The sequence below is a fragment of the Paenibacillus albiflavus genome, assembly GCF_004344915.1.
In the GTDB taxonomy this organism is placed as follows: Bacteria; Bacillota; Bacilli; order Paenibacillales; family NBRC-103111; genus Paenibacillus_AM; species Paenibacillus_AM albiflavus.
Map to the genome: position 1 here is coordinate 57,672 of NZ_SKFG01000018.1, position 41,442 is coordinate 99,113.

Annotated in this window: 41 protein-coding genes (1 of these 41 cut by a window edge); 4 read left to right on the forward strand and 37 right to left on the reverse strand. The window is 42.2% G+C overall.

The window, feature by feature from the left end; all coding sequences use genetic code 11:
• From glyQ to E0485_RS16980, 17 genes are all read right to left on the reverse strand, one after another.
• Positions 1 to 305 carry the beginning of a glycine--tRNA ligase subunit alpha gene (gene glyQ, locus E0485_RS16900; protein ID WP_132419255.1) on the reverse strand. Its footprint begins 574 nt before the window's first position, so 305 of the gene's 879 nt are visible here — the first part of the coding sequence; it begins with the start codon at positions 303 to 305; its stop codon lies off the left edge, out of view.
• Positions 306 to 650: 345 nt separating this feature from the next.
• Complete coding sequence (recO, locus tag E0485_RS16905) at positions 651 to 1,397, reverse strand: DNA repair protein RecO (protein WP_132419256.1); 747 nt, start codon at positions 1,395 to 1,397, stop codon at positions 651 to 653.
• 25 nt (positions 1,398 to 1,422) lie between these two features.
• Complete coding sequence (locus tag E0485_RS16910) at positions 1,423 to 1,572, reverse strand: YqzL family protein (protein ID WP_132419257.1); 150 nt, start codon at positions 1,570 to 1,572, stop codon at positions 1,423 to 1,425.
• A 127-nt stretch (positions 1,573 to 1,699) separates the two neighbouring features.
• Positions 1,700 to 2,605: a GTPase Era gene (era, locus tag E0485_RS16915; protein WP_132419258.1), complete on the reverse strand. Its 906-nt coding sequence runs from the start codon at positions 2,603 to 2,605 to the stop codon at positions 1,700 to 1,702.
• Positions 2,602 to 3,021, reverse strand: a complete 420-nt coding sequence (locus E0485_RS16920; protein ID WP_132419259.1) for a cytidine deaminase — start codon at positions 3,019 to 3,021, stop codon at positions 2,602 to 2,604. The genes era and E0485_RS16920 overlap by 4 nt, the downstream gene beginning before the upstream one ends.
• 36 nt (positions 3,022 to 3,057) lie before the next feature.
• On the reverse strand, positions 3,058 to 3,777 hold the full coding sequence (locus tag E0485_RS16925) for a diacylglycerol kinase family protein (protein ID WP_132419260.1): 720 nt from the start codon (positions 3,775 to 3,777) through the stop codon (positions 3,058 to 3,060).
• On the reverse strand, positions 3,774 to 4,283 hold the full coding sequence (gene ybeY / locus E0485_RS16930) for an rRNA maturation RNase YbeY (RefSeq protein WP_132419261.1): 510 nt from the start codon (positions 4,281 to 4,283) through the stop codon (positions 3,774 to 3,776). The genes E0485_RS16925 and ybeY overlap by 4 nt, the downstream gene beginning before the upstream one ends.
• The gene (locus E0485_RS16935; RefSeq protein ID WP_132419262.1) at positions 4,276 to 6,516 is read right to left on the reverse strand and encodes an HD family phosphohydrolase; all 2,241 of its coding nucleotides are present in this window, start codon (positions 6,514 to 6,516) and stop codon (positions 4,276 to 4,278) included. Before E0485_RS16935 ends, ybeY begins: the two co-directional genes overlap by 8 nt.
• Before the next feature lie 69 nt (positions 6,517 to 6,585).
• Positions 6,586 to 7,566: a PhoH family protein gene (locus E0485_RS16940; RefSeq protein WP_235857606.1), complete on the reverse strand. Its 981-nt coding sequence runs from the start codon at positions 7,564 to 7,566 to the stop codon at positions 6,586 to 6,588.
• A 6-nt stretch (positions 7,567 to 7,572) separates the two neighbouring features.
• Complete coding sequence (yqfD, locus tag E0485_RS16945; protein ID WP_132419263.1) at positions 7,573 to 8,802, reverse strand: sporulation protein YqfD; 1,230 nt, start codon at positions 8,800 to 8,802, stop codon at positions 7,573 to 7,575.
• A 65-nt stretch (positions 8,803 to 8,867) separates the two neighbouring features.
• Positions 8,868 to 9,143 carry a sporulation protein YqfC gene (gene yqfC, locus E0485_RS16950; RefSeq protein WP_132419264.1) on the reverse strand — a complete coding sequence of 92 codons (276 nt, stop codon included), beginning with the start codon at positions 9,141 to 9,143 and terminating at the stop codon, positions 8,868 to 8,870.
• A gap of 168 nt (positions 9,144 to 9,311) precedes the next feature.
• Positions 9,312 to 9,776: a hypothetical protein gene (locus E0485_RS16955; RefSeq protein ID WP_132419265.1), complete on the reverse strand. Its 465-nt coding sequence runs from the start codon at positions 9,774 to 9,776 to the stop codon at positions 9,312 to 9,314.
• Positions 9,777 to 9,781: 5 nt separating this feature from the next.
• Positions 9,782 to 10,768, reverse strand: coding sequence for a flotillin-like protein FloA (gene floA, locus E0485_RS16960; RefSeq protein WP_132419266.1), 987 nt, complete (start codon positions 10,766 to 10,768; stop codon positions 9,782 to 9,784).
• A 26-nt stretch (positions 10,769 to 10,794) separates the two neighbouring features.
• Positions 10,795 to 11,442, reverse strand: a complete 648-nt coding sequence (locus E0485_RS16965; RefSeq protein ID WP_132419267.1) for an NfeD family protein — start codon at positions 11,440 to 11,442, stop codon at positions 10,795 to 10,797.
• A gap of 137 nt (positions 11,443 to 11,579) precedes the next feature.
• Entirely contained in the window at positions 11,580 to 12,023 is a 444-nt protein-coding gene (locus E0485_RS16970; RefSeq protein WP_132419268.1) for a GatB/YqeY domain-containing protein, read from the reverse strand.
• A 16-nt stretch (positions 12,024 to 12,039) separates the two neighbouring features.
• A complete protein-coding gene (gene rpsU / locus E0485_RS16975) occupies positions 12,040 to 12,213 on the reverse strand; it encodes a 30S ribosomal protein S21 (RefSeq protein ID WP_132419269.1) in 174 nt (57 codons plus the stop codon).
• Between the two features lie 169 nt (positions 12,214 to 12,382).
• Positions 12,383 to 12,739: a histidine triad nucleotide-binding protein gene (locus E0485_RS16980; protein ID WP_132419270.1), complete on the reverse strand. Its 357-nt coding sequence runs from the start codon at positions 12,737 to 12,739 to the stop codon at positions 12,383 to 12,385.
• Positions 12,740 to 12,888: 149 nt separating this feature from the next.
• Here E0485_RS16980 and E0485_RS16985 point away from each other — a divergent pair, with 149 nt between their 5' ends.
• From E0485_RS16985 to E0485_RS16995, 3 genes are all read left to right on the forward strand, one after another.
• Positions 12,889 to 14,820, forward strand: a complete 1,932-nt coding sequence (locus tag E0485_RS16985) for an FAD-dependent oxidoreductase (RefSeq protein WP_132419271.1) — start codon at positions 12,889 to 12,891, stop codon at positions 14,818 to 14,820.
• A gap of 91 nt (positions 14,821 to 14,911) precedes the next feature.
• Positions 14,912 to 15,757, forward strand: a complete 846-nt coding sequence (locus E0485_RS16990) for a polysaccharide deacetylase family protein (RefSeq protein WP_132419272.1) — start codon at positions 14,912 to 14,914, stop codon at positions 15,755 to 15,757.
• Between the two features lie 8 nt (positions 15,758 to 15,765).
• Positions 15,766 to 16,407 (forward strand): YkyA family protein, encoded by a 642-nt coding sequence (locus E0485_RS16995; protein WP_132419273.1) that lies wholly within the window; start codon positions 15,766 to 15,768, stop codon positions 16,405 to 16,407.
• A gap of 62 nt (positions 16,408 to 16,469) precedes the next feature.
• Here the strand turns inward: E0485_RS16995 and E0485_RS17000 are convergent, their stop codons facing one another.
• The 19 genes from E0485_RS17000 to E0485_RS17090 all read right to left on the reverse strand — a co-directional run bounded on the left by E0485_RS17000 (position 16,470) and on the right by E0485_RS17090 (position 39,156).
• A complete protein-coding gene (locus E0485_RS17000; protein WP_165921215.1) occupies positions 16,470 to 17,864 on the reverse strand; it encodes a sensor histidine kinase in 1,395 nt (464 codons plus the stop codon).
• Entirely contained in the window at positions 17,845 to 18,567 is a 723-nt protein-coding gene (locus E0485_RS17005; RefSeq protein WP_132419275.1) for a response regulator transcription factor, read from the reverse strand. Before E0485_RS17005 ends, E0485_RS17000 begins: the two co-directional genes overlap by 20 nt.
• 20 nt (positions 18,568 to 18,587) lie before the next feature.
• Positions 18,588 to 19,955, reverse strand: a complete 1,368-nt coding sequence (locus E0485_RS17010; RefSeq protein WP_132419276.1) for a hypothetical protein — start codon at positions 19,953 to 19,955, stop codon at positions 18,588 to 18,590.
• A gap of 9 nt (positions 19,956 to 19,964) precedes the next feature.
• Positions 19,965 to 20,735: a polysaccharide deacetylase family protein gene (locus tag E0485_RS17015; protein ID WP_165921216.1), complete on the reverse strand. Its 771-nt coding sequence runs from the start codon at positions 20,733 to 20,735 to the stop codon at positions 19,965 to 19,967.
• Between the two features lie 155 nt (positions 20,736 to 20,890).
• Positions 20,891 to 23,500: a bifunctional acetaldehyde-CoA/alcohol dehydrogenase gene (gene adhE, locus E0485_RS17020; RefSeq protein WP_132419278.1), complete on the reverse strand. Its 2,610-nt coding sequence runs from the start codon at positions 23,498 to 23,500 to the stop codon at positions 20,891 to 20,893.
• A gap of 279 nt (positions 23,501 to 23,779) precedes the next feature.
• Entirely contained in the window at positions 23,780 to 24,727 is a 948-nt protein-coding gene (locus tag E0485_RS17025; protein WP_132419279.1) for a sugar-binding transcriptional regulator, read from the reverse strand.
• Positions 24,728 to 24,764: 37 nt separating this feature from the next.
• Complete coding sequence (locus tag E0485_RS17030) at positions 24,765 to 25,730, reverse strand: ABC transporter permease (RefSeq protein ID WP_132419280.1); 966 nt, start codon at positions 25,728 to 25,730, stop codon at positions 24,765 to 24,767.
• 9 nt (positions 25,731 to 25,739) lie between these two features.
• The gene (locus E0485_RS17035; RefSeq protein WP_132419281.1) at positions 25,740 to 26,798 is read right to left on the reverse strand and encodes an ABC transporter permease; all 1,059 of its coding nucleotides are present in this window, start codon (positions 26,796 to 26,798) and stop codon (positions 25,740 to 25,742) included.
• On the reverse strand, positions 26,795 to 28,333 hold the full coding sequence (locus E0485_RS17040) for an ABC transporter ATP-binding protein (protein WP_132419297.1): 1,539 nt from the start codon (positions 28,331 to 28,333) through the stop codon (positions 26,795 to 26,797). The genes E0485_RS17035 and E0485_RS17040 overlap by 4 nt, the downstream gene beginning before the upstream one ends.
• Positions 28,334 to 28,438: 105 nt before the next feature.
• Positions 28,439 to 29,524, reverse strand: coding sequence for a BMP family lipoprotein (locus E0485_RS17045; protein WP_235857607.1), 1,086 nt, complete (start codon positions 29,522 to 29,524; stop codon positions 28,439 to 28,441).
• A 256-nt stretch (positions 29,525 to 29,780) separates the two neighbouring features.
• A complete protein-coding gene (locus E0485_RS17050; RefSeq protein WP_132419282.1) occupies positions 29,781 to 30,920 on the reverse strand; it encodes an exo-beta-N-acetylmuramidase NamZ family protein in 1,140 nt (379 codons plus the stop codon).
• A complete protein-coding gene (locus tag E0485_RS17055; RefSeq protein WP_132419283.1) occupies positions 30,917 to 31,621 on the reverse strand; it encodes a PIG-L deacetylase family protein in 705 nt (234 codons plus the stop codon). Before E0485_RS17055 ends, E0485_RS17050 begins: the two co-directional genes overlap by 4 nt.
• Position 31,622: 1 nt before the next feature.
• Complete coding sequence (locus E0485_RS17060; RefSeq protein WP_132419284.1) at positions 31,623 to 32,591, reverse strand: GNAT family N-acetyltransferase; 969 nt, start codon at positions 32,589 to 32,591, stop codon at positions 31,623 to 31,625.
• A 24-nt stretch (positions 32,592 to 32,615) separates the two neighbouring features.
• On the reverse strand, positions 32,616 to 33,809 hold the full coding sequence (locus E0485_RS17065; protein ID WP_132419285.1) for an anhydro-N-acetylmuramic acid kinase: 1,194 nt from the start codon (positions 33,807 to 33,809) through the stop codon (positions 32,616 to 32,618).
• A gap of 2 nt (positions 33,810 to 33,811) precedes the next feature.
• The gene (locus E0485_RS17070) at positions 33,812 to 34,672 is read right to left on the reverse strand and encodes a carbohydrate ABC transporter permease (RefSeq protein WP_132419286.1); all 861 of its coding nucleotides are present in this window, start codon (positions 34,670 to 34,672) and stop codon (positions 33,812 to 33,814) included.
• 20 nt (positions 34,673 to 34,692) lie between these two features.
• Positions 34,693 to 35,595, reverse strand: a complete 903-nt coding sequence (locus tag E0485_RS17075) for a carbohydrate ABC transporter permease (protein ID WP_132419287.1) — start codon at positions 35,593 to 35,595, stop codon at positions 34,693 to 34,695.
• An 81-nt stretch (positions 35,596 to 35,676) separates the two neighbouring features.
• Complete coding sequence (locus E0485_RS17080) at positions 35,677 to 37,113, reverse strand: ABC transporter substrate-binding protein (protein WP_132419288.1); 1,437 nt, start codon at positions 37,111 to 37,113, stop codon at positions 35,677 to 35,679.
• Positions 37,114 to 37,167: 54 nt separating this feature from the next.
• Positions 37,168 to 38,082, reverse strand: a complete 915-nt coding sequence (murQ, locus tag E0485_RS17085; protein ID WP_132419289.1) for an N-acetylmuramic acid 6-phosphate etherase — start codon at positions 38,080 to 38,082, stop codon at positions 37,168 to 37,170.
• Positions 38,083 to 38,298: 216 nt separating this feature from the next.
• On the reverse strand, positions 38,299 to 39,156 hold the full coding sequence (locus tag E0485_RS17090; RefSeq protein WP_132419290.1) for a MurR/RpiR family transcriptional regulator: 858 nt from the start codon (positions 39,154 to 39,156) through the stop codon (positions 38,299 to 38,301).
• Positions 39,157 to 39,396: 240 nt separating this feature from the next.
• Between E0485_RS17090 and E0485_RS17095 the strand changes: the two genes are divergently transcribed.
• Positions 39,397 to 40,395 carry an N-acetylglucosamine kinase gene (locus tag E0485_RS17095; RefSeq protein ID WP_132419291.1) on the forward strand — a complete coding sequence of 333 codons (999 nt, stop codon included), beginning with the start codon at positions 39,397 to 39,399 and terminating at the stop codon, positions 40,393 to 40,395.
• A gap of 189 nt (positions 40,396 to 40,584) precedes the next feature.
• Here the strand turns inward: E0485_RS17095 and E0485_RS17100 are convergent.
• On the reverse strand, positions 40,585 to 41,442 hold an 858-nt coding region (locus E0485_RS17100; protein ID WP_268957602.1), incomplete at its 5' end, for an SbcC/MukB-like Walker B domain-containing protein.

Genomic DNA, 41,442 nt, shown 5'->3' on the forward strand with positions numbered 1-41,442 from the left:
TCGATACCTAGACGCTTTAAGCTTTCTAAGTACAATTCTTGAATATTGTCCGGAGACGGCTTCATAATTACTTGAAACTGATGATGCTGGTAAAGACGATTCGGATTCTCACCATAACGACCATCCGTAGGACGACGTGAAGGCTCCACATATGCAACGTTCCACGGTTCAGGTCCGATCGTTCTTAAGAAAGTCATCGGGTTGAATGTACCCGCTCCCTTCTCAACATCATAAGGTTGCATAATAATGCATTGCTGTTCTGCCCAGAATTTCTGCAGCGTTTGAATAATTCCTTGAAAATTCATGTTTCCTACCCCTTTCCATTACTTAAACTCGTTCAAGCTTGGCAAGCTTTCGACGACACAAAAAAACCCGTCTCTATGCCTGACCAACAGACATAGGGACGGGATTGATAGTATAACCCGCGGTTCCACCCTATTTGACCAACTACCTCATAAGGAAGTCGATCCACCTTCATCCTGCGATGCGCTCCAGAATGCCATTCATCGATTACGTAAGGCTGGACTTTCACTAGCACCAGCTCGCTATACTCCGCTGACCGATTACTCTTTTCCTTCACTGCGCAATTTGATATTCATGAATCTTTACTTCACAAAATAATAGCAAACTGCTCTAACCATGTCAACTTATTAAATATCATATTTCTCCATTTGCTCAAGAAAAGATCGCGATTTAAACCTAATTCCGACATGTGTATCCATATAAGTTCGCATACATGACTTGAGTTCATCCTTTGTGCTTTGCTTCACATCTATTGCCCCTAGCCTTCGAAGGTCTAGACGCTTGAACAAGCGAAGCAGCTTCCATGTCGCATCACTCATCGCAATAGCTTGTTGATCCTTATAGCTACAGGAGGAGCATATGACACCGCCAAGCCTTGCGCTAAAAAGCATCCTCGGTGTAATTGAACCACAGGATACGCAAGCTTCCAACTCAGGAGAATAGCCTGCTGAGCCAAGCAGCTTCATCTCAAGCAAATGAGCGACTATCGCCATATCCTTATCTTCATCAATCGCTTCAAGCCCAGCTTTAAGCTGTTCAAACAAGTATGCGCTTGCATCTTCTTCTGAGGACATGCGATCGATTAATTCAACGAGATAAGCAGAATAAGCTGATTTGTACAGATCTTCTCTTAGTTTATTAAACGACTTAAGCAGCTCTCCATTATTAAGCGTTCCCATCTGTCCCGATTTATAAAAAACATACTCGCCAAAAGTAAAAAGCTGCGTGACAGCTCCGAGGCGACTTTTGACTTTCTTCGCCCCTCGAGCCATCACGCTAACTTTGCCCATCTCTCGCGTATACAAGGTAATAATCTTATTACCTTCCCCGTAATCCATGCTGCGCAGGACAATACCTTCCACTCTGTGTAGCATGATACTCCCCCATGCCTATATTCATTTACTCGAATAGCTCGTCTGACTCTGAATCAAATCCATCCTCATTAGAATCATCGATTTGATTCTGGTTACCAAGCGTAACCTCTTTATAAAGCAAGTATGCATCAAGATCGCCTGTCGTCCAGAAGTAATTCCACGAAAAATTTCGCATGAGTAACATCCTCTCCATCGACATGACTATTGCTTACTATCATGTAACTTAGGATGTACGTCCTGCACTACAGTATGCGTTACAAAACTTGCCAGGGATAGAAATTAACTTCCGTGAACAGAGTGGTTTATTCGTTTCTAAATCCAAGATCACGCAGCACACGCTCTTGATTCCGCCAATCCTTCTTCACCTTAACCCACAACTCAAGGAAAGTCTTGGAACCAAGTAACGCTTCAATATCTTTACGAGCTCCAGCACCAACTTGTTTAAGCAGCGTACCATTTTTTCCAATGATAATCCCTTTCTGAGAATCGCGTTCAACATAAATAACGGCCGAGATATGTACGACTCCGTTATCTTGAACACGCATGTCTTCTATGGCAACAGCGATCGAATGAGGAACCTCTTCACGAGTCAAATGCAGAATTTTTTCACGGATTAGCTCTGCACAGACGAACTGCTCAGGATGATCGGTCACTTGATCAGCAGGATAATATTGTGGCCCTGGTGACAAATACTTCACGATCTGATCCAGCATTGTCGTTACGTTATTACCATTTAGCGCGGAAACAGGAATAATCTCAGCAAATGGATATAATTCATTATACTTCGTAATGATCGGCAGAAGCTCTTCCGGCTGCACTTTATCGATCTTATTAAGCACGAGAATAACAGGTGTTTTGACTTGTTTAAGCTGTTCAATAATGAACCTGTCCCCACCTCCGAAGCCTTCAGCCACATCGACCAGAAACAGGATTGCATCGACTTCGCCAAACGTATTCTTGGCAACCTTCATCATATAATCGCCAAGCTTTGAAGTCGGCTTATGAATACCTGGTGTATCTAAAAATACAATTTGCGTACTATCAGTCGTATATACGCCATGAATCTTATTTCGTGTAGTTTGCGGCTTGTCCGACATAATAGCAATTTTCTGTCCAATCACCTGGTTCATTAACGTCGATTTGCCGACATTCGGTCGACCAATAATTGCTACGAATCCCGATTTAAAGGATTGTTTATTTCCACTCATGAATTTCCTCCTGATGATGTCAAATCTTGATTAGTAAAAGCGCCTGGAAGCAAACTCGCAACCGTTGTTTCAACAAACTCGCCTTTCATATTGCTTAAAAAAACAGGCATGTCTGGTGCACACAACTCAACAAGGACTTGCCTACATACACCACATGGTGAAATAGGACCCTCTGTATCGCCAATTACTGCGATTGCACGAAATGACTTCGGCTTGTATCCATCTGCTATGGCGCGGAAAAGTGCCGTACGCTCAGCACAATTCGTTGGGCCATACGCTGCATTCTCTACGTTGCACCCCAAATGTACTTGCCCGTCATCCGCTAATAAGGCTGCTCCAACGTTAAAATTCGAATAGGGAGTATACGCTCGTTGCATGACTTGCCTAGCTAATGCAATTAATTCCTTTGCTTCCATAGGAATTCCCCTCTCTGAATTTCACTAATGTTCTCATTATATCCACTCTAACCCCAAAACAATGAGTGCAGATAACACACTTCCCAATAGACTACCTAAAATTAGAGACATTGTCCGCACTTTCTTGAGACTAGTAAGTGCAATGAATATTATGGTAATGAGAATATATCCAAATATAATTCCTCTTCTATCATCCAATGTTAAGGCAAGCACCATAGCACCTGAAGTGCACAGGTACATCACTGGATTAAATCTTAACTTGGATTGATTCACCAAGCTTAAGGCATTAAGACTAGTCCCAACCAAAAAATTAAAAACTAGAATTAAAGCAAGCATCGGATAACTGATAGGCATAGCTGGATCAGGTATCTCGGCAGGTCTTATTCCATGAAACAAGAAATCGATTACTGGCTTATAGAATACAGCTATACCAATCAGTACGGCAAAACCCGCACTCACTAAGACTGCCCCGCTGGCAGCATCCTTGGCGATCTTAGCAAGTGGGTGAAATTCTTCGGTCACAAGATCAACAGCTTTTTCAATCCCAGTATTCAGGAGTTCCGCTGTTATTACGATTCCAATCGGAATCCATAGCATCACACATGAACCGATAGGCAATCTAAAAAAAAGAGCAAGAAACGTTACTAGTTCAGCAATTCCGACATGAATTCGTAGGTTTCGTTCCGACGCAACGGTTTGAACAATCCCCTCATGCGCATTGATAAAACTGTCTAGCCACGTATTTCGCTTAATCACCGGGTAAGTCCTGCCTTACTTAGAATTTGTTCCTGCTTCGCAAACATCTCTTGTTCAGCAGCCTCATCCTGATGATCATATCCAATTAGATGCAAGAAGCCATGCACGAATAAGAAGCCGAGTTCTCGCTCGATGGAATGCCCGTACTCTTCTGCTTGCGCAATCGCTGTTTCAACAGAAATAATAATGTCGCCTAATGGCTCAACTTCATTGTTGAAGTCGTCGCCATCACTAGCCTCATCAATTTCGTATACAATTTCAAGCTCATCCTCTCCCATTTCTTGAATGGCAAAAGAAAGAACATCTGTCGGCTTGTCATAGCCGCGATATTCCTTATTCAATTCATGGATTCGCTTGTCATCTACGAAAGTCAGGGAAATCTCCCCTTCTTCTATTTCCTCTTGTTCACCTGCATATTTCAATAGGTTCTCCAAAAGTCCAATAAATTCAGGCGTAATTTCCTTGATTTCCTGTTCATTCATCCATTCTATTCTAAGTCTATCCATTGGCCTTAACCTCCGTTTTGGTATCACTTGGATACTCGATGCGTGAATGGAAAATACCAAGCAGCGCTTCATTCAATGTTTTGGCAATCACATCAAGCTCTTTGAGCGTCAAATCACACTCATTGAATTGTCCATCATCAAGTCTTGATTTGATGATTTTATGAACCATCGAATCGATTTGCTCCATCGTCGGATTACGAAGTGATCTTACAGCTGCTTCCACGCTATCTGCAATGCCAACGATCGCTGCTTCCTTGGACTGTGCTTTGGGACCAGGATAACGGAACTGCTCTTCCGTAACCTCACTTGGATCTCTGCCTTCACTTTCAGCCAGCTTCTTCGCCTTGTGATAGAAGAATCCAAGGAAAGTAGTCCCATGATGCTGCATCGCAATATCTTGAATTAATTTAGGTATTTTATATTCTTTAAGCATTTCGACTCCATCGCGCGGATGAGCAATAATAATAGATTTACTTAGCTCAGGCTCAATCCGATCATGAGGATTCTCAATATTCGTCTGGTTCTCAATAAAATAACTTGGACGCTTTGTCTTCCCAATATCGTGATAATAAGATCCTACTCGGCATAGCAAGCCATCCGCACCAATCGCTTCAGCAGCAGCTTCAGATAGATTGCCAACCATGATCGAATGGTGATAAGTACCAGGTGTCTCTGTCAGCAGTTTGCGCAGCAAAGGATGATTAGGATTGGATATCTCCACCATCTTAAGCGGAGACAAGATGCCAAAGGCTAATTCGAAGAATGGCAAGAGTCCAATGACAACCATGGACGTTAATACCCCGCCACCTGCTCCAAAAGCTAATGATAGCAAAGCTTCCTTGCTCGTAATCTCACTATTCGATAAGAGCATGATGGCAACGATCGCTAATACGCTAAAGAACGAAATCAAGCCGCCTGCTTTGAGAATCGTAGAGCGTTGACTCGCTTTTTGAATCATAAAGATGGATGAACAGCAGATCACAAGCGTAATAAATCCATAGCTATAATCAAAAGGCTGAATATGCTCCATATCAAATATGATGGAAGCAAACAATGCGAACAGTACAGATGAAACAAATGCAAGTTGAACATCCAATAGAATCACTATAAGCATGGTTCCCATAGCAACTGGTGCTAAGAAGGCAATGTTCGGACCTTGTACATTCTGTGCTATCCCAAATATCTTCATCACAATTAGCGTCAACGTAAAAATCACAACAAGCATTAGTAATTGTGAATTATTATTGTGAATCGATGATTTCATATGTCTTGCTAGCATATACAGCATCATGCAGCATAAGAATATGATCAGGAGCAGTCCGATATGTGCTGAATAGTTCGCTTTATCCTTTAAAAGACGATTCTTCTCGAGCATATCGTATTTATCCTGCGTAATGATCGTACCTGCCCGAATCAGTTCTTCACCCTTATTGATATAAATCGGTTTAACCGATTCTCTTGCTTTGGCTTTGGCTTCATTCGTTCCTTTCTCATCAAAGAACTTATTAGGCATAATAACCGCTTTAATGATTTCCTGGGCAATTTCACGTGAACTTGCCTTGGTTAGAGTGGACATATTTACTTGCTCAGCTACTTTAGCACGAACGGTCTGAGCATCATTAATCTGATCCATCATTAGCCTAGCGACGATTTCCCTAGAGACTGGCAGCATCTCATTAATATCATCAGCAGTCAGACGTGGAACCTTGTATAACACTTCTTCTGGAATTTTGTAAGTCTGATCATTAACCTTCTGTCTGATCTCTGCGATCAATTCCTCGCTATATAATTTTTTATCAGAGAAATTCTTAATAATGCCAGCTTGATATTCACTAATCACAGAGGTAATCACTGTACGGTACAAATTAACTTTATCTTCAAACTTGGTTTCAATGTCTCCGTTGATCGCATTAATCTTGGAATAAACAGAATAAACAGCTTGTTCATTTTTAAAATTAATATTCTTATAATCATCAGGTACTTTCTTGGCCGCATCTTCTTTGGCCATATCTGTTGCTTCTTCATTCTCAATTTGTTTCGGGGCGTAGATCGTTTTTTCTGCTGGTTGTCCTAATTGAATATCATATTTTTGGGGAACAAGCGGGCCAAGTAATGAAACATAGAAAATAATGCCCATAAGAGCAAATAACAGCAAACGTACCCAATAGCTATTTTTCCAACCTGCTAGCCGCATATCCTTCTTGTCCTGATGATTCAATTCTTGCTGTTTCATTCGCGATCATTCCTTTACTTGATTTCGAACCCCCCGGTTACTAAATCGAAATGATAGATATTCGTCCGCCTACTTCGCTTGCTTCTCCGCTTCTTCATTGTAAGCCATAATAATTTTTTGTACGAGTGAGTGACGGACTACATCCTGCTCTGTAAAATACATAAATCCGATCTCTTCGATTCCACGCAAGATGCGGTTAGATTCCACTAGACCTGATAATTTCCCCCGTGGCAAATCGATCTGCGTGATATCGCCTGTTATGACCATTTTGGATCCAAAGCCAAGACGTGTCAAAAACATCTTCATTTGTTCCGGTGTGGTGTTCTGAGCCTCATCAAGAATAATAAAAGAATCATCTAATGTGCGGCCTCTCATATAGGCCAGAGGCGCGATTTCAATTATACCCCGTTCAATCATCTTACCTACCTGATCAACGCCTAATACGTCATACAGCGCGTCATAGAGCGGTCTTAAATAAGGATCGACCTTTTCCTGCAAATCTCCTGGCAGAAATCCTAGACTCTCCCCTGCTTCAACAGCTGGTCTGGATAAAATAATTCGTTTGACTTTATTTTCTTTCAGGCTAGCAACTGCTAGAACGACTGCTAAGTAGGTTTTGCCTGTTCCGGCAGGACCAATGCCGAATACGACATCCTTTTTATTAATTAAGGAAACATATTGTTTCTGACCAATCGTCTTTACTCTAATCGGTTTGCCTTTATTGGTTGTTGTAATTTCTCCGCGGAATAAAGATAGCAGCTCATCTGCTCTCATCTGCTCAGCAAGCTCAAGCGCATAACTAATATCACGTTCTGTTAGCGTATAATTACCACGTATAAGTTCAAGCAGAACATCGAACAATTGTTTAAGAGATTCTGTTTCTTTCATTGTGCCGAGTATCGTAATTTCAGCATCTCTTGTGTTAATCTGCGCTTCTGTCCGCTCTTCGATCATATTGAGGAACTTGTCCTGAGGGCCAAATAGTTCTTGTGCTTCAGTAGGATTCTGCAATTTTACTTTTACGGCATGCCCTTTATTCGTATCTGTCAACAATACTCATTCTCCTTGTGTAGCAATAGGTTGTTCTTGCATAATCAATTCTTCCACCTCAAAATGTACTTCCATATAAACTTTACCATTATCTGTTTTCTCATGCAAAATTTTTTCAGAAACAATCCTCGATTCTGGGCCAGCTTGAGCAAGTAATTTGGCTCTAGCTTCGGCTAATCCGATTTCCCGCGCCTCCTTTAAATCAATAGAATGCTCCGTGATATTCATGTCCATCAGCCGTTCCGTAATCCAGCCGACTGGCAGGATGAACTTCCCTAGCTGAAGCGTTTGCCGAGACTGGCTTGTCTCATATTGCTCAAAAGGAATTTTGCCATATCCCGATAATTTAATCGCTTTAGAACCTAAGACGAGATAACCCCTCGTTTTTGTTTCACCTGTAAGCTCTTTATAATATTTTTTTAGTGGTGTTTCAATAGTTGAAGTATACCATACTAACCCCTTAACCTTGCCTTCAGCAGCAACCAGCTTGCTATTCGTCTCATCACCGATGTATCCTGAGATCAAGATGTCACCTTTGCGCACATATTTGTTCGCTCTAACTAAAGGTTTTCCCTTTTGGGCATAAATTTCACTTACAAGCGCGTTCTTAGACGCAACGAGATTCCGAGGACCTACAAGAGCCTTCGGATCAGGCTTGCGTGCCTCTACAACTTGAATATTCACATGCGTCCCCTTGATCTCCACACCAATCCAGGCTGCATCAGGAAGTTCGTTCCGCAGTTGACGAGCGAGCTCGCTTGGCTCATCCAGCTTCATTTTCCATTGTAAACGATAAAGACCCACCTTATTAGCCGCATCCATAATTTGAGTATTCGTAATTTTCGCATTACCCGATATATTAATTTGCCAGACAAGTGAAGATAACAAATAGAGAGAAATAGCGAATGCGATTACCCCTCCTAGAAAAATTTTGCGTTTGCCTAGTTTATTTAACATAAATGGTACGCCTTTGCGTTCCGTTACATGGAATAAACAGCCTGTCCGATATAAAAGCGGACGCATCCGAAAAAAATCACTTAATGTGATCTTCAGTTCAGCCGTATCATTTTTATTGACTTTAATATCCCATATCATCATCGATTTGGTTAGTGCATGATTCAAGAACGCTTCAATGGATAAATGACCCGTTTGTCCATTATCCGCCGTGGCTCTACGCCCCTTGCGAATTGTCACACCAACATACCCTCGCATCCACATGAACAGCGGCGATTGCATTGTGTTTACCCCCTATTCGATTTTCTCCAATTACTTGTACCGTCCATGTATGTAGAGGACCATTATCAAGGTACATATTTAACCCCTGTGATTAACCCTTCAATAAAAACTTCCTCTGTTAGAATCGCTCGAATGACCAAATTCTCTCCTGTCACTTCAACCTGTCCCTTAGACAACTGCAATTTAAGCAGCTCGCTTGAAAAGTGAAGCACACCACGATGATTCTCGATATAAAGCTGTACATTGCCGACCATCGTAATACGAGGTAAGTCGTGAACGACGTCTTGTGGCAGATCAAGCATATTGGCTGCGATTTGATTAAATATACGAGGTAAACGCATCGTTCTAGACCTCCTGCAAAGCATAGGCTTTTTACACCTTATGCAGGGAGACCTCTGATTATGAAAGTCCAACTATAAAATGGGTGTTCATCCCATATAAACATAAAGCTGCCCTGCTCAGCGGCATAAGCCGATCTGAACAGGGCAGCTCTAACGTTAGCGTGCACGCTAACGGATCTGCTTCTTCTTGGCGCGTGGCGGGCCAAGAATCTCCCCCCACAGCACGCCTTGTAACACGGCGTGCTTGTTTACCTCAAGGCCGTTCCTCGCAGATGAACGGCCTTGAGCGTTAGCGGAGCTCGCTGCGCGCTCCGCTATTGGCTCCGCCAGCGGCGACATGGTCGCATGCTCGGAACGCCCGAGGCGTTCCTCCGCTGGCGCAACACGCTTACGAGCCGCCCTAGGCAGCGGCTCGCTGTCAAACAGCGACGGCGTACCTTGGGCGCCGCCTGCTTGTCCTTCGCCGCCTGCAGTTGCGCTCCGGCTGCTTGCTTCGTCGCCTTGCCCACCAAATGACGGCATCCGGCGGCTTCCGCTTGGCTTCTTCTTTGAAGAGAAGAGCGAAACTAAAATACTAACTACGATAATCACGATGGCAAAATTATGACCGATTAGATCAAGTAACTGCTCCATAGAAGTTATTCTCCACTCGTTTTATCTGTATCCGATACTTTGCTGATCGAGCTGCGCATTTGCGTATCCGCATCGATGTTCTTATAGTTCATGAAATCCATAACACCTAGCTTGCCTGAACGAAGCGCATCAGACATCGCTTGTGGAACCTGCGATTCTGCTTCAACAACCTTCGCACGCATCTCCACAACCTTCGCCTTCATTTCTTGCTCCTTCGCAACCGCCATCGCACGGCGCTCTTCCGCTTTCGCTTGGGCAATGCGCTTGTCTGCTTCCGCTTGATCAGTCTGCAAATGCGCACCAATATTCTTGCCTACGTCGACATCCGCGATATCAATCGATAGAATTTCGAACGCGGTACCTGCATCTAGACCTTTATCGAGTACAGTCCGTGAGATCAAATCCGGGTTCTCTAGAACATCCTTATGGGATGAGCTTGAACCCACTGTCGTTACAATACCTTCACCTACACGGGCAATGATTGTCTCTTCACCAGCACCACCGACAAGTCGATCAATATTGGTTCTTACCGTAACACGAGCCATAACCTTTACCTCGATACCGTCCTTCGCAACTGCAGATATAATCGGTGTCTCGATAACACGCGGGTTTACACTCATTTGTACCGCCTGCAATACATCACGACCTGCCAAATCAATCGCTGCAGCACGTTCAAATTCAAGCATAATATTCGCACGATGTGCTGCAATCAATGCATTAACGACACGGTCCACATTACCACCGGATAAAAAGTGGCTTTCAAGCTGATTGATCGTTAAACCTATTCCTGCTTTGGTCGCTTTAATCTGTGGATTAATAATTCGACTAGGAATAACGCGGCGTATTCGCATCGCGACTAAAGTTAGAATCGATACACGTACACCTGATGCTAGCGCTGAAATCCAAAGCATAACAGGAACAAATGTAAAAAATATAACAACAGCAATTAGAACTAATGCAATAATAATTAATTGAAACATTTGCGGATCCATTTAAACGCCTCCTAAAGCGAACAACCTTATTTATGAATCTGTGTAACAACAATCCGTACGCCTTCAACCTGCGTTACCTCTACTTCACTCCCACTCGGAATGAAATCACCCTGCGTCACTACATCTACACGCTCTTCACCGAATATCACAGTTCCTGCTGGTCGCAGCGGTGTGATCGCAATCCCGCGCTGTTTCCATAGATAACTATAATCAGGTGAACTGATGTAGCCTTCTTCTGTCGTCAACTGATCACGCAGAACAAACCGATTCCAAGTCATATGCTGCTTGAAAAAACGTATCGCGATAATCACTGTTACGATGCTAAGCAGTAATGCGGCCACGATTGCAAAACGAATGTCATCCGAATCCCCACCAGCCATCACAATACCTGCATAAATACATATACCGCCAGCTATACCTGAGATTCCAAAGTTGATGACGACTAGCTCCAGCAAGATGAGTACAATCCCGATCACAAATAAAGTAATATGGCTGTAATATGCATATCCTGCCGCAAATTGGCCCCAAAAATACAAGCCAAAGCTAGCAAATCCAAGTATGGCAAATAAGCCCCTTTTCACAAAAAGCATCTCGAGCACAATACCCATCGTACCGATGTATAACAGCAATATACACAGAATTGGAGATGTTAACATATTCACTAAAGTATCCATTCCAGCTCGATCCTCCTTCTGTCTATCTCCTGTTTATGTATACGTATTATTTGTCGAGTCGTTTCAATAAATGTCGCTTACATACAAAAAAGACCGAAAAGGAATAATTTCCTCGTCGGTCTTCTTGATACAATTGTTTAAGAAAGTAACTGTTGAACAAACTGATTAACAATCTTACCATCAGCTTTGCCTTTAACCTTCGGCATAAGAGCGCCCATCACTTTTCCCATATCCGCTTTAGAGGAAGCGCCCACTTCTTGGATCGTCTGCTGTACGATAGCTTTAACTTCTTCCTCTGTTAATTGCTGCGGCAAGTACTCCATGAGAATAGCTATCTCTGCTTCCAGATTAACAGTTAGGTCATCACGACCAGCCTTACTAAATTCTTGGAGGGAATCTTTGCGTTGTTTGATCTCACGACTCAGAACTTCAAGCACTTCATTGTCATCTAAAGTTTTGCGCTGATCAATTTCGATGTTCTTGATCGCGCTTCGAACCATACGAATTACGGAGAGTTTAAACTTGTCCTGACTCTTCATCGCTTGCTTCATTTCCTCGTTCAATCGTTCGCTTAAGCTCATTTAACTTAAAATCCTCCTAGAACTTTCTTTTGCGAGCAGCCTCAGATTTCTTTTTGCGCTTAACGCTAGGCTTCTCATAGTGTTTGCGTTTCTTAACCTCTGCTAATACGCCATCTTTAGCGATGGTACGCTTAAAACGACGAAGTGCAGCATCTATAGTTTCATTCTTACGAACGCGAGTTTCCGACACCAGTTTTCCCTCCCTCCGAACAGACCGTCCAAGACAAAGCGGTTCATCAAACTACATTATATGTGAAAATCAAAGGTCGTGTCAACATTACTTCACTTCCTTTTTTAGTGATATCATCCACATCTCCATGTTGTCTCTTATGAATCCTGCCTATAATGCTATGTATCGATTATTTATGTGATTTAGCAACGCCTAGCGGAGCTAATCTAGCACCACCGAGCAGATGATAATGAATATGGAATACTTCCTGTCCACCGTTCTTGCCGCAATTGTTAACAATGCGGTATCCCGTATCTGCAATATCCAGCTCCTCGGCCACTTTACGTGCCGCGCGCTGAATTTCCCCCATAATTGCCCAATCATCGTCTTCTGCCTCGTTAAGTGAAGCAATATGCTTCTTCGGGATCACTACTACATGGACTGGCGCAGCTGGATTAATATCATGGAAAGCAAGCACTTCTTCATTCTCGAACACTTTGTTAGCAGGGATCGAACCATCTACTATTTTACAAAAAATACAATCCATACTCATCTTCCTTTCCTCAGATTCAATACATTCATTTTAGCGGATTTGTCTCCAAACCGCAAAGTTAGACTATTAGTCTAATTTAGTGTAGACGATTTCGTTTACTTGGAATACACTGATAATAGTGAAATGTCTGAGAGGTGATGCTAATGAAACGTTATATGCGTGCTGATACACAAAAAAAACGTAAAATTGTGATCGACACTGCCATGCGGATGTTTATAGAAAAAGGCTATGAGCATGTGTCTGTCGATGAAATTATCGCAGAAGCGGCTATCTCCAAAGGAACTTTCTATCATTATTTCGAATCCAAAGACGAAATATTGTGGGAAATGACTCGTAAACAACTGGAAACCATTGAGCAGTGGCAAAAAGTTACGCCAACGAAAATTATGTCTCTTGAAGGTCATATTAATCGGCTTTTTCTAGACTTAGCGTCTAATATAAATGAACACCCTCGGCTAATGCGTTCAATGATCGCTCTTTCTTTACAGAATAAAACAGCACAAGAAATACAGCAAGAATTTAATGTAAAGCTCAGAAGCGCAATCAGCTATTGGCTTCTTGAACCACATAAAGCAGAATTACTAGCTACTGCTTATTTAGGAACGATCCTAAAATGGTGTTCGGTTAGCAACGAGGAGCAGGATCTTTCAAGTTTATTACGCAGTAATTTAGCTTGGGTTTGGGCAGGTATACGCGTTGATGGTGTTGGCCTAATGACAGATCTGGATATCGCAACTAAGGAGGAATGCAGCATGAAGGTTGCCATTATTGGCGGTGGATTAGCAGGACTAACTGCTGGAGCTTATTTATCAGAGAACAAAAATATCGAGGGTATCCTATTTGAGCGAAGCCCTCAGCTTGGAGGTAGAGCGTTTACTTACGAGAAATCCGGATTCACGCTAAACTATGGCGCGCATGCACTTTATGGTATAGATCGTCATATTTTGACTGATATGGAGAAAGAGCTGAACCTCTCCTTTTCCTCAAAATCAGTCGATAAACGAAGAGTTATGTACGCGAAAAATGGTCAACTAACACCTGCACCGCTTGATTTTGTTAACCTAGTCAAAACGAATCTTCTTATTACGAAGGATAAAATGCGGTTCGTTGGTGAAATCGCTGCCATTATGGCGAATATTCACAATCTTCGAAACTACGCGACCCTTGGCGACTTCCTTGCGGAGTCTGGCGCTAGCGAGGATGTGAAGGAATTATGGGAGCATCTGGTCTGTTCGAACTTCTTTATTACACCTGAAGAAGCCCGTAAAGTTCCAGGATCTTCGATATCCAAGTACTATCATAACCTGTTCCTAGCTGCAAACCCTGTTGGTTATGTACTTGGAAGCTGGGCAGTCATTACGAATCAGCTCAAAGATAAAATGGAATCGTCAGGCCGCTTCGAAATTACGATGCGCGAAGCCGCTGAATCGATTCGTTACGAGGATCGCAAATATATAATTACAACGAAGAATAGAGAAATGGCTTTTGATAAAGTCATCTTCGCTATGCCAGTTCAACAAGTGATTAAGCTGCTCAAAGGTACTGCATGGGAGCCATTCTTCGTTCCATATGAGAATAATACGCCTACTGAAGTAATGGTCTATGACATTGGGCTTGATAAAGTAGTTGCTAGACCATTCAGCTATATTTCTGATATGGATAACAAAATGTTTATTACAGACGTCTCAGCAACTGACCATACATTAACACCGATTGGCGGACAATTGCTGCAAGGGATCGCCTATCTGAATGATAACTTTGAAGATGAAGAAGATCGCAAAGCTTATCTGGAGAATAAGCAAATTCAGATGGAAAAGCTATTTGACACTTATTATCCAGGTTGGCAAGAGGCTGTCGCGGTGAAGCGTGTCTCCAAACGTGCGATGGTAGCATCAGTTAAGAACATCAACTCCAATAACCTATTGCCGACTAAAGTAGAGAATGTACCGTTCTTATTCTGTGGTGACGGCTGTGAAGGTAAGGGTGAACTTGCTGAACGTGCATTCTCATCCGCTAGACTTGCAGCTCAAACCATTCTTAACGAACTCAAGCAAAAAGAGCAAAAAGCACAATAATTCCGTTGTTGTTACTTTCCTGTAAATCTTCTAGGTCAAATATCCTATAAACTATGACTAGATAATAGATAGACAGGAAGGACAACAAGAAATGCAACCCTATTTGACACCAAGACCAAACAAAAAGCGTAAACTAGTCAAACGATCCACAATTTCTGTACTCTGTATTGGAATTAGTGCAAGCTTAATCTGGATGTTTTCCCCATTGTCGTCGGCATCAAGTCAACCGAGCATTCCAAGAGATCAGCAGCTAACACAATCTGTTGCTAGCTTCGACGACATGGAGCTATCCAAGCCTACGGCTCTCGAATACAATGGTAAAGTGCGTAAAATTGCTTATATTACTTTCGATGATGGTCCTAGCAAATATACGGAGAAGCTACTAGACGTGTTAAAACAACAAAACGTCCAAGCTTCTTTCTTCATGCTAGGGCCTAATGTTTTGAGTCATCGAGATGTTGTAGAGCGGATGGAGAAGGAAGGTCATTATCCAGGCTTGCACAGTATGACACATGACCACAAAACCTTATATCGTAGTGGTGGACCTAGTAACTTTATCAAAGAATTTACTGAAGATCAGGAAATTGTCGAAAGTATTGTTGGATATAAGCCAACCTTAATTCGCGCTCCTTACGGTAGTGCACCACAGATTGGTCCAACATTTCGAGATGCCATTGTTAAAGCAGGGTTTAAAATGTGGGATTGGACAATAGACTCCAATGACTGGAGATTTTCAAACAAGCCTAAGTCAGTCGTGAATGAAGTTCGAAAACAACTTAGCCGTAACGTTGAAGTTTTGTTATTCCATGAGAAACAACAAACGATCGATGCGATGCCAGAAATTATCAATTTATTGCATTCACGAGGCTATGAACTTGAAGCCTATCATCCGGATTCGCATATTGTAGTCAACTTCCAGAAAGACAACAGATTATAGGAGATCAAATGATGAAACGAGTTAATATAAGCGTCGCTTTGCTGCTGCTATCGCTTGCTATTTTAGGTGGGTGTAGCGATAAAGCCAAAGATAATGCAGTCACTCTTCTGAATGAACACATGGTACTTGAACAGAAGTTCAGCGGCTATTTAAAACAAATAACACAGCTTGAAACGAAGGATAAGCAAACTTATGATAATATCCTCACCGAAGGCAAGAAAGATTATCTAAATGCAAAAAGCTCTATATCAGATGCACTACAAACAATTGAAGAGCGCAGATCCGTTCTCGCCGAAGCTCAGAATGCTTTGCTAGCAGCAAGCGAAAACATGAACAGCCTGGAAAAAGAAGTTAATCGAATAAAATCGATTGAAGAGAGCGAGCAAGGTCATAAATTGATTGATCTATATAAATCTCGTGATGAAGTTTTTATTAATTTATATAATCAATATATGAGCGGTCTAGAGTTGGATGATAAGCTCTATCAAATGCTGAATGATAAATCATCCAACTTAAAGCAGATTAATAATCAAGTTGCTGAGCGCAATCGCTCTTTTACTGAAGTTACTAAATTAATGCATGAATTTAATCAAAAATCCCAGGAGTTTCAAGACGGAAGAATCTCCTTCTTGAAGCAACTGGGCGTGTAACAAAATCTTATAATACTGAGAAAGCTCTTACGCTATAAGTATGGCGTAAGAGCTTTTTTATGTTATCCTTCTATTCTCTTCGGTAGCAATATGATGACCTCGGTACCTTCACCAAGTACACTACGTATGTCTATTTGTCCACCATGAAGCCGGGCAAGCTCATTAGATATCGATAATCCTAACCCGCTGCCTGAACGACGACTCGAGCCTTTAAAAAATTTATCCTTGACGTATTTCAAATCCTCTGGCGGAATCCCTTCACCTGAATCCTTTACATGGATCTCATACATGGACGGCGTCTCCACTGTCGCAAGCTCGATCGAACCATTTTCGGGTGTAAACTTTATCGCATTATCCACAAGATTGATCAAGATTTGTTTTAACCGATTATATTCTCCGATCGTTCTTAGTGGTTCAGCGTTTAAATGAACTACTAGATTTAAGTTTCGAGCCGCACATGCTGCGGTATACTGCCTGCTTACTTCCTCCACGATATGATTCAACTCGACCTCTTCAGGCTGAAATTGAATCGCTCTAGACTGAAGTTTGGAGAAATCAAGCAAGTCTTCAACTAATCCAATTAATCGATCTGTTTCTTGTGCAATAATTCGAAGCCCCATTTGTGTTTCCTCTTGATTATGACCATCTCCAGAAACGAGTGTTTCATTCCAGCCCTTGATTGCCGTAAGAGGCGTTCTAAGTTCATGCGAAATGGAAGAAATAAAATCGTTCTTAATCTGTTCATTCCGCAGTATTTCACTGCTCATATAGTTCATTGTATCAGCAAGTTCTCCAATCTCGTCCGGATGCCGTTTCACAGCTTTTATCTTATATTCGCCTCTAGCGAAAGCCTTAGCTACAGCAGTTAACTCGCGAATAGGTTTGACAATCGTTCCTGTCATAAATAACGAGGCTGCAATAGATAGCGCGACAACTCCCAGACCGATCGCAGACGTGAGGAAGAAGTACTTCCATAACGTTTGTTCGAGCAGTTCAAGTGAGGTTGAATAGCGTAACACGCCAACAACACGATCATCCTCCATTAATGGACTGGATAAGGCTAAAGTTTTCTCTCCAGTTTCCTCATTATTACCGATCCATGTACCTTGCTCTCCTTTATAAGCAGCTCTAACATCAGGTGTCTTCACCTTAGCCATGGAATGAATCCCATACGATTCCATCACTACTGTTCCATCAAGATCGATAATTTCAGTGCGTACTTCTTGATCTGCGGGACTGTTTTCAATAATAAATCGCGATTTTTGAGCAAGTGAAGCATACTCCAAATTTTTATTGTAGAACGAGATGGAATAACTTGATTTGACAGCTAAGCTTCTTGTAACACTACCATAGTAATACTGCCAAACGGTTCCCATAAATAGAGATCCGAGAATGACAACGACAAATAAGATGATGATCACAAAATATAAGATCACCCTACTCTTGATGCTTCTCATCGGTCTCCTTCTTCCATATATAACCGCTTCCCCACACCGTACAAATAAACTCAGGGCTTGAAGGGTCATTCTCTATTTTTTGACGTATCCGCCTTATATTCACATCCACAATTTTAAAATCGCCGACAAAATGTCTTCCCCATACCTTATCCAGAATTTCATCACGAGTAATCGTTTTGTTAGGTGATTCCATTAAAAGCTGCATAATTTGGAACTCCGTCGGGGTTAGCGTAATCTCTGCAGCGTTCTTCCACAATACATGTTCATCAAGCGATAAAACAAAGGGACCCGATTTGAGCTCCTGCGGCTCTGGCTCTTCTTTGACGATAAGCTGTAATCGCCTGCTTAATGAATTAATTCTTGCCATTAGCTCTGTAGGCGAGAAAGGCTTGGTTACATAATCATCTGCACCTAGCTCCAATCCCTTGACTTTATCCTGATCCTGCCCTTTGGCAGTCAGCATAATGATCCCCACTCGCGGATATTTGCGGCGAAGAATCTCACATACATCGAACCCAGTAATCGAGGTTGGCAGCATTACATCAAGCAAAGCAATTTGAATATCAGGATGTTGTTCCATCAGTTTTATAGCCTCTTCACCTGTATGAGCTTCAATCACCTGATACCCGACTCTTTTCAAATTAATCGTGACAAATCCTCGGATCGACTCCTCATCCTCTAGCAATAGTACTTTAAGTTCCAAATCTTTACCCCTTTCAATCTTTACCTCTCAGTTAGTTCAATATGTTCAAGTAAATAGGCAAGATCAATCCTCATCTCTTTGAGCTTCTCCAGCTCCTTGGGAGACAAATTAGCAGCTTGACTAGCTTCATCAGGAATAATGCCAACAAATAATCGATTATATCTCATACCAAGAATTTGATAGTGCAGCTTCGATTGCTGTAGTTTACGTTCAATATCTTCCTGGTTTAACACATTATCGTAATATCGAATAGAAGCTAAATCTGCGATCTTCCGACCACGTTCATTCACATAAAAGAATGTCGTTTCTTCAAATGGATCATGCTCTCCACTTACTTGCAGATTGGATTTCCATGAATTCGGAAGCGTTAAAGAATACCCCGCACCATAATCATCATAAGTATAATACGCAGGGATCAGTCCGGTTTGCCCATCCCACTTATTCCACACCGTCCGAAACGCCATTTCGGCATAGCTTGCATCAGGCGTTAATTCTTCAAGTAGAGGGATTTCAATAATCCCGTCATGATTCGCATCTTCTGGATAAGTAGATCGAGGAATGAAGGGGATCCACCCTCCGTCTGGCTTAGCAGTACCAAAAACATCCTGCAGTTTACCATCCTTCATAATAAGCAATATGGAATAAGCGGAGTGTGCACCCACCCCCGCTTCAATAAATACACCATTTACAGAGCTTGATGCTTTCCCAAACTTTACATCACTATAACCATTTATACTGCCATCTAGCGGTAGTTTATCCAGCAAAACCATTGCTCTTCCATCGTATTGATACACACTCGCATCTGCAGTCATTTCAAAACGATTATTGTTTAGAATAATAATTTCGGGAACAGGATCATTATTCAGATTGCCAACTTCCATTTGCGCATAAGGCAGTTCTGCAATTTTGCGAAATTCTTGTATATCATTTCCATAAATATGCAAAATTTTATTTTCATCTGTCGATATGACACTACCAATCATGATCTTCAATTGGCCATCATTAGCCAGATCAGCAAATCGTATGAAATCCAGCTCATCCGAATTTATTTCGATCTGATTCAGTTTGGTCCAGCTATCGCTCGATTGTTTAAGCAGAATAACGCCATGGATTGTCTTGTTATTCACTTTTAAACTATAAGTAGCGTAAGCTTCCATGATCCCGTCACTATTGAGATCAACTTCCCCTATTGCTACCGCATTCTCCGAATTTAAAGGTATATAAATTTGAGCATCTGCAGGTAAATAATTCATTATTGCTTTATGCAATTGATTCATTTCCCCAGTAAGTGCAGGTGCACGCATTAAATCTTCAGGATGCTTTTGGATATCACAGCCTGTAAGAAATAATAGAAGTACGATAATCAATACGCGTAATCTGTGCTGCATTGCATCTCCTTACTCCTTCGCATAAAGCTCAGGTATCGTAACAATTGTATAGTTCTCTTTTTGTAAATAATCTATTAATTGGGGTAAAAATTCAATCGTATTATCAAGCTTTCCGCCCTTGCCGCCAAAGCTATGCATCAGAATAATACCATTTGGCTTCAAATTTTTCTTGACGTTAGCCAGCATCTGCTTACTTGACGTTCCTGCCCAATCTCTCGTATCAACCGTCCAGCCAATCTCCTGGTTGCCCGACTTCGTAATCGTGTCCTTTACTTGCTTGTTCTTAGCCCCGTAAGGCGCTCTGAACCAAGTCGTACTCGTTCCAATAGCATCTTTAATTACTTGATCTGTCTTGGCGATCTGCTGCTTCATTTGCTCATTCGTGATCTTTGTGAAATCCTTATGATCCCAGGAATGATTGCCAATGGCATGCCCTTCTTCAGCGATTTCCTTCAGCATATCAGGATACAGTTTAACTTGTTTGCCAACAACGAAAAATGTCGCATGAACGCCTTTGTCTTTCAGTATTTCTAAAACCTTCTTCGTGTATTTGCGATCAGGACCATCATCAAAAGTTAGAGCAACTTTCTTTACCTGTTCAGCTACAGGTACAGATGGCTTTGAACTCACTTGTGCAACTTTCACTGTGGTAGCTGCAACTTGTTTGATTTGTGGCTGTTTCCCTATCACATTCTGCGCTTCAGCCTTTGTACTAAATCCACTCATAAAAAAAACGACAAGTACTAATGTACAACCTATTAAGACCGATTTCAATTTCATATAATCTCCCCCACATTTCCCCATATGCCTTATCATAAAATATTGTGTAATCCAAAGATTTACGAAATGATTACACCTGTAAAAATTCTCTACAATCTATTAGACGCAAAAACCGTGCAGAATGTTGTCTGCACGGTTCATTTTTTAAAATAAATTTAGAATTTTCCGTAGTATGCATTTCTGTAAATTTCGACAAGCTCTTTAACAAGCGGCATACGTGGGTTAGCAGTTGTACATTGATCTTCAAATGCGCGGTCTGCCAAATATTCTACCTTAGCTTCAAATTCCTTTGCATCAATTCCTTCTTTCTCGAACGTTTCAGCGATATTCAATTTCGCATTCAATTCACGGATTGCCTTGATTAAGGAGTTAACCCCTTCTTCTGTTGTACGTGCTGGAAGCCCAAGGACACGTGCAATTTCGGCATAACGCTTATCTGCTATAAAATGATCATATTTCGGGAAAGAAGCGAATTTCGTCGGCTTCTGCGCATTGTAACGAATCACATGCGGCATTAAGATGGCATTCGTACGACCATGTGGTGTATGGAATTCTCCGCCCCACTTATGAGCTAGTGAGTGGTTAATACCTAGGAATGCATTCGCAAATGCCATACCTGCGATTGTTGATGCATTATGCATTTTCTCGCGAGCGACTGGATCTGCGTCTTTATACGATTTTTCTAAGTTCTCAAATACGAGCTGTATAGCCTTGATCGCAAGTCCATCTGTGTAGTCATTTGCCATAACGGATACATAAGCTTCAATTGCATGCGTTAATACGTCCATACCTGTATCAGCGACTGCTCCTTTTGGCAGCGTATATACAAACTCCGGATCAATAATCGCTACATCTGGTGTTAGCTCATAATCTGCTAGCGGATACTTGGTGTGACCTTCTTTTTTATCTGTAATAACCGCAAAGGAAGTTACCTCTGAGCCTGTACCCGAAGTTGTTGGAACAGCTACGAATTTGGCTTTTTGACCTAGACGCGGATATTTGTATACACGTTTACGGATGTCCATAAATTTTTGTTTAAGGTCATTGAAGTCGGTGTCTGGGTATTCATAGAACAACCACATCGCTTTCGCTGCGTCCATTGCTGAACCACCACCTAGTGCGATGATGCAGTCAGGCTTATACGAATTCATCATTTCTGTACCGCGATTAACGGTTTCAACAGATGGATCCGGCTCAACACTCGAGAAAATTTCAATGGAAACCGGTGTTTGACGCTTGCGAAGCCAGTGTTCAAGCTTAGCAACATAGCCTAACTTTACCATCATTGGGTCTGTTACAATGAATACGCGACTGATGTCTGGCATTTTGGCAAGGTATTGGGACGAACCTTTCTCAAAATAGATCTTGTTAGGCACTTTAAACCATTGCATATTTACTGTACGATGTGCTACACGTTTCACGTTAATTAAATTCACCGCCGTAACATTAGATGCTGTTGAGTTACCACCATAAGAACCGCAGCCAAGTGTAAGTGAAGGCAGGTTCGTATTATAAATATCACCGATTGCACCGTGTGTGGATGGGGAGTTCACGATAATACGTCCCGTTTGCAGACGATTGCCGAACTCTTCGATTACAGCATCATTATTGCTGTGAATAACAGATGAATGCCCCATACCGCCGAATGTAACAACTTCTACTGCTCGGGTAATACCTTCTTCAGCAGAATTAACTTTATAGCAAGCTAGAATAGGTGATAATTTCTCTGCGGATAACGGGAATTTAGGACCTACTCCCTCGATTTCCGCTATAAGAATTTTCGTATCTTGTGGCACTTTAATGCCAGCCAATTCGGCAATCTTATAAGCAGATTGACCTACAATGTTTGCATTAACCGCGCAAGAATCAGGTTTGATCGCCAGATCTGCCAGCTTAGCTGTCTCTTCTTTATTAGTGAAGTAGCAGCCTTTGGCGATCAATAATTTTTTGACTTCGTCATATATAGGCTTCTCAATAATAACGGATTGCTCCGAAGCGCAAATCATACCGTTATCAAAGGTTTTGGACAAAATTAAGTCTGTTACAGCTTGCTCAATGTTAGCAGATTTCTCAATGAAGCATGGCACGTTACCTGGTCCTACGCCAAGAGCAGGTTTACCTGTCGAGTAAGCTGCCTTAACCATTCCTGATCCGCCAGTTGCTAGAACAAGCGCGACATTCGGATGATTCATAAGTGCGTTAGTTGCTTCAATGGAAGGTGTTTCTACCCATTGAATACAGTTCTCAGGAGCACCTGCTGCAATCGCTGCATCGCGAACGATCTTAGCCGCTGCTGCGGAACTTTGCTGTGCAGATGGATGGAATGCGAAAATAATTGGATTACGAGTTTTCACTGAAATTAATGACTTGAACATTGTTGTGGAGGTAGGATTCGTAACAGGTGTTACCCCTGCAACGATACCAACGGGCTCAGCAATTTTCTGACAGTTATCATATGGATTGTCTTCGATTACGCCAACCGTTTTATCGTACTTGATACTGTGATAGACATATTCAGTAGCAAAAATGTTTTTAATGATTTTATCTTCGTAAACACCGCGTCCAGTTTCTTCATGTGCATGTTTAGCAAGTACCATATGCTTATCCAGTCCAGCAATAGCCATTGCATGAACGATATTATCAATTTGCTCTTGATCTAGTGCCATGAATTCTCCGAGTGCTTTCTTTGCTTTTTGAACCAAATCATTAATTTGTTCTTCTGCAGATACTTCCTTAGCAACCACTTTAACAGTTTCAGTAGCCATGTTCTCTCCTCCAATATGGGTAATAATTAAAGGCGTCGCTTGTGAATATTTTCACAAGTTTTTTTAAACGTAGTTTCCACTGTCTTTATCTAGTAAATTAATCTTGAACAGCCTCTCTACAATCTTTATTCTACATAGAGGTGAATTATTCGTATGTGACAATTGTCACACTATTTAAATTGTTATCGCTTACATTATAAAACATTTTTATAAAAAAAGGTTGATCTAAAAAAAGGAAAAACTAGTAACGAAATGAATCGTTACTAGTTAAATCTGAGCTTAGTCCTCTTTGCTAAGAAGTGACTGACCCGTAAAGTAATCCGTTATTAAGATGTTGGCATACCTGCCTTGGAGTGCGCCATGCAATGCTCCAACTCGCTTAGGACCACCACAAACGAGAATGGATTGCTCCTTCTTGGACAATTCGGTCGGGTCGATTCCGATCGTACGACTGTTAAGCACTTCACTGCAAATTTGACCCTCCATATCGATGTATCGGGAACAAATATCACCAACAGCATCGGAGTAGATCATCTGAAGATCTTCTTCAGAAAAATAATTCGTGTTGATAAGCACTGAATCTGCAGTCGGGATTCCAACGGTGAATAGCGCAATATTCGCGCTTTTGCCTAAGTCAAGCACATTGCGTATATGCCGATCCGATTCAATCGTCTCTTTGACAAGCGGATTATCCACAATAGCCGGTAAAGGCAAATAATACGGACTCGAGTTAAATGCAGCTCCGAATAATTGCATAATCTCATGTGCATATGTGTTGATTTCCGAATAGCTTACGCCACCATTTAGCTGAACAACCTTTACATTGTTGACATACTTATTCCGCAGGTGAAGTGCTACCTGATACAACGTAGTTCCCCATGAGGTTGCAATCGTATCTTCATCTTTAACATTATGATACAAATATTCCGCTGTCGCTTCACCAAGATATTGCTTGATAGTTCGTTCTTCATTTTGCGGAACTGGAACTACTATAACTTTATCGAGTGAAAATTTCCTCTTCAGTTCTGCTGCAATCTGCTCACTGTCATCCGCACGATCCATAATTTTGATCTGGACAATTCCTTCGGTCTTGGCTTGTTGCAGAAGCCTCGAAATCGTTGGTCTGGATACATTCAGTTTTCTCGCAATATCTTGCTGACTATAGTCGAGTTGATAGTATAACTGAGCAACTGCAATCATTTTTCTTAGCTTGTCTTCCTCACTCATTCAATATCACCGCATTTCTAGAAGTCAAATTCGAGCATCACCTATTCCCTTTTTGATAAGGAATACCATTAGCAGCAGGACCGACTGTCTTGCCAACGAATCCAGCTAGCACGAGGAGCGTAAGTGCGTATGGGAAAATATAAATAAAATCAACAGGTATATAATCCGTTAATCCATGGATCTGGAAAACGGGCTTAAGTGCTGACGCAATACCGAAAAATAGGGCGGCGAACATCCCAGCGATCGGGCGCCACTTACCAAAGATCAAGGCTGCAAGTGCAATATACCCTTGGCCTGATATCGTATTATGGGAAAAATTGCTCGTTGTCGTTAGAACAATAGTTGCCCCACCTAAAGCTGCTAACGCTCCACTCATCATAACACCAATGTATCTCATTTTAAATACATTGATAGCTACAGAATCGGCTGCCTTCGGATGCTCACCTACCGCACGTAGACGTAACCCGAATCTTGTTTTGTATAGAACAAACCAAGATGCAATTACAATAGCAAACATCAAAAAGCTCGTCGGATACATCGTAAAAATAGCATTGCCTAGATAAGGAATATCAGATAGAAACGGTATAGCCCATTTGCTAAACACATTTTGCAGAGTCGGCGTCTGAGCAGAACCATTAAGAATAATTTTGGAAATATAAAGCGTTAAACCAATAGCAAGAAAGTTAAGAGCAACCCCGCTGACAACTTGGTCCGCACGGAACGTGACTGATGCTACTGCATGCGGCAAGGAGAAAATAATCCCTGCAATGATCGCAGCAATTAAGCCAAGCCAAGGCGCCATAGCGCCAAGCTGCAAGCTAGTCTCTGCAAAGTAGGCGATAATCGCAGAGGTAAATGCTCCGACAATCATTAAACCTTCCAAGGCAATGTTCGTCACACCTGATCGCTCTGAGAACAAGCCGCCCAGCATGGCTAGCACTAGCGCTGTCGCATATACGATCGTATTATGAATAATTTCACTCGAAAGCTGAAGCCATTCCATCGCTATCACCTACTCCTTTCTTTTCTTAAATCGAAGTAATAGTTTGACCATTTCGCTTGCTGCCACGAAGAATATCACGATGGCAACGACGATGTTAATCAATTCCTCCGGCACGCCGGCGCCGAATTTAATACCTGCAGCCCCATAAGTAAATACAGCTAGCAGAAGCGCTCCGAGCACTGTGCCTATTGCGCTGTTGCGGCCTATTAGGGCGACAGCGATGCCGAGCATCCCGTATCCAGGGAAAGCAGAGTTAACCGCTTGATAGTGGAATACGCCAAGTATTTCACACACCCCGCCTACACCTGCAAAAATACCACTATAGAACATCGCCTTGACGATATTTGCTTTGACATTCACACCTGCATATTCGGATGCATGTGGATTAATTCCAACCGCTCGAAGCTCATATCCCTGCTTCGTTCTCCAGAGCACGATATAGAACACAACTGCTAATGCTATGGCAATCAAGATACCAAAATGAATGCGTGCCCCATCGAACCAGGATGTTACAGTGGAGGAGTTGAGCCATGAGCTATCAGCTATGTATTTGGAACGCATTTGGTTCGGTTCCAAGAAAAATTTCTTCACGATATAATTGCCTAAATATAAGGCAATCCAGTTGAGCATAATGGTCGAAATGACTTCGTGAACGCCGCGTTGTGCTTTGAGGTATCCCGCTATGACGCCCCACAGTCCTCCCATTACTCCACCCACAATAAGTGCAAGCGGCACATGTAGGAACCATGGCATTTGGAAGGTTACGCCTACAAAGGTCGCTCCCAGCATCCCCATCATGAACTGCCCTTCAGCCCCGATGTTAAATAGACCTGTGCGGAAGGCGAATGCAACCGCTAGTCCAGTAAAGATCAGCGGAGTCATCTGTCTGATCATTTCACCTATGCTATTCATGCTGCCAAAAACATATTCAAATAAAGATGCATAAGCCAAGATCGGATTATAAGAGCCAATCAACATAACTATGGCGCCTAATAGTAAACCTATAAGGATAGATACGATTGGAACCAAGGTGCTATCTTTGACGATCAATCGTGCTATTTTATTCATACCGTCCCACCTGTTCCTTGAGAATTGCTGCCTGCCATCATTAATCCGATCTCTTGCTCGGTCGTTTCCTTCGGATCTAAAATCCCGACGATCTTGCCTTCATAAATAACTGCAATGCGATCTGATAGATTCATAATTTCATCTAACTCTAGTGAATACAGCAGCACTGCTTTGCCTTTGTCTCTTTGCTCGATTAATTTCTTATGAATGAATTCAATTGCTCCAACATCAAGTCCACGTGTCGGCTGTGTTGCAATCAGCAAATCAGGATCGCTATCCACCTCGCGTGCGATAATGACCTTCTGTTGGTTGCCGCCTGACAATGCTCTTGCTGCTGTTAGCTCGTCTGGCGTACGCACATCATATTCCGCAATTAATTTCTTCGAATGCTCATTGATCTTATCGTAGTTGAGAAAGCCCTTATGGCTAAACGGTTGCTTATAATAGTCCTTTAGCACCATATTCTCAGCAACGCTGAAATCTAGTACAAGTCCGCGCTTCTGGCGATCCTCAGGAATATAAGCTACCTTATCTTCCGAAATCTGACGTGGCTTCGCATGCGTTATCGATTCCCCACGCAGTTTGACTTCTCCTGATTCCAGCTTTCTAAGACCTGTTAATACCTCAATCAGTTCTCGCTGACCATTGCCATCGACACCCGCGAGTCCAAGAATTTCACCGCTTTTCACTTCAAAAGATATCCCTTTGAGCGCTGGAATGCCACGGTTATCCTTAGCTACTACATTAGATACCTGGAGAATCGCATCTCCAACCTCTGCATCCTTCTTATCTACGCTGAAACTAACCTTACGGCCAACCATCTTAGCAGCCAGCTCATCAGTCGTCGTCTCGCTAGTCGCTACACTATCAATCACCTTGCCACGTCTAATAATCGTAACATTATCGCTTACTGCCATAATTTCCTTGAGCTTATGGGTAATCAAAATAATCGTTTTACCCTCGTTCACAAGGTTATGCATTATATGAATCAAGTCTTCAATTTCTTGCGGGGTAAGCACGGCTGTCGGTTCATCAAAGATCAAAATTTCTGCACCACGATAAAGCGTTTTCAAAATTTCAACCCGCTGCTGCATACCTACCGATATGTCGCTAATGAGTTGATCCGGTTCCACATGGAGCCCATACTTCTCTGACAGCTCCATCACTTTCTGTCTTGCCTTGCGATAATTAATCGTTAATCCATTTACTGGCTCTGCGCCAAGAATAATATTCTCAACTACCGTATACGGTTCTACTAACATAAAATGCTGATGAATCATCCCAATGCCAAGATTAATGGCGATACTTGGGTCCGTAATATTAACCTGTTGTTCATTAATATAAATTTCACCTTCATCAGGCTGATATAATCCGAACAGAATATTCATTAATGTGGATTTACCTGCTCCATTCTCGCCCAACAGAGAATGAATCTCACCTTTTCTAACCTTGAAGCTAATGGAATCGTTCGCTATAATCCCAGGAAATCTTTTTGTAATCCCTCGCATTTCTACTACGAGCTGTTCACTCGGCATCATCCATCACCTGCTTGCCTTAATATGGAATACAAGACTAGTACATCTCCTAAAGAAACGGACTAGCCTTGTATGAATTAGTCATCTATCTTATTATTCCAATATCTATTTTGTTTCAGGAACTGTAATTTCACCTTTAACGATCTTATCTTGATATTCTTTCACTTTCGCTAGAACTTCAGCTGGAACGTTAGGATTCTTCTCAGGTAGGCCTACACCATTATCTTTAAGACCAAGCTCGATCTTCTTACCTTCGAATTTGCCAGCAGCTGCATCAGCAGAAATTTTCTTAACCGCTTCGTCTACACGCTTCATCATGGAAGTTAGTGTAATTTCATCGCCGAAAGTTTTGGATTGGTCTTTATCAACACCAATTACCCATACGTTAGGATCTTTCTTCTTACGTTCTTTCGCTTCGTTGAACACACCGTCACCAGTGGAACCAGCAGCGTGGAAAATGATATCAATTCCATCACCGTACATGGAAGCTGCAGTTGACTTACCATCACTTGGTGAATCGAATTTACCTGTATACACTACTTTTACAGTTGCATCAGGTTTTACTGCCTTAACACCTGCTACGAAACCTACTTCAAAACGTGTAATAACTGGAATTTCAGCTCCGCCTACGAATCCGATTTTGTTGGATTTCGTCATTAGGCCAGCAACTACGCCTACTAAGTAAGAACCTTCATTTTCTTTGAACAGTACGGACGCTACATTCTTAGCATCCACTTCACCGTCAATGATACCGAATTTCAAATCTGGGTTTTGATCGGCAACTTGCTTAACCGCATCAGCCATCATGAAACCGATACCCCAAGTTAGATCCGTTTTTTGCTTCGCAAATTGAGTTAAGTTAGGAACGTAATCTGAATCGCTTGCACTTTGCAAATATTTAGTATTGTCTTTGTCGAATGCTTGAAGACCTTCCCAAGCGCTTTGGTTAAACGAGTTATCGTTTACACCGCCAACGTCTGTAACCATACCAACCTTAATCTTGCTAGCTGTTGGTGCTTGCGTAGCAGCTGGTGTCGCAGCTGGCGTAGCTGCAGGTGTTGCAGCAGGTGTTTCTGACGGACCTGTAGATGGTGCTGATGATGCAGCCGGCTTAGCTCCCCCGCAAGCTGTCAAGATCAATGTCATGACTAAAACTAGCGACATAACCCAACCCTTTTTTTGAATGCGCATTTTGTTTCCCCTCTCAAAACATTATTGTTGTCCATGTGATTTTGAAAAAATGAAAAATTATCCATGAACATATGTCACGTTAATTATATGTCAAAGGGTAAATCTTGTAAATCAGTTTTCTATGTTTTATCGCTTGTACATCTACCAAAAGAGTAAAAATCAGACAAATATAATTCAATATTTTATAGATTCCGTCATTCACCAAAACAAAACAGAACACTCCATCCCTAAGTGACAGAGTGTTCAAGGTTTATGTCTAGTACAAATGATACTGCTGCTTCATCTTGGCAAACTCTTGGCTTTCCTCACGGAAGCGTTCTACCATGGCAGCTACGTCTAAATTCTCCTGACGATATATATTATCGCCGCACAGCAGGTCGATAAACGGTCTGCTATTCTCCTTAACAGGAGGCAAGAATTCGAATTCTTCATAGTTCTGCTTGATCGTAAACAATAAATCAATACCCATTTCAAGCGGCTTAAGTGCGTGTCTATCTGTGATATAAATTTGTACCCCACCGCATAATACACCTTCATGCTTGGAGGTAGTAGGTTTAAAATACACAGGACGGAATAGAACGCCAGGCAGCTTCTTACGGTTCATCTCATCTGATAGAGTCTGAGCATCGATATACGGAGCGCCGATGATCTCAAACGGACAAGACGTACCTCTTCCTTCTGACAAATTGGTGCCTTCAAACAAGCAGGCACCTGGATAAACCAAGGCGGAATCGAATCTAGGAAGCCCCAGAGATGGCAACACCCAAATTCGGCCTGTATCCGCGAATTGCATCTGACGCTCCCAGCCATCGCAAGGTACTACATGTAGCTTGCAATTCCAGTTCATTTGCTCATTGGCCATTGTCGCCACTTCACCCGCTGTTAGACCATATCGCACAGCTAGCGGATAGTTACCGACAAAGGATTGAAAGCCATCCTTGAGCACATTGCCTTCTACCGTTACGCCATCTAATGGATTAATTCGATCCAGAACAACGAATTCTTTGCCTGCCTTGGCACAATCCTCAAGTGCGTACAACATCGTATAAATAAACGTATAGTAACGAGCTCCTACATCCTGAATATCGTATACGACGATATCCACGCTATCTAGCATTTCCTGCGTCAAGCGCTTTGAATCTTTGCGATATAAGCTATGAACAGGCACACCTGTATATTTGTCCGTATAGGTATCCACTAATGCACCAGCCGCTAAATCGCCGCGCACACCGTGCTCTGGACCAAACATAGCCGCTAGATGATATTTTTCATGCAGAATCTGAATAGTAGAAACAAAATCCTTGTTTAAACCCGTTGGCGCTGTAATGAGTCCGATTCGTTTCCCTTTGAAAATATGGTCATACTTATCAATTTGATCTATTCCATTAAGAATCATAGTCCAGACCTCAACTCACGCAAAGTCTCTTGTGGGATCATGAATGTCTCCGCATATTGTTTGCGAGCTTCGATACCTCTAACTCTTGCCAAATGTTTATAGTACTCCATGTATGGGAAGGATTTGCTGCCCGTTACAAACCAATGCTTGGACAATGCGTCAATCCATAAATCATATGCCTCTTGCGAGAAATCGATGTAAACATAAGGGCGATAGTCAACTGCATCTTCCCAGTTCTCTGCATAATACAGCTTGGAAGCAAAGAATGCTGGCAATTCTCTTTCAAAGGATGGCAATCCTGCAAAGAATCTAGCATCATTCACGATGCGATGTGTGGTCATATGATCCTTGTGCATACTTCTGCTATGATGCGTAATCAGGATGTTCGGTCTCACCTGACGAATAACGTCGGCTACTTGAACACGCATTTCATGTGAATCTGGCAGCTCACCATCTGGGTTATCGAAAACAATTGCTTCTCCGCCTAACATGGAAGCAAAAGTTTCAGCTTCTTGTACTTTTTGCTTACGATAATCCGCCATATCTCTGCCTGCTGGCACGCCGCGTTCACCTGCAGTAAGCGCTAAAGTGACAATGCGATCTCCCTTAAGTGAATGACTAGCAAGCACACCGCCTGCAGTCAATTCCATATCTCCAACATGACCTCCAACAGCTAGAATCGTTAATTTTTGTTCACTCATGTTAAAATATCTCCTTTCGCATAATCGCAAATTCTTTAGCTTCTGTAAATCCTGCTTTCTCATATATGCCTAATGCAGGATTGTTTCTACCCGTAAATAAAGACATGTACTCGGTGCCAATATTCTTGAATGCTTCACATAATTTGAAGAAAAGAATGCTGCCCAGTCCATGACCTTCATATTCAGGATGGACGCCAATTCCTGCAAAATAGCCTCTTCCACTTACCTGACGTATGACGGGTCCAGCGAATCCAGCAGCTTTGCCTTCACAAGCTGCAATAACTACAGGCACACCGTTTGCTGTACTTTCAGTAATTTCTTTGAGCCATAAGGGATTTCCTAATCCTTCCAGCATTTCTTGAACTCCGTGATACTGATTCGCATCAAATAGCCCTACTGTAAATCCTTTGGCAGCCGCTTTCTCTTCTTTCAACCGAATATTCTCAGGAATCGAGAAGCCTGCCAGATTTAGATACATCGCACATTGTCTTGCACGATCGATATAGCCTTGTTCTAGTAGAAACGCATATAAGGCACTATCCACAGGTACGCCAGGTGCATTGTTATGCTCGTGCTTTGGCGTTCCAGGGATGTACCATGGAAGATGCATAGGGTTAAAGAATAAGAAATCAGCCTGCTTTTTGCCTGCAAGCTGGAATTGCTGCTCTAATGCATGAAGCAATTGCTTGTAATGATTGTCTGTTTTCCAGTCACTGGACACAAGAATGCACGTGATATAACCCGCAACATCACCTAATGGCAGGTCATCACCGGTACATCCACATGCAAATCCAATCACTTGTTCAGATTCAAGAAGGACAAAAGCAAGCTCTTGTTTAAAGTAACGATTGTTTAGAAAAATATCAGCAAAGCTTTGTTCTGTAAGTTCCTTATATCCATCGTTCACTGCTTCGTTGTTCCATAATCCAATGACCTGTTCGATATAGGTATAATCGAATGGTACTATCATAATGAACATCCCTCTCAGCAAGAGCTAGTATGATATTTTGCCCATAATGACAGGACGCTCGGCTCCTGTTACGTTCGGTAAATTATTCGTTAGTCTTGCCATTGTATAATCTGCAAGCAGTGCAAATGCAACTGCTTCTTTGGCGTCACTGTTATAACCAATCTGCTCTTGTGTTAATACCTCTATACCCATAACACTAAACTCTTCGGTCAGATACTTCATCAAAGTATGATTGTAACTGCCGCCACCTCCAACGAACAAAACGTCAGCTGGATGACGATCTCTCACATAGCGACGGTAAGCATCTCCAATTGACCATGCTGTAAGCATTGTAACAGTGGCTACTATATCCTCGAATGCGAGATTCAACTTGCCTGCATAAGCTAGCACTTGATCCACATATTCAGAACCGAATAGCTCTCGACCCGTTGATTTAGGAAGCGGAAGTGTGTAATACTCCTCTTGCTTTAGGAGCTCTAGTAAATCTTCATCTACATTGCCCTTCTGAGCAATCGCTCCACCTATATCCATCATCTGGTCTCCACCCGTTATTCTTGCTACAACGCCATCGATCAGCATATTGCCAGGACCTGTATCTAATGCAAATACCTCATCAGATGTACAACCTGCAGGAATTACTGTTAGATTGCCGATTCCCCCGATATTCTGCAAGAGAATCGTTCGATTCTGCTCACGATATAGCAAATACTCCGTAAATGGAACAAGTGGTGCCCCTTGTCCTCCGACCGCCATGTCTGCTACACGAAAATCAGAGACACAAGGGATTCCTGTTCTTGCTGCGATTACAGCTCCTTCACCAATCTGGACCGTATAACGAAGATCATAGCCTTCACGATGCTGCAAGTTAGGAGCATGATAAATCGTTTGTCCATGCGAGCCAATCGCATGAATATCTTGAGGGGTAAGCTTTGCCTGTTGAATAACTGACAATGCAGCATCGGCATAAAGCTCACCCAAAAGTACATTCATCATTCCAACTTTATCTACCGTAGCTTGTTTTGGATCAAATAATGTAAATATCTCTTCTCTAACCGCTTTGGGAAATGCGATATTCTCAAAAGCGATTAATTGAACGTTCGGCTTAGTATCTAAGCTCTCGCTAATTTCAATCACAGAAGCGTCAATACCATCAACTGATGTGCCTGACATCAATCCGACAACATAGCGTCGATTTAAGGTAGAGGAATGAGTTTCCATTTTTATCCTTTCACAGCTCCTACTGTAACCCCTTCAAGGAAGTATTTTTGTAAGCTAAAGAATAGAATAAACATTGGTAATGCCGAAATGGTTGCACCCGCCATCATTGGCGCGATAAAGGTTGTATTCGCAAAACGGAAGTTTTTAAGACCAACCTGAATCGTTTGCATATCCATTGTATTCGTAACAAGTAATGGCCAGAAGAATGTATTCCAGCTATCCATGAACGTTAGAATTGCCATAACAGCAAGTACAGTTTTGGATAATGGTAGAATAATTTTCCAATAAATTTGGAATTGATTACAGCCTTCGATTTTGGCACATTCAAGAACTTCGTTCGGAATACTGCTCATAAACTGTTTAGATAGGAAAATGTTATAAACCGTAACAATACCAGGTACGATAAGCGCGCCATAAGTATTTTGCATATCGAACGTATTTACGATCAAGATGTACAAAGGAACTTGTGTTACTTGGTACGGAATCATCATCGAAACTAGTAAAACCGCGAATAGTACACCTCTGCCTTTAAAACGAAGCTTGGAAAAAGCATAACCAGCTAAGCTAGCAAACAAGACGTTGGATACTGTTACTGAACTTGCAACGATAAGTGAATTTAATATCCATTTATAAGAATGTTCACTGAAGTCGAAGAAGAATTTGTACGATTCAAACGATATTTGAGAAGGCAGAATCGAGTAGCTAATTGCTCCAGCCTCAACCGGATCACCAAACGAAGTGATAACCATGAAATAAATTGGAAAAATGGTTGCTAAAGCAAAAAGAGTTAGGCCGATAAAAATGATCGAGTTTCTTATATGTCTTTTATGTGGTTTGCCCGTATGGTTGCTAAATAATGCCATTATTTATCCCTCTCTCTCTCTTAGTATTCTACGTCTTTACCTGCATATTTGAACTGAAGGAATGAAATGACTCCAATAATAGCAGCTAGAATTAGGGATTGAGCGGCAGCTTTACCGAATTCAAAATATGTAAATGCGTTATTGAAGATCAGCAAGCCCATCATTGTAGTCGAGTTATTCGGTCCTCCACCTGTCATGAGGAAAGCATTTTGGAATACTTGGAAAGATCCTATCACACCAGTTACAAGCAAGAACAAAGTAGCAGGTTTAATTGCAGGCACAACGATATGCCATAGTTTTTGGAAGAAGTTCGCACCATCTAGTTCAGCAGCTTCATAATAAGCATCATCAATGCCAAGCAAACCAGCTAGATAAATGATAATACTTGTACCGTGGCTTGATAACCAAGACATAAGTACGAGTGAAAACATTGCGGTTTTGCTAGATCCCAGCCAGTTCTGACTATCGATACCTAAATAGCCAACTAGCTGATTTAGAATACCGCCTGGTAGTGCATCAAAGATCCACAACCAAACAACGGACAAAGCAACACCAGATGCTACAACAGGTAAATAGAAAGTCGCTTTAAAGAAAGTTTGTGTTTTCTTTCTCAAAGGTAGAATCAAAATTGCAACACCTAAAGATAAGGCCAAGTTTACAGGCACTGTCAAAATCGTATACACAACCGTATTTTTGACGGATTGCCAGAATAATGGATCTACAATTGTAGTTTTATAATTATCGAATCCAATAAAAGTGGAACCAAGCGGTTTATATTCTTGGAAGCTGATAATAATTGCGTTGACCACTGGGTAAGCTGTAAACATTGCAAATGCAGTTAATGCTACAGCAATAAAGGCGTATCCCCAGGCTCCTTCTCCTCTGATTCTTCTTTTTTTCGTAGTTTTAGCGATACTAGTCATTTGTCATACCCCGTTTCAGAGCGTCGGTTATAATGCGGGTAGTCGTGCATTGCGCACGACTACCCCGCCTAACAACATACATTATTCTTTTACAATTCCGTCTTCACCAAACGCTGCAACTGCAGCTTTCTTAATTTCATCGAACATAGCTTCAGGAGTCATTTCACCAGCCATTAATGCTTGGAATTTCGGTACGATTACTTCAGTTTCAATCTTGATAGCTTTAGCAGCTAGTTCAGAAGGAATATCAGGACGAGCAGGTGTAGCATGTTTCAACATATCTTCAATAGCAGCTGCGTTGTTAGGATCGCGATTAACTGGGAAGTCTTTCGCAGCATCTCTACCACTCTTCGTGATAAGGTTCAAGAAACCGTCTGCACTAGTACGTGCCGCAACTTTACCACTAGCTAAGAAATAAGCAGCTTTTACAACGTTTGCTTTGTGTTCATCTGTAGGATCTTTCTTACCACGGAATGTTACATAACCGTCAACAACTGTAGTTGCAACAGCTTCAGCGCCTTGGAAAGATGGAACAGGAAGCGCAACGTATTCTACTTCAATACTATCTTTAACTGCGCTAGCATCCTTATTCTTGATCTTTTCGTTATTTTGTCTTGCATTGTTTTCGAATGTTGCAAGACCTTTACCAGTGATCATTGTTTGACCAGTCAAGAACATGTTCCAACGCTTACCAGCATCAACGGAACTAAGTTCTTTAGGCATGGAACCGTCATCGATCAATTGACGAAGATCTTTCAGCAAGCCAAGATAGTTCTTGCTTGTGTAAGTATATTTCAAATCTTTGTTAAACTCAGACGGCATACCTGCACTTTTAGCCATGATAGACAAGTAATCCTTAGCTGCAACACCTTTAACTGCAAATACGAAGCCGTAACGAGTTGGTTTACCAGGCTCAGTTACTACACCTTTTTTGATTGCTTCGCGGAATTGGTCATAAGTCCAACCATTCTTTTGAACGCTTTGCCAGTCAATTCCCGCTTTATCTAAGAACTCTTTGTTACCACCGATGGAGTGAACTTCCATATAAGCTGGGAAGCCGTAAAGTCCTTTTCCGTTCTTCATATATTCGAATGGAACTGGATCATAGTCAGCAACCATTTCTGGCGTAACTACATCAGTGATATCCATTAGCATGCCTTGGTTCACATATTTAGGAATACCGCTGGAACCGATGAATGCGATATCTGGAGGGCTACCAGCGTTAACTTGAGTATCAAGTTTGGAAGTCATATCTTCCCAGCTAGCAGGCTCGATTTTAAGTGTTAGGTTTGGATACAATGCGTTGAAATCTTTTTGCATTTCATCAAACGTTTTTTGGAAGTTACCTGATACCGGCGGTAGAAGCGCTGTAATGGTATCTTTAGCATCTGAATTAGTTGCTGCTGGAGTTGGTGTTGCGCTTCCTGCATCTTTATTGGCTGTGTCGTTGCTGCTGCAAGCTGCCAAAGACATGCTCAAAGCCAAAACTGATGCGATAATTGGCATTTTTCTTTTCATTTGAATTCCCCCAATAAATAAATGATTTAGATTAATAGAATGATAGATTCACAACTAGATTGGCGCACTAATTGTACGAATAGCTTCTTTCAAGTTGCCATTGCATTTGTTAAGTGCAATTTCTGCAAGCTCTGCATCTAATCCGGTTTTGATCATCATAATCGCTAGCTTGCAGTTCATCGAAGCTTGCTTCAAATAATGAGTAGCCGTTTCTGCATCCACATCCGTAGCAATCTGAATGATTCGAACAGAACGATCATACAATTTGAGGTTGCTAGCTTTTAAATCTACCATAAGATTATTATACACTTTTCCGAGCTTCACCATCGTACAAGTTGTGAGCATGTTCAGAACGAGTTTTTGAGCTGTTCCTGACTTCATACGAGTGGAGCCCATAATAACTTCTGGTCCAACAACAGGCGCGATGCATATATCACAGTATGGTTCTAGCTTCGAATTCTTATTGTTCACTACCCCGATTGTTATTGCACCTATCTCTTTAGCCTTTTGAAGTCCAGCAATAACAAATCTAGCACTGCCGCTAGCAGTAATCCCGATGACGGCATCCTTGCTTGTTACACCGCAACGTTCGATTAATGCGACCCCTTCTTCTGCACTATCCTCAAAACCTTCTACTGCTACTCTTAGTGCTGTATCTCCTCCGGCAATATGCCCTTGAACTAACTTAGGGTCAGTCCCGAACGTCGGTGGACATTCAGATGAATCTAGTACACCAATTCTACCTGAGGTACCAGCACCTATGTAGAACATTCTGCCTCCACTACTCAGCACTTGATATAAACTATCAACAGCTTTTGCAATTTGAGGAATTTCCGCTTCCACCGCTCCAGGAACCAAAGAATCTTGCTGATTCACTAATCGCAGCATTTGTTCCGTTGAACACTCATCAATTGATAAAGTGCTCTGATTGATCCCTTCTGTAGCTAAGCCAGCAAGATACTCATCCATACGAATCCTCCATTCTTAAGTATTTGGTTGAAGCCGCTTTCATCAAGCTTGTAAATGTTTTTTCCTACACCCTTATTCTAAGTAATTTCAGAGAATAATTCAATAACATTTTGAAAAAAAAATTTAAATTAAAAAAAATTGCTGTTTTTTTATTTTAAAACTTGCATAAGAAAAGACATCGCCGTATAGAATTATACGATGTCCCTCCTTCTCGAATTAGTGTTTACTCGCCAAAATTTTGTGCGTCTTGCTCAAATACCGTTTTACATTCTGATAGTCGCTACTTGCAACACCTGCAAACAAAATATCAATTACCGTAAGCATCGCAATTCGGGAGCCCATCGCACCGCTCCTAATCGTAATTTCAGGCGTTGATATACTTAGAACAATATTAGCCTTATCTGCTAGCTGGCTTTTATTATACTTCGTAATTGCAACAGTTAAAGCACCACTCTTTTTGGCAATTTCAAGAGATTCGAGAATCTCAACCGTTTCACCAGAATTCGAGATAAAGATTGCGACATCACCCTTCTCAAGCAGAATGGCAGACTCAAGCTGGCTATGTCCATCCGTACATGTCCGGCACATCTTATTGATTCTTGAAAATTTCTGATCAGCGTCTAACGCTACAAGCCCTGATGCACCTATTCCAAAGAATACAATGCGGTTACATTCCCGCAGAGCATCAACTGCGCGTGCGATCTCATTGCGGTTAATGACACTTAAAGTGTCTTCAATAGATTTGCAATTGTTACGTGAGATATTGTTAATAATAATCGATAGGTCATCCCCTGGCTGGATATCGGTGTACGGATCGTCCTGTTGTTCATCCATCGAGCCTAAAGAAGCAGAAATACTAACAATAAAGCTACGATACCCGCTATAGCCCATCGTTTTGCAAAAACGAAGAACAGATGCATCGCTCGTTTTACTAAGTTGAGCGAGATTCTTGATCGAAAGATGTGGTATTTCTTCCATGTTGTCTAGTATGTACTCTGCAACCATTCTCTCTACCGGTGTCAAACTATCCTTCATATCCCGCAGTTTAAGTAGAATGTTATCATTAATTGCCATTTTCATTACCTACTCACTATAATTTCTCCAAATCAACCAAATTGTAAGCTTAAATGAATTAAAAAACAAGAGCTTATCATGAAATATATGTAAATTTCCGAAATTTTATTCTGAAAATAAAATTGCATATTAAAATTTTATTTCTAGAATCTGTTGTTAGTCTATCAACTCCACGCTATAATCAAAAGTATAGAATACTACCCAAAATAATGATCATAGCACAAGGAAAGAGGTACCCCTATGAATCTAAATTTCATTATTGGCGTTGATGGCGGAAATAGTAAAACTGACTATTTGCTATTTGATAAACAAGGAAACTTCGTGGATCACATCAACACGGGCACATGCAGTCACGAACAATTTCCAGATTCCTATGAAGCTTCCTATCGAATTATGAATCAGAATATTGTAAATATCCTCGAACGCAATCAGCTATCGATAAATGACGTCATCGCTGGTGCATTTGGTCTAGCAGGTGCTGACATTCCTCCGCAGAAGGAACAGCTTAATAACGTTATCGAACGAATCGGGTTTACCCATTATGCGATGGATAATGACTCCTTCCTAGGAATCAAGGCAGGCAGTGACAAGGGCTATGGCATATGCAGCATTAACGGTTCCGGCACTTCAACCGGCGGAATCTCTCCTACTGGTAAACGTCTGCAAGTCGGTGGCGTTGGCAGCGAATTGTCAGGCGATGAAGCCGGCGGCTTCTTCCTCGGAAGAAAGGTGCTTCGCGCCGTATATGATGAGTTTTATCGCATGGGTCCGCAAACTTCTTTGACAGCGCCTGTCATGGAGCTTTTGCAAATTCCTCGTAAAGAGCAGTATATTGAGGTTGTACTGGAGGGTGCTGTAAAGCGCAGCTTGCCAAATACAGATCTGATTAATATTCTTCTTGCTGCTGCTGAACAAGGGGACGTTATTGCCATGCAAATTGTAGATAACACTGCACTTCAGCTTGCCCGTTCCACGGTAGGCTGTATCACCAATTTGGATTTTGAAAATGAAGTGGATATCATTCTGGCTGGCTCCGTCTGGGTCAAAGCCGTTCGTCCGATTATCTTCGACCTGTATAAGAAACATGTTGCCGAGCTAACCGAGTTGAAATGCAATTACAGTATTCTCAAAGCTCCTCCAGCAGCTGGCGCTGTTCTATGGGGACTTGAGCTGGCATGGGGACGTCCTGTCGATGCGGATGTCCGTCGCAAAGTAATTGAGACGATTGAGAAATTGTAATAGCTGTAATAAAAATTTAACTGGAATTGATCCTGTTATATTCTTTAGGTGATACTTAGCATTAGCATCCTATATCAATTACAAAAGGGGATATCGAGAGTCAACTGACTTTCGATATCCCCTTTTTGTTTATGCGTCCACTTTAACAAGCTTTCCAAATCAATCTAATATGATCATTATCATGTGCTATTAGCTTTCTTCTAGCTCAATTCGTGATCCACGACCTGATGCTTCTGCTGGATGAACAATTATCTTGCGCGGTAGTCTTGCCTTGAGTTCAGGCACATGTGATATGACGCCCACTGCTACGCGATCCGTATGCAGGCGCTCCAGTGCAGTTACGACCGTATCTAGCAAATCGCCATCTAAGGTGCCGAATCCTTCATCAAGGAAGAAGAATTCAAGCGGGTACTCCCCTTTGAGCTGAATTTGCGCGGATAAGGCCAGCGCAAGTGCAAGCGAGGTGAGGAAGGTTTCGCCGCCTGACAAGGTGGAGACGGGGCGCTTCACACCACCATTCGCGTCATCGCGAATGACGAAGCCGCCGCTTGAATCCACCTCAAGCGCATAACGGCGGCGTGTCAGTTTGCCGAGGCGCTCCGAGGCGGCCCTTGATACGCCGAGCAGCTGCTCCTCGGCGAGGAATTCGACCAAAGCGTTCGCCTTCAGAACGCTTTGCAGCTTGTGCAGGCGACCGCGCTGCAGCTCCTGTGCGGCTCGCTGCTGCTCGAGCACGCTCCATCTGGCGTGCTTCGCCGTCAGCTCGCTAAGCGCATGCTCCGCACGTGCCGCTGCCTGCAGCGCCGCTTCGCGCTGCTCCTCGGCCGTGCGCAGCTCCGCCTGCGCGGCAGCCCATTCCGCGGGCGTCACGACGCGCCCGCCCAGCTTCGCCGCGAGCGCTGCGCTTCGCGCACGCAGCGCCGCTTCCCGCTCGCGGTGCTCCCGCACGCGGGCGGCCGCTGCGCTCGCGACATCGCTCGCGAGCAGTGCCGCCTTCGCCGCTTCGCCCGTGGCGAAAGCGGCGGCTTCGAGCGCCTCGCGCAAGCG

Bases quoted from the DNA above. Each gene is read 5' to 3' on its own strand.
- recO (WP_132419256.1), bottom strand. From the start codon at position 1,397: ATGCTACACAGAGTGGAAGGTATTGTCCTGCGCAGCATGGATTACGGG.
- E0485_RS16910 (WP_132419257.1), bottom strand. From the start codon at position 1,572: ATGCGAAATTTTTCGTGGAATTACTTCTGGACGACAGGCGATCTTGAT.
- era (WP_132419258.1), bottom strand. From the start codon at position 2,605: ATGAGTGGAAATAAACAATCCTTTAAATCGGGATTCGTAGCAATTATT.
- E0485_RS16920 (WP_132419259.1), bottom strand. From the start codon at position 3,021: ATGGAAGCAAAGGAATTAATTGCATTAGCTAGGCAAGTCATGCAACGA.
- ybeY (WP_132419261.1), bottom strand. From the start codon at position 4,283: ATGGATAGACTTAGAATAGAATGGATGAATGAACAGGAAATCAAGGAA.
- E0485_RS16935 (WP_132419262.1), bottom strand. From the start codon at position 6,516: ATGAAACAGCAAGAATTGAATCATCAGGACAAGAAGGATATGCGGCTA.
- yqfD (WP_132419263.1), bottom strand. From the start codon at position 8,802: ATGCAATCGCCGCTGTTCATGTGGATGCGAGGGTATGTTGGTGTGACA.
- yqfC (WP_132419264.1), bottom strand. From the start codon at position 9,143: ATGCGTTTACCTCGTATATTTAATCAAATCGCAGCCAATATGCTTGAT.
- E0485_RS16955 (WP_132419265.1), bottom strand. From the start codon at position 9,776: ATGGAGCAGTTACTTGATCTAATCGGTCATAATTTTGCCATCGTGATT.
- floA (WP_132419266.1), bottom strand. From the start codon at position 10,768: ATGGATCCGCAAATGTTTCAATTAATTATTATTGCATTAGTTCTAATT.
- E0485_RS16965 (WP_132419267.1), bottom strand. From the start codon at position 11,442: ATGGATACTTTAGTGAATATGTTAACATCTCCAATTCTGTGTATATTG.
- E0485_RS16970 (WP_132419268.1), bottom strand. From the start codon at position 12,023: ATGAGCTTAAGCGAACGATTGAACGAGGAAATGAAGCAAGCGATGAAG.
- E0485_RS16980 (WP_132419270.1), bottom strand. From the start codon at position 12,739: ATGGATTGTATTTTTTGTAAAATAGTAGATGGTTCGATCCCTGCTAAC.
- E0485_RS16985 (WP_132419271.1), top strand. From the start codon at position 12,889: ATGAAACGTTATATGCGTGCTGATACACAAAAAAAACGTAAAATTGTG.
- E0485_RS16990 (WP_132419272.1), top strand. From the start codon at position 14,912: ATGCAACCCTATTTGACACCAAGACCAAACAAAAAGCGTAAACTAGTC.
- E0485_RS16995 (WP_132419273.1), top strand. From the start codon at position 15,766: ATGATGAAACGAGTTAATATAAGCGTCGCTTTGCTGCTGCTATCGCTT.
- E0485_RS17000 (WP_165921215.1), bottom strand. From the start codon at position 17,864: ATGAGAAGCATCAAGAGTAGGGTGATCTTATATTTTGTGATCATCATC.
- E0485_RS17010 (WP_132419276.1), bottom strand. From the start codon at position 19,955: ATGCAGCACAGATTACGCGTATTGATTATCGTACTTCTATTATTTCTT.
- E0485_RS17015 (WP_165921216.1), bottom strand. From the start codon at position 20,735: ATGAAATTGAAATCGGTCTTAATAGGTTGTACATTAGTACTTGTCGTT.
- adhE (WP_132419278.1), bottom strand. From the start codon at position 23,500: ATGGCTACTGAAACTGTTAAAGTGGTTGCTAAGGAAGTATCTGCAGAA.
- E0485_RS17025 (WP_132419279.1), bottom strand. From the start codon at position 24,727: ATGAGTGAGGAAGACAAGCTAAGAAAAATGATTGCAGTTGCTCAGTTA.
- E0485_RS17030 (WP_132419280.1), bottom strand. From the start codon at position 25,730: ATGGAATGGCTTCAGCTTTCGAGTGAAATTATTCATAATACGATCGTA.
- E0485_RS17035 (WP_132419281.1), bottom strand. From the start codon at position 26,798: ATGAATAAAATAGCACGATTGATCGTCAAAGATAGCACCTTGGTTCCA.
- E0485_RS17040 (WP_132419297.1), bottom strand. From the start codon at position 28,333: ATGCCGAGTGAACAGCTCGTAGTAGAAATGCGAGGGATTACAAAAAGA.
- E0485_RS17045 (WP_235857607.1), bottom strand. From the start codon at position 29,524: ATGCGCATTCAAAAAAAGGGTTGGGTTATGTCGCTAGTTTTAGTCATG.
- E0485_RS17050 (WP_132419282.1), bottom strand. From the start codon at position 30,920: ATGATTCTTAATGGAATAGATCAAATTGATAAGTATGACCATATTTTC.
- E0485_RS17055 (WP_132419283.1), bottom strand. From the start codon at position 31,621: ATGAGTGAACAAAAATTAACGATTCTAGCTGTTGGAGGTCATGTTGGA.
- E0485_RS17060 (WP_132419284.1), bottom strand. From the start codon at position 32,591: ATGATAGTACCATTCGATTATACCTATATCGAACAGGTCATTGGATTA.
- E0485_RS17065 (WP_132419285.1), bottom strand. From the start codon at position 33,809: ATGGAAACTCATTCCTCTACCTTAAATCGACGCTATGTTGTCGGATTG.
- E0485_RS17070 (WP_132419286.1), bottom strand. From the start codon at position 34,672: ATGGCATTATTTAGCAACCATACGGGCAAACCACATAAAAGACATATA.
- E0485_RS17075 (WP_132419287.1), bottom strand. From the start codon at position 35,595: ATGACTAGTATCGCTAAAACTACGAAAAAAAGAAGAATCAGAGGAGAA.
- E0485_RS17080 (WP_132419288.1), bottom strand. From the start codon at position 37,113: ATGAAAAGAAAAATGCCAATTATCGCATCAGTTTTGGCTTTGAGCATG.
- murQ (WP_132419289.1), bottom strand. From the start codon at position 38,082: ATGGATGAGTATCTTGCTGGCTTAGCTACAGAAGGGATCAATCAGAGC.
- E0485_RS17090 (WP_132419290.1), bottom strand. From the start codon at position 39,156: ATGGCAATTAATGATAACATTCTACTTAAACTGCGGGATATGAAGGAT.
- E0485_RS17095 (WP_132419291.1), top strand. From the start codon at position 39,397: ATGAATCTAAATTTCATTATTGGCGTTGATGGCGGAAATAGTAAAACT.